At 29.7% G+C, this 57,671-nt stretch carries 60 protein-coding genes, 1 pseudogene and 1 riboswitch (2 of these 62 running past the window's edge); of the genes and pseudogenes, 50 read left to right on the top strand and 11 right to left on the bottom strand.

The genetic code is table 11. The features are described from left to right. Together GOQ27_RS09050 and GOQ27_RS09055 are read left to right on the top strand one after the other, a co-directional pair. On the top strand, positions 1-645 hold the 3' portion of the coding sequence (locus GOQ27_RS09050; protein WP_203366529.1) for an ABC-2 transporter permease. The gene continues 291 nt to the left of window position 1, outside the view; the window shows 645 of its 936 coding nt (coding positions 292-936); the start codon falls outside the window, past its left edge; its stop codon occupies positions 643-645. An 86-nt stretch (positions 646-731) separates the two neighbouring features. After that, on the top strand, positions 732-899 hold the full coding sequence (locus GOQ27_RS09055) for a hypothetical protein (protein ID WP_203366530.1): 168 nt from the start codon (positions 732-734) through the stop codon (positions 897-899). Positions 900-985: 86 nt separating this feature from the next. Here the strand turns inward: GOQ27_RS09055 and GOQ27_RS09060 are convergent, their stop codons facing one another. Then, positions 986-2,542, bottom strand: coding sequence for an ABC-F family ATP-binding cassette domain-containing protein (locus GOQ27_RS09060; RefSeq protein WP_203366531.1), 1,557 nt, complete (start codon positions 2,540-2,542; stop codon positions 986-988). Positions 2,543-2,760: 218 nt separating this feature from the next. Further along, positions 2,761-2,938, top strand: a riboswitch (Lysine riboswitch). A 247-nt stretch (positions 2,939-3,185) separates the two neighbouring features. Here GOQ27_RS09060 and GOQ27_RS09065 point away from each other — a divergent pair. After that, a complete protein-coding gene (locus GOQ27_RS09065) occupies positions 3,186-4,907 on the top strand; it encodes a Na+/H+ antiporter NhaC family protein (protein WP_203366532.1) in 1,722 nt (573 codons plus the stop codon). A 234-nt stretch (positions 4,908-5,141) separates the two neighbouring features. Here the strand turns inward: GOQ27_RS09065 and GOQ27_RS09070 are convergent, their stop codons facing one another. Further along, positions 5,142-6,374, bottom strand: coding sequence for an aminopeptidase (locus GOQ27_RS09070; RefSeq protein WP_203366533.1), 1,233 nt, complete (start codon positions 6,372-6,374; stop codon positions 5,142-5,144). A gap of 184 nt (positions 6,375-6,558) precedes the next feature. Between GOQ27_RS09070 and GOQ27_RS17145 the strand changes: the two genes are divergently transcribed. Further along, entirely contained in the window at positions 6,559-8,517 is a 1,959-nt protein-coding gene (locus GOQ27_RS17145) for a S9 family peptidase (RefSeq protein WP_203366534.1), read from the top strand. 132 nt (positions 8,518-8,649) lie between these two features. Then, the gene (fabV, locus tag GOQ27_RS09080; protein ID WP_203366535.1) at positions 8,650-9,846 is read left to right on the top strand and encodes an enoyl-ACP reductase FabV; all 1,197 of its coding nucleotides are present in this window, start codon (positions 8,650-8,652) and stop codon (positions 9,844-9,846) included. Positions 9,847-9,885: 39 nt separating this feature from the next. Here the strand turns inward: fabV and GOQ27_RS09085 are convergent, their stop codons facing one another. Together GOQ27_RS09085 and GOQ27_RS09090 are read right to left on the bottom strand one after the other, a co-directional pair. Next, on the bottom strand, positions 9,886-11,238 hold the full coding sequence (locus GOQ27_RS09085; RefSeq protein ID WP_203366536.1) for a sodium-dependent transporter: 1,353 nt from the start codon (positions 11,236-11,238) through the stop codon (positions 9,886-9,888). A gap of 218 nt (positions 11,239-11,456) precedes the next feature. Continuing rightward, positions 11,457-11,669 (bottom strand): EscE/YscE/SsaE family type III secretion system needle protein co-chaperone, encoded by a 213-nt coding sequence (locus tag GOQ27_RS09090; protein WP_203366537.1) that lies wholly within the window; start codon positions 11,667-11,669, stop codon positions 11,457-11,459. 185 nt (positions 11,670-11,854) lie between these two features. On the opposite strand from GOQ27_RS09090, the gene GOQ27_RS09095 reads away from it, so the two are divergent. From GOQ27_RS09095 to GOQ27_RS09145, 11 genes are all read left to right on the top strand, one after another. After that, the gene (locus GOQ27_RS09095) at positions 11,855-12,721 is read left to right on the top strand and encodes a radical SAM protein (RefSeq protein WP_203366538.1); all 867 of its coding nucleotides are present in this window, start codon (positions 11,855-11,857) and stop codon (positions 12,719-12,721) included. 205 nt (positions 12,722-12,926) lie between these two features. After that, the gene (locus tag GOQ27_RS09100; protein WP_203366539.1) at positions 12,927-14,252 is read left to right on the top strand and encodes an FAD-dependent oxidoreductase; all 1,326 of its coding nucleotides are present in this window, start codon (positions 12,927-12,929) and stop codon (positions 14,250-14,252) included. 194 nt (positions 14,253-14,446) lie between these two features. Then, positions 14,447-14,653 carry a hypothetical protein gene (locus tag GOQ27_RS09105; protein ID WP_203366540.1) on the top strand — a complete coding sequence of 69 codons (207 nt, stop codon included), beginning with the start codon at positions 14,447-14,449 and terminating at the stop codon, positions 14,651-14,653. Positions 14,654-15,017: 364 nt separating this feature from the next. Beyond that, positions 15,018-15,215: a hypothetical protein gene (locus GOQ27_RS09110; RefSeq protein WP_203366541.1), complete on the top strand. Its 198-nt coding sequence runs from the start codon at positions 15,018-15,020 to the stop codon at positions 15,213-15,215. 179 nt (positions 15,216-15,394) lie between these two features. After that, entirely contained in the window at positions 15,395-15,550 is a 156-nt protein-coding gene (locus GOQ27_RS09115; protein ID WP_203366542.1) for a hypothetical protein, read from the top strand. 99 nt (positions 15,551-15,649) lie between these two features. After that, positions 15,650-16,096: a hemerythrin domain-containing protein gene (locus GOQ27_RS09120; protein ID WP_203366543.1), complete on the top strand. Its 447-nt coding sequence runs from the start codon at positions 15,650-15,652 to the stop codon at positions 16,094-16,096. A gap of 101 nt (positions 16,097-16,197) precedes the next feature. Beyond that, on the top strand, positions 16,198-17,250 hold the full coding sequence (locus GOQ27_RS09125) for a Gfo/Idh/MocA family oxidoreductase (protein WP_203366544.1): 1,053 nt from the start codon (positions 16,198-16,200) through the stop codon (positions 17,248-17,250). Between the two features lie 140 nt (positions 17,251-17,390). Next, complete coding sequence (locus tag GOQ27_RS09130; RefSeq protein ID WP_203366545.1) at positions 17,391-19,244, top strand: YgiQ family radical SAM protein; 1,854 nt, start codon at positions 17,391-17,393, stop codon at positions 19,242-19,244. A 74-nt stretch (positions 19,245-19,318) separates the two neighbouring features. Next, the gene (locus GOQ27_RS09135) at positions 19,319-19,693 is read left to right on the top strand and encodes a hypothetical protein (RefSeq protein WP_203366546.1); all 375 of its coding nucleotides are present in this window, start codon (positions 19,319-19,321) and stop codon (positions 19,691-19,693) included. A 312-nt stretch (positions 19,694-20,005) separates the two neighbouring features. Continuing rightward, positions 20,006-21,526, top strand: coding sequence for a sodium-dependent transporter (locus GOQ27_RS09140; protein ID WP_203366547.1), 1,521 nt, complete (start codon positions 20,006-20,008; stop codon positions 21,524-21,526). Continuing rightward, positions 21,527-21,637, top strand: coding sequence for a MetS family NSS transporter small subunit (locus GOQ27_RS09145; RefSeq protein ID WP_203366548.1), 111 nt, complete (start codon positions 21,527-21,529; stop codon positions 21,635-21,637). Positions 21,638-21,726: 89 nt separating this feature from the next. Here the strand turns inward: GOQ27_RS09145 and GOQ27_RS09150 are convergent, their stop codons facing one another. Continuing rightward, a complete protein-coding gene (locus tag GOQ27_RS09150) occupies positions 21,727-22,731 on the bottom strand; it encodes a YhdH/YhfP family quinone oxidoreductase (protein ID WP_203366549.1) in 1,005 nt (334 codons plus the stop codon). Positions 22,732-22,895: 164 nt separating this feature from the next. Between GOQ27_RS09150 and GOQ27_RS09155 the strand changes: the two genes are divergently transcribed. From GOQ27_RS09155 to GOQ27_RS09205, 11 genes are all read left to right on the top strand, one after another. Then, a complete protein-coding gene (locus GOQ27_RS09155) occupies positions 22,896-23,348 on the top strand; it encodes a MarR family winged helix-turn-helix transcriptional regulator (RefSeq protein WP_203366550.1) in 453 nt (150 codons plus the stop codon). Beyond that, the gene (locus GOQ27_RS09160; protein ID WP_203366551.1) at positions 23,349-24,320 is read left to right on the top strand and encodes an MBL fold metallo-hydrolase; all 972 of its coding nucleotides are present in this window, start codon (positions 23,349-23,351) and stop codon (positions 24,318-24,320) included. Positions 24,321-24,439: 119 nt separating this feature from the next. Then, complete coding sequence (locus tag GOQ27_RS09165) at positions 24,440-25,477, top strand: hypothetical protein (RefSeq protein ID WP_203366552.1); 1,038 nt, start codon at positions 24,440-24,442, stop codon at positions 25,475-25,477. Between the two features lies 1 nt (position 25,478). Further along, positions 25,479-27,176, top strand: coding sequence for a M3 family oligoendopeptidase (locus tag GOQ27_RS09170; RefSeq protein WP_203366553.1), 1,698 nt, complete (start codon positions 25,479-25,481; stop codon positions 27,174-27,176). Positions 27,177-27,326: 150 nt separating this feature from the next. Continuing rightward, complete coding sequence (locus GOQ27_RS09175) at positions 27,327-28,178, top strand: ABC transporter ATP-binding protein (RefSeq protein ID WP_203366554.1); 852 nt, start codon at positions 27,327-27,329, stop codon at positions 28,176-28,178. Next, positions 28,171-28,899, top strand: a complete 729-nt coding sequence (locus GOQ27_RS09180; RefSeq protein ID WP_203366555.1) for an ABC transporter permease — start codon at positions 28,171-28,173, stop codon at positions 28,897-28,899. The genes GOQ27_RS09175 and GOQ27_RS09180 overlap by 8 nt, the downstream gene beginning before the upstream one ends. A 1-nt stretch (position 28,900) precedes the next feature. Then, entirely contained in the window at positions 28,901-29,626 is a 726-nt protein-coding gene (locus GOQ27_RS09185) for an ABC transporter permease (RefSeq protein WP_203366556.1), read from the top strand. 17 nt (positions 29,627-29,643) lie between these two features. Beyond that, positions 29,644-30,246: a TetR/AcrR family transcriptional regulator gene (locus GOQ27_RS09190; protein WP_203366557.1), complete on the top strand. Its 603-nt coding sequence runs from the start codon at positions 29,644-29,646 to the stop codon at positions 30,244-30,246. 79 nt (positions 30,247-30,325) lie between these two features. Then, on the top strand, positions 30,326-32,095 hold the full coding sequence (locus GOQ27_RS09195; protein ID WP_252187790.1) for a sigma-54-dependent Fis family transcriptional regulator: 1,770 nt from the start codon (positions 30,326-30,328) through the stop codon (positions 32,093-32,095). 160 nt (positions 32,096-32,255) lie between these two features. Next, positions 32,256-33,545 (top strand): L-cysteine desulfidase family protein, encoded by a 1,290-nt coding sequence (locus GOQ27_RS09200; RefSeq protein ID WP_203366558.1) that lies wholly within the window; start codon positions 32,256-32,258, stop codon positions 33,543-33,545. A gap of 30 nt (positions 33,546-33,575) precedes the next feature. After that, on the top strand, positions 33,576-33,956 hold the full coding sequence (locus tag GOQ27_RS09205; protein ID WP_203366559.1) for a RidA family protein: 381 nt from the start codon (positions 33,576-33,578) through the stop codon (positions 33,954-33,956). A gap of 31 nt (positions 33,957-33,987) precedes the next feature. Here GOQ27_RS09205 and GOQ27_RS09210 read toward each other — a convergent pair whose 3' ends face one another. Together GOQ27_RS09210 and GOQ27_RS09215 are read right to left on the bottom strand one after the other, a co-directional pair. Continuing rightward, positions 33,988-34,521 carry a GNAT family N-acetyltransferase gene (locus tag GOQ27_RS09210; RefSeq protein WP_203366560.1) on the bottom strand — a complete coding sequence of 178 codons (534 nt, stop codon included), beginning with the start codon at positions 34,519-34,521 and terminating at the stop codon, positions 33,988-33,990. Positions 34,522-34,680: 159 nt separating this feature from the next. Next, positions 34,681-35,565, bottom strand: a complete 885-nt coding sequence (locus GOQ27_RS09215; RefSeq protein ID WP_203366561.1) for a patatin-like phospholipase family protein — start codon at positions 35,563-35,565, stop codon at positions 34,681-34,683. Between the two features lie 147 nt (positions 35,566-35,712). Between GOQ27_RS09215 and menA the strand changes: the two genes are divergently transcribed. The 5 genes from menA (at position 35,713) to GOQ27_RS09240 (ending at position 38,640) form a co-directional block, all read left to right on the top strand. Further along, complete coding sequence (menA, locus tag GOQ27_RS09220) at positions 35,713-36,672, top strand: 1,4-dihydroxy-2-naphthoate polyprenyltransferase (protein ID WP_203366562.1); 960 nt, start codon at positions 35,713-35,715, stop codon at positions 36,670-36,672. Between the two features lie 87 nt (positions 36,673-36,759). After that, entirely contained in the window at positions 36,760-36,963 is a 204-nt protein-coding gene (locus GOQ27_RS09225; RefSeq protein ID WP_203366563.1) for a hypothetical protein, read from the top strand. Between the two features lie 71 nt (positions 36,964-37,034). Then, complete coding sequence (locus tag GOQ27_RS09230) at positions 37,035-37,646, top strand: LysE/ArgO family amino acid transporter (protein WP_203366564.1); 612 nt, start codon at positions 37,035-37,037, stop codon at positions 37,644-37,646. Between the two features lie 26 nt (positions 37,647-37,672). Further along, positions 37,673-37,921, top strand: coding sequence for a DUF2651 family protein (locus GOQ27_RS09235; RefSeq protein WP_203366565.1), 249 nt, complete (start codon positions 37,673-37,675; stop codon positions 37,919-37,921). Between the two features lie 11 nt (positions 37,922-37,932). Then, positions 37,933-38,640, top strand: coding sequence for a M48 family metallopeptidase (locus GOQ27_RS09240; RefSeq protein ID WP_203366566.1), 708 nt, complete (start codon positions 37,933-37,935; stop codon positions 38,638-38,640). Positions 38,641-38,759: 119 nt separating this feature from the next. Here the strand turns inward: GOQ27_RS09240 and GOQ27_RS09245 are convergent, their stop codons facing one another. Next, on the bottom strand, positions 38,760-38,924 hold the full coding sequence (locus tag GOQ27_RS09245; protein WP_203366567.1) for a hypothetical protein: 165 nt from the start codon (positions 38,922-38,924) through the stop codon (positions 38,760-38,762). Positions 38,925-39,007: 83 nt separating this feature from the next. Between GOQ27_RS09245 and GOQ27_RS09250 the strand changes: the two genes are divergently transcribed. Together GOQ27_RS09250 and GOQ27_RS09255 are read left to right on the top strand one after the other, a co-directional pair. Then, a complete protein-coding gene (locus GOQ27_RS09250) occupies positions 39,008-39,544 on the top strand; it encodes a hypothetical protein (RefSeq protein WP_203366568.1) in 537 nt (178 codons plus the stop codon). A gap of 167 nt (positions 39,545-39,711) precedes the next feature. Further along, the gene (locus tag GOQ27_RS09255) at positions 39,712-40,890 is read left to right on the top strand and encodes a cation:proton antiporter (protein WP_203366569.1); all 1,179 of its coding nucleotides are present in this window, start codon (positions 39,712-39,714) and stop codon (positions 40,888-40,890) included. A gap of 8 nt (positions 40,891-40,898) precedes the next feature. Here the strand turns inward: GOQ27_RS09255 and GOQ27_RS09260 are convergent, their stop codons facing one another. Beyond that, a complete protein-coding gene (locus GOQ27_RS09260) occupies positions 40,899-42,371 on the bottom strand; it encodes a GGDEF domain-containing protein (RefSeq protein ID WP_203366570.1) in 1,473 nt (490 codons plus the stop codon). Between the two features lie 196 nt (positions 42,372-42,567). On the opposite strand from GOQ27_RS09260, the gene GOQ27_RS09265 reads away from it, so the two are divergent. Further along, complete coding sequence (locus GOQ27_RS09265; protein WP_203366571.1) at positions 42,568-43,167, top strand: SIR2 family NAD-dependent protein deacylase; 600 nt, start codon at positions 42,568-42,570, stop codon at positions 43,165-43,167. A gap of 44 nt (positions 43,168-43,211) precedes the next feature. Here the strand turns inward: GOQ27_RS09265 and GOQ27_RS09270 are convergent, their stop codons facing one another. After that, positions 43,212-43,817, bottom strand: a complete 606-nt coding sequence (locus GOQ27_RS09270) for a C39 family peptidase (RefSeq protein WP_203366572.1) — start codon at positions 43,815-43,817, stop codon at positions 43,212-43,214. A gap of 94 nt (positions 43,818-43,911) precedes the next feature. Between GOQ27_RS09270 and GOQ27_RS09275 the strand changes: the two genes are divergently transcribed. The 9 genes and pseudogenes from GOQ27_RS09275 to glpK all read left to right on the top strand — a co-directional run bounded on the left by GOQ27_RS09275 (position 43,912) and on the right by glpK (position 50,779). After that, the gene (locus GOQ27_RS09275; RefSeq protein ID WP_203366573.1) at positions 43,912-44,310 is read left to right on the top strand and encodes a hypothetical protein; all 399 of its coding nucleotides are present in this window, start codon (positions 43,912-43,914) and stop codon (positions 44,308-44,310) included. A gap of 128 nt (positions 44,311-44,438) precedes the next feature. After that, on the top strand, positions 44,439-45,005 hold the full coding sequence (locus GOQ27_RS09280; protein WP_203366574.1) for a glycerol-3-phosphate responsive antiterminator: 567 nt from the start codon (positions 44,439-44,441) through the stop codon (positions 45,003-45,005). A 100-nt stretch (positions 45,006-45,105) separates the two neighbouring features. Next, the gene (uppS, locus tag GOQ27_RS09285) at positions 45,106-45,744 is read left to right on the top strand and encodes a polyprenyl diphosphate synthase (RefSeq protein ID WP_203366575.1); all 639 of its coding nucleotides are present in this window, start codon (positions 45,106-45,108) and stop codon (positions 45,742-45,744) included. A gap of 110 nt (positions 45,745-45,854) precedes the next feature. Continuing rightward, positions 45,855-46,172: an ArsR/SmtB family transcription factor gene (locus GOQ27_RS09290; protein WP_203366576.1), complete on the top strand. Its 318-nt coding sequence runs from the start codon at positions 45,855-45,857 to the stop codon at positions 46,170-46,172. A gap of 116 nt (positions 46,173-46,288) precedes the next feature. After that, a pseudogene (locus tag GOQ27_RS17495) lies at positions 46,289-46,483 on the top strand (CC/Se motif family (seleno)protein); the annotation flags it as partial. Positions 46,484-46,497: 14 nt separating this feature from the next. Continuing rightward, entirely contained in the window at positions 46,498-47,538 is a 1,041-nt protein-coding gene (gene arsB, locus GOQ27_RS09295; RefSeq protein WP_203366577.1) for an ACR3 family arsenite efflux transporter, read from the top strand. Between the two features lie 29 nt (positions 47,539-47,567). Beyond that, positions 47,568-47,969, top strand: a complete 402-nt coding sequence (locus tag GOQ27_RS09300; RefSeq protein ID WP_203366578.1) for an arsenate reductase ArsC — start codon at positions 47,568-47,570, stop codon at positions 47,967-47,969. 539 nt (positions 47,970-48,508) lie between these two features. Continuing rightward, positions 48,509-49,237: an MIP/aquaporin family protein gene (locus GOQ27_RS09305; RefSeq protein WP_484477114.1), complete on the top strand. Its 729-nt coding sequence runs from the start codon at positions 48,509-48,511 to the stop codon at positions 49,235-49,237. A gap of 39 nt (positions 49,238-49,276) precedes the next feature. After that, complete coding sequence (gene glpK, locus GOQ27_RS09310) at positions 49,277-50,779, top strand: glycerol kinase GlpK (RefSeq protein WP_203366579.1); 1,503 nt, start codon at positions 49,277-49,279, stop codon at positions 50,777-50,779. 63 nt (positions 50,780-50,842) lie between these two features. On the opposite strand, the gene GOQ27_RS09315 is transcribed toward glpK, so the two are convergent. Continuing rightward, positions 50,843-51,562 carry a hypothetical protein gene (locus tag GOQ27_RS09315; RefSeq protein WP_203366580.1) on the bottom strand — a complete coding sequence of 240 codons (720 nt, stop codon included), beginning with the start codon at positions 51,560-51,562 and terminating at the stop codon, positions 50,843-50,845. Positions 51,563-51,879: 317 nt separating this feature from the next. Here GOQ27_RS09315 and GOQ27_RS09320 point away from each other — a divergent pair, with 317 nt between their 5' ends. The 6 genes from GOQ27_RS09320 to GOQ27_RS09345 form a co-directional block, all read left to right on the top strand. Further along, the gene (locus GOQ27_RS09320; protein ID WP_203366581.1) at positions 51,880-53,340 is read left to right on the top strand and encodes an NAD(P)/FAD-dependent oxidoreductase; all 1,461 of its coding nucleotides are present in this window, start codon (positions 51,880-51,882) and stop codon (positions 53,338-53,340) included. 2 nt (positions 53,341-53,342) lie between these two features. Continuing rightward, positions 53,343-54,605, top strand: a complete 1,263-nt coding sequence (locus tag GOQ27_RS09325; protein ID WP_207751290.1) for an NAD(P)/FAD-dependent oxidoreductase — start codon at positions 53,343-53,345, stop codon at positions 54,603-54,605. Further along, entirely contained in the window at positions 54,605-54,970 is a 366-nt protein-coding gene (locus GOQ27_RS09330) for a DUF1667 domain-containing protein (RefSeq protein ID WP_484477115.1), read from the top strand. Before GOQ27_RS09325 ends, GOQ27_RS09330 begins: the two co-directional genes overlap by 1 nt. 16 nt (positions 54,971-54,986) lie before the next feature. Further along, positions 54,987-56,057, top strand: a complete 1,071-nt coding sequence (locus GOQ27_RS09335; RefSeq protein ID WP_203366582.1) for a sigma-54 interaction domain-containing protein — start codon at positions 54,987-54,989, stop codon at positions 56,055-56,057. A gap of 139 nt (positions 56,058-56,196) precedes the next feature. Next, positions 56,197-56,958 carry an IclR family transcriptional regulator gene (locus tag GOQ27_RS09340; protein WP_203366583.1) on the top strand — a complete coding sequence of 254 codons (762 nt, stop codon included), beginning with the start codon at positions 56,197-56,199 and terminating at the stop codon, positions 56,956-56,958. A 197-nt stretch (positions 56,959-57,155) separates the two neighbouring features. After that, positions 57,156-57,671 carry the 5' portion of a bifunctional 4-hydroxy-2-oxoglutarate aldolase/2-dehydro-3-deoxy-phosphogluconate aldolase gene (locus GOQ27_RS09345; protein WP_203366584.1) on the top strand. Its footprint extends 129 nt past the window's final position, so 516 of the gene's 645 nt are visible here — the first part of the coding sequence; its start codon is at positions 57,156-57,158; its stop codon lies beyond the right edge, outside the window.

Raw genomic sequence — 57,671 nt, forward strand, 5'->3', positions numbered from 1 at the left:
GCAGCAAGTCCTAAATATATGTTGTCACAACTTTTAGAGTCTTCAATTTTACTTTTTCCCTTAGTATTTGGAATTTTGGGACTGTTAGTTGCTAGCACTGACTTTAAGTATAAAACGATTAAGCTTAAGACAGTAAGAATGGACAGGTCTACTCTTGGAATTGTAAAACAGTTATCAATAGTATTTAGTAGTTTTATTATTTTAGTAATAACATTAATTATTTCTTATCTTATAGGATGGATTATGTACATTAAATTATCGAGTAGTATACCAATTGAAGAATTTAATGTAGGGACATTCAATGCAAGCTCATTAATTATAGTAAAATTCATTTTTGCATATATAATTGCTTTGATTTTCGCAGAAATTGGTTATACTTTAGGTATGATATTTAAGAATTCAATTATAGGAATGATTGTAATTATTGTATATATATATATATTGCCTAATCTTGGTAGGTTTGATTTAAAAAATTCCTATTTTTACTTTGCTAGAAAGGTTTTTGATTTTTATGGTGTGGTTTCTGTCCAATCTCCTAAAGAAACTTCACTTATAGTATCTACACTGATTATATTATCTGTTATTATCATATCATTTATTGCAAATATGTTTATCATAGTAAAACGTAGTTCATTTGAGAGTTGATAGATACCTTTTAATTAAAATTAATAGAATCTCATGTTATTGAGAAAGGTATATGTTTTATAAAATTGAAGTTTGGAGGAGAAAGAATGATAGAGAATAAATTGAAAGTTATTTTGGTTTGTTTTTTTATATTGATTGCATTAATAATACTATTAACAAAGGTATCTTCCTTTTTTTATAAAAATAATATAAATTATGGCTCATTGAGACTTGAGAAAGTAAATCATTCACTAGAATTGGTTGTGGGTGATTAACTCAAAAAAAATCTTTGAATAGCATTTCTGGATTAAGGTAAAGTTATTTCAATCTCTAAATAAAAAGGAAGACTCTAAGGTCTTCCTTAAACTGTTTTTGTAGTCCAATCTTCACAATTCCATATTTCAGTAGCAATCTCTCTATAAAATTCTGGTTCATGAGAGATTAATAGGATAGTTCCGTCATATTCCTGTAAAGCTCTTTTTAGTTCTGCCTTTGCATCCACATCTAAATGGTTAGTAGGCTCATCTAGAACTAAAACATTGGTTTCCCTATTTATTAGCTTACAAAGTCTGACTTTAGCTTGTTCTCCTCCACTTAATACAAGCATTTTGCTTTCAATATGTTTAGTGGTAAGACCACATTTAGCTAGAGCAGCCCTAACCTCATATTGATTAAACCCAGGGAACTCCTCCCAGATTTCTTCTATACAAGTGTTATAGTTATCTCCTTTAATTTCTTGCTCAAAATATCCTACATATTGATTATCGCCTTTTCCAACTGATCCTGATATAGGAGATATCTCTCCTAAGATACTTCTTAAAAGCGTAGTCTTGCCAATACCATTTGCTCCTACTAATGCAATCTTTTGCTTTCTTTCCATTCTTAAGTTTAATGGTTTAGATAGGGGTTCATCATATCCTATAACTAAATCATTAGTTTGGAATATTAATTTTGATGATGTTCGTGCTTCTTTAAAATCAAATTCTGGTTTTGGTTTTTCTTTGTCTAATTCAATTATATCCATTTTATCTAATTTCTTTTGTCTAGACATGGCCATATTCCTAGTGGAAACTCTGGCCTTATTTCTTGCAACAAAATCCTTAAGACCTGCAATTTCTTGCTGTTGCTTTTTATAGGCTGATTCTAATTGTTGTTTTTTAACTTCATGAACTCTCTTGAAATTATCATAATCTCCTACATATCTATCTAACTTTTGATTTTCCATATGATAGATAATATTTATTACACTATTTAAAAAAGGTATATCATGGGAGATCATTATAAATGCATTTTCATAATTATTAAGATATATTTTTAACCATTCTATATGTTGTTCATCTAAATAATTTGTAGGCTCATCAAGCAATAATATATCGGGTTTTTCTAATAAAAGTTTTGCTAATAATACCTTTGTTCTCTGACCTCCACTAAGATCATTTACATCTTTTTCAAAACCAATCTCTTCAAGACCAAGACCTCTGCCTACTTCTTCTGCTTTTGCGTCAATCATATAAAAATCATTGTTTGTTAATATATCTTGGATAGTTCCCATATCTTCTAATAGAGTCTCTAATTCTTCAGGGCTTGCCTCCGCCATTTTATCGCATATTTCATTCATCTCAGCTTCATAATCGAAAAGATATTGAAAGGCACTTTTTAATACATCTCTGACAGTCATACCTTTTTCTAAGGAAGTATGCTGATCTAAATATCCAATTCTTACCCTTTTAGACCATTCAATATTTCCTTCATCCGGTTGTAATTTTCCTGTGATAATATTCATAAATGTGGATTTTCCTTCTCCATTTGCTCCAATAAGACCTATATGCTCTCCTTTTAATAATCTAAAAGAAACATCTTCAAATAAGGCTCTATCTCCAAAACCATGGGTTAGATTTTTAACTGTAAGAATACTCATTTAATACGTCCTTTCTATTTACAAAATAATTAAATACCACAGAATATCTTATAATATATTACACATAAAGTAAACTATTTATGGGTTAAAGAGTATCATAAGATATATTGCTTTAAGATGGATACATATAATTTAAATTGCATATTTATGAATAAATTTATTGACAGTGTTTTTATACCATGGTATGCTTATGAGAACAACTTAATAGAATCTGTTGATTCAATTGTAGAGGAGCGACATTTAAGAGTACTTAGTGGAGTTAAGCAACGCTGAAACGAAAGAAAAGGAAATGTCGCCGAAATATATAACTGATTGCTTTAAGGTTATATATTGGGTCTAAATAGAATATATTTAGAACTGTCACAAAGAAAAACTTTGTGGAGTGCTATTGGTTGAATTAGAAGGTAATACATATAAGATTAATATAATAGTTTAATATTAATGTCTATTTATATATGTCTATTTAACCATTCTAATCCTTAAACTAATAGTTTAAGGATTTTTTTATGTCTTTAAAGTTTTTCCTAAACTAATCTTTAATATAATAAGAAGTTTTAACTTCCTATGAATTCAACAATCTATTTAAGTGAATGCTACAAAATTTAATAAATTTTGAACAAATAAAAAATTAGGAGGGGTTTTAGTGAGGAAAAAGGTATTATTAGTATTATTATTTTTAATCTTTATAACCAACATAGCTATGGCAGCCGAAGGAGATATTGGTCAAATGAATGCAAAAAAATATGGTATATGGACATTGATACCACCATTAGTGGCCATAGTATTAGCATTCATAACAAAAAATGTTGTAATATCTTTATTTATTGGGGTATTTTCAGGAGCATTTATTTTAGGATTAAATGACTATGGCATTTTTGGAGCATTTCTTCAAGGTTTTTTAAATGTAATAAATTATATGATTGGGTCATTATCTGATGGATGGAATGCAGGTATAATTCTTCAATGTTTAACAATAGGAGGATTAATAGCACTGATATCAAAAATGGGAGGAGCAAAGGCAATTGCTGAAGCCTTAGCTAAAAGGGCAAAATCTCCAGTGAGTGCACAATTAATCACTTGGATTTTAGGACTATTTATTTTCTTTGATGATTATGCAAATGCACTAATTGTAGGTCCTATAATGAGACCTGTTACGGATAGAATGAAAATCTCTAGAGAAAAACTAGCATTTATTATAGATGCTACAGCAGCTCCTATTGCTGGTATTGCATTGATTTCTACATGGATAGGTTACGAAATAGGGTTATTAAAAGATGCATATGAGTCTATAGGTCAGAATGTAAATACCTATGGTATATTTGTATCTACGATTCCATATAGATTCTATAATCTATTAATATTAGCATTTATAGTAGCTACAGTAATTTTTATGAAAGAGTTTGGTCCTATGTATAAATCAGAAAAAAGGGCTAGGATTACAGGGAAAGTATTGCCTGATGGAGCAAAGCCTATGTTAGCTGATGCTGAGGGTCATTTAGAACCAACAGAAGGAATAGATTTAAAGGTAAGAAATGCATTGGTTCCAATTTTAGTATTAATTTTTGCAGCATTTGCAGGATTTTATTATAATGGCTATACTGCCTTATCTGAAGATCCAGCAATGATAAATATGATTAAGAATGCTCCTTTATCGTTAGATGCAATAAGAGAAACATTTGGAGCCTCAGATGCAAGTATAGTTTTATTCCAAGCAGCTCTTTTAGGAAGTATAGTTGCTTTAATAATGGGAGTTAAGCAGAAGATATTTACAGTATCAGATGGTATTGATACATTTATTCATGGGTTAAAATCTTTATTAATCACAGGGGTAATATTAATATTAGCATGGTCCCTATCAGGAGTAATTAAAGATTTAGGAACAAGTAAGTTTTTAGTATCTATGTTAGATGATAAAATGCCCCAATTTTTATTACCATCTTTAATATTTATATTTGGGGCAGTTATATCATTTGCAACAGGAACATCCTATGGAACTATGGGGATACTTATGCCCCTTACTATACCATTGGCATTCTCAATATCTCCTGACAGTAACTATATGATCATGAATGCAGGAGCAGTTTTAACAGGAGCTATTTTTGGAGATCATTGTTCTCCTATATCAGATACCACAATCCTATCATCAATGGGAGCAGCTTGTGACCATATAGATCATGTTAAGACCCAGTTATATTATGCATTAACGGTAGGGGCTATCACTATATTATTTGGATATATACCAGTAGGACTAGGAATACCAGTATATATAGTACTACCAATAGCTTTATTAGCTATAGTAGTCACAGTATTCTTTTTCGGAAAATCTGTAAAAGAAGAGGATATTAAAGAGACTAGTACACTATAAAAAAAGTACCTCCTAATAGTAGCAATATATTGCTTAATGCATATGATATATTATTAGGAGGTGTTTGTATGTCAGGAAGAGCAGCAGGAAGAGGATTTTTTGGTATTGACGACGATTTATTACTTATTATAGGTGTTATAGTAGTAATATTCCTTCTATTCCCTGGATTCGGAAAAGGATTTTACTAAATAAAAAAGAGAGTTGATTTAATCAACTCTCTTTTTTATTTATAATCTATATTGCCCAATTACCATCTTTGAATATTTGTATCTTTTCTCCATCCTTAGTTTCACCGAAAATATTCATATCAGGAGATCCAATCATGAAATCTTCATGGATTAAGGAATCATTAGCACCCTTTGATTTCAATTCATCACTTGTCATATCTCCACCATTTTCTATACATGTAGGATAAGCCATTCCAAGAGCTAAGTGACAAGAAGCATTCTCATCAAATAAAGTATTGTAGAATATAGTGTCCATATTAGATATAGGAGAATCATCTGGAACTAAAGCTACTTCACCTAGAAAACTTGCACCTTCGTCAGTTTCGATTAATTTTTTTAAGGTTTCATATCCTTGTTCTGCTGTAAAGTCTACTACCTTTCCATCTTTAAAAGTTAAAGTGAAATTATCTACTAAACTACCACTATAATTAAAAGGCTTTGTATTTTTCACTACTCCATTTACTCCATTTCTTAATGGCATTGTAAACACTTCTTCTGTAGGAAGGTTTGCAACGAAATATGTACCACTGGCATTTTCTTCTCCTCCACCGGCCCAGACATGATCCTTAGGAAGTTCTACTTCTAAATCTGTTACTTCAGACTTAAAGTATAGTTTTTTAAATTTCTTTTCATTTAGATAATTAACTTTAGATTCTAGATTTGATAAATGTTCTTCCCAAGCTTTAACAGGGTCCTCTTTATCTATTCTAACTATTTTAAATATTTTTTCCCATAATTTCTCTACTGCTTCTTCTGCTTCTAAATCACTGAATACCTTTTTTGCCCAGTCTTCTGTAGGAACGGATACTACTCCCCATGCTATTTTACTAGCCATTAAGTAATTTCTGAAGTTTTTAAGAGCTAAAGATCTAGTTTTATTATTTGTAGCTATTTTTTTGGGATCTACATCCTTGAATAAATCAGGATTTGATGCTGATATAGAAAGGAAAGCTGCTCCGTTTTTAGCTAATTCTTCTCTTCCATCTGCCATCCATTGTGGAAATTCTTCAAAAGCTTTATCAGGGGCATTTTGATATCTTATTAGACTTGACTGTTCGTCATTCCAAAAAATAATTACATCCTTAGCTCCAGCTTTATATGCCTCTTTTGACAATGCTCTAGTATATTCTTTAGATTCTATAGGAGCATTGATAACAAGAGTTTGATCTTTTTGTATATTTACTCCTATTTTAATAGCTAATTCAGCATATTTTTGTAGAAAATCTTGAAAGTTTTCCATCATAATCATCCTTTACTTTTTTAGTCTATCTCTATTTTAACCTAAAAAATGAAATAAGTCAGTGAATAAACTAAAATGTTTCAATATTTTCATAATTCTGATATTCGAGGTATAATATATACATAGATTCATCTACATAAGAAAGGGTAAAAATTTGGTATAAAATTTAAAGGGGGAGATAAATTTGGAAAAATTAAAATTAGATAATTTTATAAAGTATAAATTTTTATCGGGGGTGAAGCATTCACCTAAAGGTAACTGGTTGGGATTTGTACTACATGAAATGGATAAAGAGGAAAATAAATACCTATCTAATATATGGATTTGTAAAGATCAACAAACATATCAGTTAACTTCATCTGATGAAGATAGAAGTTATTTATGGTTAGAAGATGGAGAAAATATTTTATTTTCTAGTAATAGAACTCTTAACGATAAAGAGAAAGCACAAGAAGGAGAAGAATTTACCCAATATTATAAAATTAATATAAATGGAGGAGAGGCAAGAAAATACTTTAATATAGATAAAAGAATAGAGTCAATTAAACAAATAGATGAAGACAGATTTATATTTACTGCAAGCTTTAATAGTACTACAAAAAATGATAAAAAAGACAAGGATGAAAAAGATTATATAGTATTAGATGAAATACCTTTTTGGTCAAATGGAGAGGGATACACTAATAAAAAGAGAAGTAGATTATATATTTATAATAAAAGAACCGGGGAGACAATAGAAATAACTGATGAATATACTGATGTTGAAGGTTTTCATTTGAATAGTGACAAAAACAAAGTAGTTTATATAAGTACGAATTATAAGAGTAAGATGGATATAGATAATGATATATTTATATATGATATTGATAAGGATAATATAGATAAGGTAAGTAGTGATGAGGTATTTGCATATAGTTATGCAAACTTTATAGCAGAAGATAAATTAATCCTTTTAGGTAGTGATATGAAAAGATATGGAATAAACGAGAATAGTAAGTTTTATATTATAGATATTAATAGTAAAGAGAGAAAATGTATAACTCCAGAATTTGAAAGAAGTACTTGGAATTCAGTAGGGTCAGATTGTAGGTATGGATCTTCAGCTAATATCATTATGGAAGGGGAGTATCTATATTTTATAACTACAGAAGAGGATAGCTCGTATATTAATAGGATAGACATAGATGGAACAATTGAAAAACTGACCTCGAAAAAGGGTTCTGTGGATGGATTTAGTGTATGTGATGGAGAGATTTTCTTTATTGGTATGAGAAATTTAAAATTACAAGAGATATATAAATTAGAGAATAAAGAAGAAAATCAAATAACTAAATTCAATGAATGGTTACATAAAGAAAAAAATATTGCATCTTTAGAAAAGTACACAATTAAAAATGGCCATGTAGATATTGATGGATGGATAATGAAACCTGTAGATTTTGAAGAAAATAAAAAATACCCAGCAATTTTAGATATCCATGGAGGTCCTAAAACTGTATATGGGGAAGTATTCTATCATGAGATGCAGTATTGGGCAAATCAAGGGTATGTAGTATTTTTCTTAAATCCTAGAGGAAGCGATGGAAAAGGAAATGAATTTGCTGATATTAGAGGAAAATATGGAACAATAGATTATGAAGACATAATGGAATTTACTAAAAGTGTGTTAGATAAGTATAGCTTTATAGATAAGACAAAAGTTGGAGTTACTGGAGGTTCCTATGGAGGGTTTATGACAAATTGGATTATAGGACATACAGATATATTTGAAGCTGCTGTGTCTCAGAGAAGTATATCTAATTGGATTTCTAAATTTAATACTACAGATATAGGGTATTATTTTGTAGAAGATCAAAACGGAGCTACTCCCTGGTCTGATCATGAAAAACTATGGTGGCATTCACCTTTAAGATATGCTGATAAAGTTAAAACACCTACTTTATTTATCCATTCAGAAGAGGATTATAGATGTTGGGTTGTGGAAGGAATTCAAATGTTTACAGCATTAAAATTTCATGGAGTAGAAAGTAGAATGTGTATTTTTAAAGAAGAAAATCATGAATTAAGTAGAAGTGGAAAGCCGAAGCATAGAATAAGAAGATTAGAAGAGATAACTGAGTGGTTTGATAAGTATTTAAAATAATATAATTAAAGACCTGTTTATAGCTAATACTATAGATGGGTCTAAATTTTATGTTATCATTGATAATTATTATCAATAATAACATAATTAAAAAGTAACAGGATAAAAATAAACTTCAAGGAGTTGACATATATGATTATAAAGCCTGAATTAAAAGGTAATGTTTCAAAAACTGCCCATCCCTATGGATGTAGAGAAGTTGTAAAGAACCAAATAAGATATGTAAAAGACAAAGGAAGATTTGAAGGCCCTAAGAAAGTGTTAATATTAGGAGCTTCATCAAGTTATGGACTAGCATCCCGTATAGCTTTAGCCTTTGGAGCAGGAGCTGATACAATAGGTCTATCCTATGAAAGAGGGATAGTAAATGAAGAAAAGCTAGCTACTGCAGGATGGTGGAATAATATTTTCTTTAAAGAAGAGGCTGAAAATGAAGGATTAATTGCTAAGAATTTTATTGGAGATGCATTTTCTGATGATATGAAGGAAAGGGTGATAGAATATATTAAAAAGGAATTTGGAGGTAAAATAGATCTATTGATATATAGTCTTGCCTCTGGAAGGAGAACAGATCCTAGATCGGGAAATACATACTATTCCGCCCTCAAGCCCATAGGAGAGTCTATTAAAGGATATAATATTAATATAGAGAAAGAAGAGTTATTTGAACAAGAAGTAGTTTCTGCTACTAAAGAAGAGATAGATAACACAGTCAAGGTAATGGGAGGAGAAGATTGGAGATGGTGGGTTGAAGCATTACTTAAAGAAGATCTATTAGCAGAAAGATTTAAAACCACACTATTTTCATATATAGGACCAGAGGTTACAGAAGGGTTTTATCGTTCTGGGACATTAGGAAGAGCTAAAAAAGATGCAGAAGAAACTTCAGATAAACTAAATAATTTGTTAAGAGAAAGGGTAAATGGAGAGTCTATCATAACAGTAAGTAAAGCTGCTACTACAAAAGCTAGTGCTGTAATACCTATTCTTCCTGTGTATGCTTGTTCATTATATAAAGTTATGAATGAAAAAGGGCTACATGAAACATTGATAATGCATCAATATAGGTTGTTTAACGATATGATCTATGGAGATAAGAGAGAAATAGATGGAGAGGGTAGACTACGTCCTGATTCTTGGGAGATGAGAGAAGATGTTCAGTCTGAGGTCAAAGATATATTGAAGGATGTTACTCCAGAGAACTTTAAAGATACGACAGCATTTGATGTATTTATGAAGGAATTTATGGAATTGAATGGATTTGGAATAGATAATGTGAACTATGAAGAGGATATTAATATAGAGGAGTTAAAGAAGTTCAAACCATAAATAAAAAATAAGGTCCTAGGACCTTATTTTTTATTTATATTAATTAATATTAAGTATAGATTTGATAAAATCCCAATAAGAGCTTATTAATATAATACCTACTGCAACAGGAACTACATATTTTATTAAAATACTCCATATACCAGCTAATCTAAATTTCACTCCAGAACTTTCAATTTCTTTAATAGCTTCTTTGGTAGTTAAAACCCAACCTACAAATATAGATAATAGGAAAGCTCCAGTTGTAAGAAGGATATTTGAAGCTAATTTATCATATAGATCAAAGAAATTTAGTGATCCTAATACTTTAAAATCCCATGCTCCGAGGGATAAAGAAGCAGGTATACCTATTAAAAATATTATTATACCTATGATTATTGCAGATGAAACCCTGCCTTTATTTTTCTCATCCACAAAATAGGATACAGCTACTTCTAGCATTGATATTGAAGATGTTATTGCTGCAAATAATACTAAGATAAAGAATAATACAAGGAATAAATTACCCATTGGCATTGATGCAAATACAGCAGGTAAAATTACAAACATTAAACCTGGGCCTCCTGTAGGCTCAAAACCAAGAGCGAATACTGCTGGTAATATAGCTATACCTGCTAATATAGCAATTAATGTATCCAATATTGGAATAATAGAAGAAGTAGTTATCAAGTTATCTTTTTTATCTAGATAGCTACCATATGTGACAATTGTACCCATTCCAATACTTATAGAGAAGAATACCTGACCTAAAGCATCCATAGCTACATTCATATTAATCTTTGAAAAGTCTGGAACGAATAAGAATTCTACACCAGCCATACTTCCCTTTAGACTTAAACTTCTAATTACAATGATAATGATCATTATGAATAATGAGGGCATCATAATTTTAGAAGCTTTTTCAATACCTCCACTGATTCCTTTTAATACAATACCAACTGTAATAGCCATAAATAAGAATTGATAAAATAATAATTCCGAGGGAGAATTGAAAAGATTGGCAAGTACACTATCTAAAAAATCAGGATTAGTACTATTTAATTGACCGAATAAAGAACTCTTTAAATAGTAGATTACCCATCCCCCAACAGTAGAATAAAAAGATAAAATAATGAATCCACAAATTACACCTAATCCTCCTACAAAGGACCATTTTTTGTTGATGCTTTTGTAAGCCCCAAAAACAGATAATTGTGTTCTTCTACCTAAGGTGATAGCAGCCAACATCAATGGCATACCTATTAAAATTAAAAACAATAGATAAAGCAATACAAAAGCTCCTCCTCCATTCATCCCTGTGTTATAAGGGAATTTCCATAGGTTGCCTAGACCTATAGCAGAGCCTGAAGCTGCTAAGATGAAGCCTACATTTGAAGTCCATTTGTCTCTCACTTAATAAAACCTCCTTTTATATTGATATATATAAAGCCTTACTAATAATATAGATAAGTAAAGCTTGTACATCTTAGGGTAACAAATATAAAAATTCTATATATAATTGCAAGAAAATTATTTAATATTAAGTATATAATAATATTGGGGAAATGTTAAGTAAATTTAATATTTAACAAAAAATAAGGAGCCATAGGCTCCCATATTTTAAGATTATATTATTCTTGATAATTTGATAATGTATCGTTAGCAGATTTTAATGCACTATTTACAGAGTTAAGAGTGTTTTGAATTTTTTGTCTGTTTTGAGGTTTTTCAACAGAAGACATAGCTTGATTTAATTCATTAACTGAAGATTGAAGCTGATTAGTAACACCTTGAACTCTTTGTCTAGCATTCTTTCCTGTGTTGTTATTCATATTATTTTGCAAAATACATACCTCCATTTTATTAGAGTTTTAAATTCAATACTTTCATTGAAAACTACTTTATTATTATGTGTATTATAGAGAATATAATTCTTAGAATAATTATATTAATAAAGCATATATTAGCATTTATATATTTTTTTGTTATAATCAAAAGTGAATTAAAATTTAAACGGAGGATAAAGAATATGAGATATGAAGGAACTGTTTATAGACCACCAAGTGAAGCTAGAAGTTTAATTGTACAAGTTACAATAGGATGTGCTCATAATAATTGTACATTTTGTAGTATGTATAAAGATAAAAAATTTAGAATTAGAAAATTAGAAGATATAATAGATGATTTAGATTCTGCAAGAGAATACTATAGAGATATAAAAAGAATATTTTTAGCAGACGGGGATGCTTTAATATTAAAAATAGAAAATCTTTTGAAAATTTTACAACATATTAAAACTATATTTCCAGAATGTGAAAGAATAGGAATTTATGCTACACCTAAGGATATATTAAATAAAAGTCTAGATGAACTTAAAACTTTAAAAGAAAATGGACTTGGTATTATGTATATGGGAATAGAATCAGGGAACAATGAGATATTATATAAAGTAAAAAAAGGTGTAACTAGTGAATTAATGATTGAAGCAGGAAAAAAAGCAAAAAAATCTGGCATAAAATTATCAGTGACATTGATATCAGGTTTAGGAGGAAGAGATAAGATAAAAGAGCATGCCATGGATTCAGCTAGAGTGATAAATGAAATCAAACCTGATTATGTAGGGTTATTGACATTGATGTTAGAAGAAGGCACAGAATTATACAATGAGTATAGAGAAGGTGATTTTGATCTTCTCTCTCCTGAAGAAGTGATGATAGAGACAAAAATTTTTATAGAAAATCTAAATGTTAATGACTGTGTATTCAGATCCAATCACGCATCAAACTATATATCTCTTAAAGGAGTATTGAATGAAGATAAGAATAGGTTGATAAAAGAAATAGATGATGCACTAAAAGAGAATATGTATAAACCAGAAGGTTTACGAGGATTATAAAAATAGGTAACTACAGTTTTGTAGTTGCCTATTTTTCTTTTTATTAAAAAATAATAAATTCCTATTTAAATACTCTGTAATATAAAATATAACCATTAATGAAAATTATTATCATTTAGTGATTATATTTTTTAAAAAAGGGTATTCTTAATATAAGTATATAAAGATTAATTAAATTCTTAACAATCAAAGGAGTGTTATATAAATGAAAATAGCAATTATAGGATGTACTCATGCAGGAACAGCAGCTACAGTAAATGCAGCTAAAATGTATCCTGATGCAGAAATTACAGTATATGAAAGAAATGATAATATATCATTTTTATCTTGCGGTATAGCATTATATGTAGGTGGATTTATAGAAGATCCTCAAGGGTTATTCTACTCATCACCAAAAGAGTTATCCAACCTAGGGGTTAAAACAAAAATGGAACATGATGTATTAAATGTTGATACTGATAATAAAACTTTAAAAGTCCGTAACATGAAATCAGGAGAAGAATTCGAAGAAGGTTACGATAAATTAATAGTTACCACAGGGTCATGGCCTATAGTACCACCTTTTGAAGGAATAGACTTAGATAACATTCTCTTATCTAAGAACTATAATCATTCAAATACTATTATAGATAGAGCTAAAGATGCCAAGAATATAGTAGTAATTGGTGCAGGGTATATTGGAGTAGAGCTAGTAGAGGCTTTCCAATTAAACGGAAAAAATGTAACATTAGTAGATATGGCTGATAGAATACTAAATAAATATTTAGATAAGGAATATACAGATAAAGCAGAAGAAGCCTTTAAGGAGCATGGAGTTAAACTAGCTTTAGGAGAAAAGGTTACTAAATTTGAAGGAAATGATGGAAAAGTTTCAAAAGTAGTAACAGATAAAGGTGAATATGAAGCTGACTTAGTAATTTTATGTATTGGATTTAAACCTAATACTGATTTACTAAAAGGCCAAGTAGATATGCTAGGCAATGGAGCTATTATAGTAGATGAGCATATGAAAACTAGTAAAGAGGACGTATTTGCAGCAGGAGATAGCTGTGCAGTAATATACAACCCCACAGGAGAGCATAGATATATACCACTAGCAACAAATGCAGTACGTATGGGTACACTAGCTGCTAAGAACTTAGTAGAACCAACTGCTAAATACATGGGTACCCAAGGTACATCTGGTATTAAGATATACAATCACAACATATCTTCATCAGGTTTAACAGAAGAAGCAGCTAAAGATGCTGGATTAGAGGTGGAAACAGTAACAGTTAAAGATAACTATAGACCAGAATTCATGCCTACTCATGAAGAAGCAACATTAAAGGTAGTATATGAGAAAGGCTCAAGAAGAATAGTAGGAGCTCAGATCATATCTGATGCAGACTTAACACAGCATATGAACACAATGTCAGTGGTAATTCAAAATAAGATGACATTAGATGAATTAGCATATACAGATTTCTTTTTCCAACCACATTACAACAAACCATGGAATTTATTGAACTTACCAGGATTACAAGGATAATAGTATAGACTATGACCGCCTCTATTGAGGCGGTTTTTTATAGCTTTAATAGATATTTTGATCTTATAATAATAGAATTGTAAAGAAATTAGAGCTAATAAACAGAAAAATTAAATAGAATAAATAGGAATATTATGGTATATTTAAGAATATATGATTTAGTTAAGTAAAATTTAAAAATTAGGGGGAGATATATGAAAATAGTGAACAAAACGATAAAGTGGATTATTACTATTATGATATATTTTTTATCAATGTTTTTAATTATAAGAATAATTAATGGAGTTAAACCTAAAATTTTAGTTGGTATTGCAATAGGTCTAGTAGGAGGACTAGATACATTTATTCTAGACAAGTTAGGACTTTTACCATTTAGGAGACAAGAAGTGGATAATGGATAATATTTAAAATTAACATTCTGGAAGAAGTTAGATGAAGGAAGTAAATAGAAAAAGATTAATTATCTTTATAAAATTATTTATATTATATACAGTTGTACAAATCTGTCTTATATATTTAGTTTAAAGAGAAATAGAGCTTTTAACAACTATATCGATTACTTTTGGTATGGCAGCTGGCTTAGCTATATTTTATGATTTCTCAATTAATGATAAGAGGGGCAGTTAGGGTCTCTAGAGAAAAATGAAATTTTCTAAGTAAGTAATAAAATAAATTACATCAAAACATATCATATAACATTATTTTTCTAGTTAGAAGATGGGACTAGATTTAATAAATCTATATATAAGTACATAAGGAGTAAAAATGAAAAAACTAGCTAAAACACTAAACTCTATGAAAGTACTAATGATATTAAATACTTTATCTTTTAGTGCACCTACAATGTGGTTATTATTAAATATCTATGATGGTAATACTGAAGATATATTGAGAACTTCAATACTATCAATAATTGGAAATATATTTATTATCAGCGGATGGGCAGTGTATTTTAAATGTTAGCGAGATGAAAACAATTAACTAAAAGGAGAAGTAGAACAGAATAATATAGTATATTATAATTTGTTAAATTTTAAATTACATCTAAAATAACTACTTTATAATAGATTTATTTTATAACTAATATTAGAAGGATATATAGGGAGTTCATTAATATATTTTATGGAGAGTGAGAAAATCAAATGAAAAGGGAAGATATATTATTCATACCTTATCTAGGGTTTTTAGCCTTGATTGCTCCAGAACCTTGGATACCTAGAGCTTTAGTTATTTTTGGAGGACTTGAAATATACTTTTTAATTGAAAAGGTATTAATAAAGAGAACTAATACTAAGTAATCGTTTCCCCAGAGACGATTATTTTTTATTTCATTAAATTGTTTGAAAATATAGAAAATTGGTATAAATAAATTGACAGAATATTCTGGGAGGGATAAGATGAATATATTAGAAGAGATAAAAAAGGAGCATGATCAGTATAGAGATTTATTAGAGGAATTAGCAGATACTGATCGTAGACATACGAATGAAAGAAAAGAAAAGTTTGAAGAGTTAAGGAGGGAGGTTAAGGCTCATCATGAAGCAGAAGAACATACTTTATTTGAAAGATTACAGAAAGAAGAAGAAGCAAAATTCGAAGTCCTGGAGTCTATTGAAGAGCATCATGTATTGGAAGATCTTTTAAAGAAGATTGAAGATACTGCAGAAGATGATGAGACTTGGGGACCAAAATTACAAGTATTAAAGGAAATATTAGAACATCATATGGATGAAGAAGAAGATGAAGTATTTGAAAAATCAAAGGACTTATTATCCGATGATGAATTAGAAAGTCTAAGAGAAGATTTTGAATCCAAAAAAAGTGAAGAAAAAGATAAAATGTAATTAGTGAAGTAGTCCCAGGGGGCTACTTTTTAGTTTGATAAAAAAACCGAAGGAGTGTTAGAATAAAGGATAAAATGATAAATGAACAAAGGAGAGATAAAATGCAAAAGATAAATGTGGCAATTATAGGTTTTGGGTTATCCGGTAGAGCTTTTCATGCTCCTATTATACATAGTATGGATAAATTTAATCTTAAAAAGATATATACAAAGAATCAAAGTTCAAAAGAATTAATAAATGATTTATATAATAGTGTTGAAGTAGTAGAGGATACAAGTCTAATATTTGAAGATGAAACAATAGACTTAGTTGTAATAGCTACCCCTAATACATTACATTTTGAATTAGCTAAGGAATCATTAATATCCGGTAAACATGTAATAGTTGAAAAGCCTTTTACTGTAACTTCAAAGGAAGCTGATCATTTAATAGAAATAGCTAAAAGGGAAGAAAGAGTAATTTCTGTATATCAAAACAGAAGGTTTGATAGTGATTTTAAGACGATACAAAAGATATTAGATAAAGGTTGGTTGGGGAATTTAGTAGAATATGAAGCACATTTTGATAGATTTAGAAACTATTTTAAAGATGCATGGAAAGAAAAGGATCTTCCTGGCTCGGGGATAGTATATGATCTAGGAAGTCATTTAATAGATCAAGCATTATGTCTATTTGGTTTGCCAAATGAGATATATGGAGATATAAGAAATCAGAGAAAAGGGGCAAGGGTTGAAGATAACTTTGAGATAATATTATATTATAATGAATTAAAAGTCACTTTAAAGGCTGGAATGTTAGTAAAAGAAGATTTACCAAGATATATTTTACTAGGAGATAAAGGTTCTTTTATAAAAAGTGGTATGGATGTTCAAGAGGGACACTTAAGGGAAGGCAAGTTACCTTTTAAAGAAGTAAACTGGGGTATTGAAGAAGAAAGAAAATGGGGAATAATTAATTCAACAATAGATGGTATTAATGTAAGAGGTAAAGTGGAAAGTGAAAAAGGGGATTATAGAGAGTATTATAATAATATCTATGATGCAATAGTTAATGATAAACCTCTATTAGTAACAGCAGAAGATGGAAGAAATATAATCAAGGTTATAGAATTGGCTATGGAGAGTAATATTAAAAGAAGAAGAGTAAAATTTTAATGGAAATAATGTTAAAGAAAAATAAATTGTAAAATATCAAAACTCCTCTATACTATATAATATAGAGGAGTTTCTATTATAAGAAATTAGGATAAACTATATAATATATTGAAATATAAAAATAGAGGATGAGTAAATAAATGAGCTTTTTACCTATATCAAAAAAAGACATGAAAAATAGACAATGGGATCAACTAGATTTTATTATTATTTCTGGAGATGCTTACGTGGATCACCCTTCTTTTGGGGCAGCAATAATAGCTAGGGTATTAGAAAGAAGAGGGTATAAAGTAGGTATAATACCTCAACCTGATTGGAGAGAAGTGGAGGATTTTAAGAGATTAGGAAAGCCTAGATTAGCTTTTCTTATAACTGGTGGTAATATTGACTCCATGGTAAATCACTATACTGTTGCCAAAAGAAGAAGAAAAGAAGACCTTTATTCTCCTGGTGGAGAAAGTGGGTTTCGTCCAGATAGAGCTACTATTGTATATAGTCATAAAGTAAAAGAAGCTTATAAAGATGTACCTATAATACTAGGAGGTATCGAAGCTAGTTTAAGAAGATTAGCCCATTATGATTATTGGGATGATAATGTAAGAAGATCAATACTATTAGACTCTAGAGCAGATTTATTAGTTTATGGAATGGGAGAAAAGCAGATAGTAGAGATAGCAGAAGCTCTAGAAAGTGGAATACCAATAGAAGAAGTAACTTATATAAAAGGGACTGTTTATAAAACAAAAGATAGAGATAGAGCCTATAAGCCCATAATTTTACCATCCTATGAAGAAATAATAAAAAACAAGGTAAAATATGCAGAGAGCTTTATGATTCAATATAGAAATATGGATTCAATACAAGGGAAACCTTTGGTAGAACCATATGAAGATAATTATTATATTGTACAAAATCCTTCTCAAGAGCCTATAAAGGGAATAGATTTAGACGATATATATAACCTTCCTTACATGAGGGACTATCATCCTATTTATAAGGATAAAGGTGGTATACCAGCAATAAAGGAAGTGAAATTTAGTATTATTAGTAACAGAGGTTGCTTTGGTAATTGTAATTTCTGTGCTCTAGGCTTTCACCAAGGCAGGGTTGTCCAGTCAAGAAGTCATGAGTCTATATTAGAAGAAGCAGAGAAAATAGTAGAAGATAAAGATTTTAAAGGATATATTCATGATGTAGGAGGACCTACGGCTAATTTTAGAAAAAGGGCCTGTAAAAAGCAGGAAAAGTATGGAGTCTGTACAAATAAACAGTGTCTTTTTCCAAATCCTTGTGATCAGTTAGAAATAGATCATAGAGACTATCTTAATCTTTTAAAAAGTTTAAGAAAAATGCCTAAAGTAAAGAAGGTATTTATCCGGTCTGGGTTAAGATATGATTATTTAATACATGATAAGGATGATACTTTCTTTAAAGAATTATGTGAACATCATATCAGTGGTCAACTTAAGGTAGCTCCAGAGCATATATCCCCAGAAGTGTTAGAAAAAATGGGAAAACCTAAAAAGGAAGTATATGAGAAATTTATAAATAAATATGAAAAGGTAAATAAGAACTTAGATATGAATCAATTTGTAGTTCCATACCTAATGTCTAGTCATCCAGGGTCTACATTGAAAGAAGCTATTGAATTAGCAGAGTATTTAAGAGATATTGGACACAGGCCAGAACAGGTACAAGATTTTTATCCTACTCCTGGAACCTTATCTACTTGTATGTATTATACAGAATTAGACCCAAGAACTATGGAAAAAGTATATGTACCTAAGTCTCCTCATGAAAAAGCAATGCAAAGAGCTTTGATTCAGTATACCTTACCTAGGAATTATAATATCGTCCATGAGGCATTATTAAAGGCGGGTAGAGAAGACTTGATAGGATATGATAAAAGATCCTTAATAAGACCAAAGAATAATAATAAACAAAAAAATAATAAGAAAAATATCAAAGGAAAGAAAACTGGAAGACGTAGATAACGGATAGGTTTCAAAAAGAGTATTCTATATTATACATTAAAATTTTAAGGAAATTTATATTGGAGCGAAAAATTATGAGAAAAAGATATATAAATATAATAAGAATTTTAACATTAATAGGATTAGTAATATCAATTTATTTAGTATATACAGAGCTTTCCAATCCTGGGTTTTGTCCTCCGTTTTTGGGAATACCAGCCTGTAATATTGTTTTATTTGGTTTTTCATTAGTTATGTTATCTACATTTATTTCCCATGATAAAGTAGATAAACTATTATTTTTTGTTGGATCTATACCGGGACTTTTGCTAGCTATATGGTTTTCATATAATGAGATAGTAGGTTTAAAGGAATGTCCAAGAATTTTTAATATCCCTTTATGTTATGGATCTCTAGTAATATTTGGAGTGATTATAATTTTAGGATTGAGAGTAAATAAAAATAAATAAAATTAACTAAAACCCCTTTAATTAACGTTAATTAAAGGGGTTTTATTATTGATATACTTTAAGAATGTTAAGAAAATTTAAAATTAATACAAAAAAACTATTGAAAAGTGGTATTAAACCATAGTATAATAAGTTGAAATTGTCAGATTATATTTAATATTCTAAAAACTGTGTTATTTATTTCACAAGACAATGAAAGGAGGAAATGGAAAGGTAATATTTTTTATTAAGAAAAGGTTTACATTGGAATTATAATTTTATAAGACATAACTATGGAATAATGTAAATTTAATTAGAAGGAGCTGATGGGTAGTGGAAAACAATGACAGAGGCCAATGGGGGTCGAAGATAGGTTTTATTCTAGCCGTTGTTGGTTCAGCGGTAGGATTAGGTAATATTTGGAGATATCCTTATCTATTATATTCAAATGGTGGAGGAGCATTCTTAGTACCATACTTTATAGCATTATTGACAGCGGGTATACCTCTAGTATTATTAGAGTATGGTTTTGGACATAAATATAGAGGATCATCACCATTATCCTTTGCAAGAGGAAATAGAAAATTCGAATGGCTTGGATGGTGGCCAAGTATTACATCATTTATCATTATCACATATTATACTCAAATATTAAGTTGGGCAATAAATTATTTATATTTCTCTTTTGGACAAACTTGGGGATCAGATACAAATGCATTCTTCTTTAATGATTTCTTGCAAATTAGTAGTAGTCCCTTTGACTTTGGTGGAATGAGATGGCCGATATTCTTAGGAATTACTGTTATATGGGCGATAAATTGGTTTGTATCCTATAAAGGAGTTTCTGGTGGTATTGAGAAATTAAATAAAGTTTTAATACCAACATTATTTGTAATTATGGTTATAATAGTTATCAGAGGTGTAACATTACCTGGAGCATCAGTAGGTTTAAACAAATTATTTACACCTGATTGGTCTAAAGTAAAGGATCCAAATGTTTGGATGGATGCTTATGGTCAAGTATTTTTCTCATTAAGTTTAGCTATGGGTATATTAGTTACCTATTCTAGTTATCTTCCAAAGAAAACTGATATAAACAATAGTGCATTCATTACTGCTTTTGCAAATAGTGGATTCGAGTTTTTAGCAGCAATTGGAGTATTTGGTATATTAGGATTTATGGCAACAAGTCAAAATATTCCTATTGAAGAAGTAGCTAGTCAAGGTATTGGTCTTGCCTTTGTTGTATTCCCTAAAGTTTTCTCATTAATGGGGTCTTTAGGAGTGGTGTTTGGAATACTATTCTTCCTTTCATTAGTATTTGCAGGATTAACATCAAGTATATCCTTATTAGAAGCATTTACAAGTGCTGTTATAGATAAGTCTGGTGCTAAAAGAGGAAAAGTAGTTACTATAGTATGTATAGTAGGATATGCAATAAGTGTTCTTTATGCTACGGGAGCAGGATTATACTTCTTAGATATAATAGATGCATTTATCAATTCCTTCAGTATTGTAACAGTAGGATTGTTAGAAGCAGTAGTTATTGGATGGATTATTGGTGGAGACAAAATCAGATCTCATACTAACTCTATTTCAATATATAGAGTAGGAAAATGGTGGGAGATTATGATTAAGTTTGTGACTCCAGCTATCTTAACTATAATATTAATTACTAAGATAGTTAATGAAATCAAAACTCCTTATGGTGGAGGAGATTATTCTACTGGTGCTTTAATGCTATTAGGTTGGGGTGTAGTAGGTGCAATAATAGTATTATCTTTCGTAGTTAAATCCACAAAGTGGAAAAAGGGAATATTAGAAGAGAACATAGAAAATGAGGAGGTGAAGTAGATGACTGGTACATCTATAGCATTCTTCTTATTTGGAGCAATATTTCTATGGGGTGGCTTAGCTGTCACTTTAACTATAGCTATAAAAGACGATAAAGAAACTATGATATAAAAAATAAAAAATCATCATTCTATCCTAGGATAGAATGATGATTTTTTATTGTATTCCAATGGCTAGTGTGTTAATGATATTAACATATCTTATTTATCTAGATTAACTATTGTTCTTCCCTTTAGCTTACCTTCTAGTATTTGATCAATGGAATCACTTAATTCTTCTAAGGATACTTCGTTTACATTTTCATGTAAAGTATCAGTCTTCCAGTCATTAGCTAATAAGTCCCAGATTTTTAATCTTAAGTCTCTTGGACACTGTACGGAGTCTATGCCATATAATGTAACTCCCCTTAATATGAAGGGATATACAGAGGCATCAAATTCATGACCTGCCACGTTACCACAAGTAGTAACACAACCACCATAATTTGTTGTTTTGATAGCAGTTGAAAGGTTATTACCACCAACAGTATCAACAACTCCAGCCCACTTTGATTTTAGCATTGGTTTACCAGAGTCATCATCCACTTCTTTTCTATCAATTATATCCTTTGCTCCAATGCTTATAAGCATATCTTTTTCACTTGCCTTACCTGTGGCTCCGATTACATCATATCCTAACTTGCCTAAGAAAGATACTGCAGTACTACCAACCCCACCTGTAGCTCCAGTAACTAATATTTCTCCATCTTCAGGCATTACATGACCCATTTGAGTAAGTTTATACACGGATAAAGCAGCGGTAAATCCTGCTGTACCAAATATCATACTTTCTTTTAGGCTAAGATTTTTAGGTAATTTAACTACCCATTCTGCTGGAACCCTTATATATTGTCCATAACCTCCAGAGGTATTCATACCCAAATCATAACCTGTAACTAAAACTTCATCACCTTTTTTGAAATTCTCATCTGAACTTTCTATTACTATACCGGAAGCATCGATACCAGGAGTATGAGGATAGTTTCTAGTTACGCCTTTATTTCCTATAGAGGATAAAGCATCCTTATAATTTAGAGAAGAATACTTAACATTGATTACTACATCTCCCTCAGGAAGGTCATCTATATTTTTAGTAACTATTTGGCGGGAGAAATTTTTATCTCCCTCTTCTTTTATTAATAATGCTTTAAATTCTAAATTGTCCATTTATATATCTCCTTTCTATTCTAATAGTATATTTATACCCTTGTATAATATAATTATAAACTTAAAATAGTTTGATGTCAAACTATACTTATTTATTGACACTTAAAGAATTGGATGATTATAATATAATTAATCTATTCAGAATATACGTAAGGGGTTTAAATATGAAGGAAAAATATATTGTTTATTTCATAAGTAAAACTAAAAAGAGAATGACTCAATTTATAGAGGATAAACTGAGAGAAAAAGGTATAAAGGATTTAGTGCCTTCCCATGGAAATATCTTAACTGTTTTATATGAGAATAATGGTAGACTAACTATGAAAGAGATATCAAGATTAATTGGGAAGGATAAATCTACAGTTACGGCTTTAGTAAACAAACTCTTAAACTTAGAATATATAGAAAAAGAAAAGTCCTTAAAAGATAAAAGAGTAACTTATATAACTCTAACAGAAAAAGGAAAAAATATTGAAGAAGTGTTTAAAAGTATTTCCGGAGAAATATATCAAACAGCTTACAAAGGATTTTCTGAAGAAGAAAAAGAAATATTTTTACAATTATTGAAAAAGATAAATGATAATTTTAAGAATGCGAAAGAGGAGGAATATTATTAAATGCTAAGAGAAGTTTATAAAAATATATATCAAAAAGAAATACCCCTTCCTAATAATCCACTGAAAATATTACATAGTTATATAATAGTTTCTGATAAGAGGAATTTAATAATAGATACGGGATTTAATAGAGAAGAATGTAGACAAGCCCTTATGTCAGCACTAGATGAACTCAATATAGACTTAAATAAAACTGATTTGTTTATCACTCACCTTCATTCGGATCATTCTGGATTGGCAGCAGAATTGAATAGAGAAGGGATAAAAGTTTATACAGGAGAGATAGATGGTAAAATCATTAATAATATGACCGATGAAAATTACTGGGAGAAGTTTAATGAATATAATAAATTATTTGATTTAGAGAAGTATGATATGTCTTACAAGACTCACCCTGGATATAGATATGCTCCTAAACATCCTGTGAAGTATGAACCTTTAAAGGAAGGGGATAGACTGACTGTAGGAGAATATTCCTTTGAAATCATTGATATTCCTGGGCATACCCCTGGACATATAGGATTATATGATAAAGATCATAAAATTTTTTTTGGAGGAGACCATGTACTTAACAGAATAACCCCGAATATTTCTTTTTGGGGCTTTGAATATAATATATTAGATACTTATCTTAAAAGTCTTAAAAAGGTGAAAGAGATGGATATTGACTATATATTTAGTTCTCATAGAAGAATAGTAGAAGCCCATAGAGAGAGAATAAATGAACTATATAATCATCATGAAGATAGATTGAGAGAAGTAACTGATATAATAAATAAAGATGAAAAAACAGTGAGTGAGGTTGCATCAGAAATGCATTGGGATTTTAAAGCGGATACATGGGATGATTTTCCTAATCCCCAGAAATGGTTTGCCACAGCAGAAGCTATGAGTCATCTTGAACATTTAGTATTTATAAATAAAGCGAAAAAAAGAGAAGAAAAAGGAAAATTATACTATATAGCTATTTAGCTATAAAAACTATCATATCTATAAAGGCATGATAGTTTTTATTTTTATTATAAAGGGTATTTAATCTATGGTGGAGAATATATTGTATATTGCCTCATTATATCATTAGGGAGGGTTGTATGAAGAAGAAAGGGATTGCTCTATTTTTAGTTGCATTATTTATAAATAGTATATCTGTAGCTAATATGGCTCAACCTATTCAAGATCCTACTAGTAATGCCATTATATTTAATGATAATTCTCAAATTAGTTTAATTGAAGAAACAGTAACCTATGATGTAAAGGATATTAAATTAAATAACGGACATGTTCATGTAGAATATATACTTAAAAATCTTGAATACATAGAAAAAGATTTTGATGTGATCTTTATAGCCTCATCATTGGAAAGTTCCGAAGTAGAATTGAAGCAAAATGGCGAAAGAATCCAACCTATAGAAATAAATGAGGATGGACAATTACCACAAAACTGGAATCCTAAACCAAAAGAAAATATAATAGAACCTATAAGTAAAAAGAAACTAAAAAACATTTATTCAGGAGTTACACAAAAAAGAGATATAACTAGAATAAGGTTTCCCATATCTTTTAAAGAGAATGAAGAAATTAAAGTGGAAGTTTCTTATATTAGTGTAGGAGGATTTTATAGGAGAGGTGTTATTAACACCATATATTCTCAGCAGTATTATTTAACACCAGCTAAATTTTGGAATGGAGACACAAAGGTCAATTTAGTAGTAAATCTCCCTGAAAAAAGTGATATGTCATTAAATTCAAATATACCTATGGATAGAGAAAAGAACTCATATACTACTACTTTAGAAGAAATACCTGAATATGAATGGATATTTTCCTATGTAAGTAAAGATAATTTATTATTTGATACAAATTATCGAAAAATTCACAATAGATACGTATTAGGGATTACCTTAGTAGTAATTTTATTAGGTGTAATTTTACATAAGTTAATAAATAAATATGTAGGCTTTATAATATATTTATTAAGTGTATTATTTTTAGGGAAGTTTATACATTTATCCTACGGAGCAACATTTTCTACTATGTTAATAGGATTTTTAATTATACCTATAAGTGGAATTATTATATTAATATATGTAATATTCGAATATTATGAGAGAAAAAATAAGGAGGAGTAATATGTTAAAATTTAGTGATTACAAATATGAAAGACCCAATATGGAAAGTTTAGAAAAAGGCTTTAATGAATTAATCGAGAAGTTCAATAGTGCAGATTGTAGTGAGACTCAAAATAGCATTATGAAGGAAATTAATAATTTAAGAAATACATTTGAGACAATGGAGAATTTAGTCCTTATTAGGCATACTATTGATACTAATGATGAGTTTTATGATAAAGAGAAGGACTTTATGGATGATGCTACACCTACATATCAAGGACTAGTAAGTAAGTTCTATAAGGCCCTTACTGAGTCTAAGTTTAGAGGGGAATTAGAGAAAAAGTGGGGAAAACAAATATTTAGTATAGCTGATTTACAATTAAAGACCTTTGCACCAGAAATAATTGAAGACTTAAAGAAAGAAAACAAATTATCTAGTCAGTATACTAAACTTAGAGCATCAGCTAAGATAGAATTTGAAGGGGAAGAAAGAAATCTATCTCAAATGGGACCTTTTATGCAATCTAAAGATAGAGAAACTAGAAAAAAGGCTCAAGAAGCTTTCAATAAATTCTTTGAAGAAAATGAAGAAAAGTTTGACCAAATTTATGATGAAATGGTGAAAGTTCGTCATAAAATAGCTAAAAAATTAAGATATGAGAATTTTATTCAATTAGGTTATGATAGACTTACTCGAAGTGATTATAATGCTGAAATGGTAGCCAATTATAGAAAACAAGTATTAGAAGACATCGTTCCTATTGCTAACAAATTAAAAGAAAGACAATTAAATAGATTAGGATTGGATGATCTTAAATACTATGACGAATCTTTAGAATTCCTTACAGGAAATGCTACTCCAAAGGGTGATCATGATTGGATGATAGAAAATGGCAAAAAAATGTATAAGGAATTATCTCCAGAAACTGATGAATTCTTTAATTATATGGTGCAGAAAGAATTATTAGATTTAATGGCTAAAAAGGGTAAAGCTGGAGGAGGTTATTGTACATTCATAGCTGATTACAAATCACCATTTATATTCTCCAATTTTAATGGTACTTCTGATGATGTGGATGTGCTTACTCATGAAGCTGGTCATGCCTTTCAAGTATATTCAAGTAGAAATTATGAGTTACCAGAGTATGTATGGCCTACATTAGAGGCTTGTGAAATACACTCAATGAGTATGGAGTTTTTTGCATGGCCATGGATGGAGTCTTTCTTTAAAGAAGATGTAGAGAAATACAAATTTTCTCATCTAAGTGGAGCTTTATTGTTTATACCATATGGTGTAACAGTTGATGAATTCCAACATTTTGTTTATGAAAATCCAACAGCAACACCGGAAGAAAGAAAATTAAAGTGGAGAGAAATTGAAAAGAAGTACCTTCCTAATAGAGACTATGAAGATAATGATTTCTTAGAAAGGGGAGGATACTGGTTTAGACAAGGACACATCTTTGGAAATCCTTTTTATTATATTGACTATACATTAGCTCAGGTATGTGCTTTCCAATACTGGGTTAAATCAAGAGAGAATAAAGAAGAAGCATGGAGTAGTTATTTAAAATTATGTCAAGCAGGAGGAAGTAGATCATTCTTGGAATTAGTTGAGTTAGCTGAACTTGATAACCCCTTTGAGGATGGAAGTATAGCTAAGATTACTGGGCCAATTGAAGAGTGGCTAAATACTGTAGAGGATAATAAACTATAAAAAAAGATTGCGGTCTATTGCTTAGGTGAGTAGTAGACCGCTACTTTTATGTAAAAAAAGCTATTGACATATATTTTGTATTAAGAGTATAATTAAATTAAGTCATAGACCGCATGGTCTAGACTGAATAGTCTATGAGGGGGTTTAATAATGTTTAAAGTTAATGATCTAACATTTAAGTATCCTAAGAATAAGGAAAATACAATAAAAGGAATCAGTTTTGAGATAAAAGAAGGGGAAATATTTGGTCTGCTAGGTCCTAGTGGTGTAGGTAAAAGTACTACTCAGAAGATACTGACTAAATTATTAAAGGATTATACTGGAGAGGTAACTTATAAAGAAAAGAGATTAAAAGAATATAATAAAGAGTTTTATCAAGAAATAGGAGTAGGGTTTGAGATGCCAGTTCACTTTTCTAAACTTACTGCAGAAGAAAATTTGAGTTTTTTTAAGAAATTATATAAATCACAAGCGGATACTGATGAATTATTAAAAAGAGTTGGACTATATGAAGATAAAGATAAAAAAGTTAATGAATTTTCTAAAGGTATGAAAACAAGACTTAATTTTGTAAGAGCATTAATAAATAATCCAAAGATATTATTTTTAGATGAACCTACTAATGGGCTTGATCCCAAGAATGCTAGAATTATAAAAAATATAATCAAGGAATTTAAGCAAGATGGGGGAACTGTTCTTTTGACATCCCATTTAATGAATGATGTGGATGAATTATGTGATAGGGTTGCTTTCATGGCTAATGGTAAAATAGCTGAGATTGATACCCCTAAAAATCTTAAGTTAAAGCATGGGCAAAGAAGAGTAGAAATAGAGTATGATGATAAAGAAGTAGTAAAAGACTCTTTTGATTTAGATAATTTAGGGGGAAATGATGAGTTTATCAATATAGTGAAGACTAAAAAAATAATTACAATTCATAGTAAGGAAACTACTCTTGATGATATATTTATTAAGGTAACAGGGGTGGTAAAACATGACTAATTTTAAACCACTATTAATTGGAGAGATTCAACGAATGAAGAAGTATAATATTCTAGGTGCAAGTTTAGTAGTTTCTCTGTTATGGATAGGAGTAATGTATTTTACCAAAATAGATGATGTAACTTCTTTATTTCCATTATTAGTATATTTTGAGGCTATCTCAATGTCGATGTTAATGATAGGAGTAACGATGTTTTTTGAAAAACAAGAAGGTGTTATCAAAACCTTGTTAGTATCTCCTATAAGTAAAACAGAATATATTATGGCTAAAACCTTTAGTAATATAGTATCAAACTTAATAACATTCTTTTTACTTTATGGTTATGCTAGAATATTTAAAGAGGTAGACATAAACATACTTTGGTTTACATTATCAATTATATTAATTGCATTTTTCCACTCCTTGATTGGGTTTATATTAACTTATTATTCAAAGGACTTTACTAATTTATTAATTGGGATGATGAAGTATATCTTTGTATTAATGATTCCGGTATCGTTACAAGATTTAGGATTTATAAAAAGTGAAGTATTTAATAAAGTATTATATATATTACCCACTAAAGCATCAATGATTTTATTAGAAGGATCTAGTGGTGGGGGAGTTGAAAAATGGAAAATATATTTTTCAATAGCATATCTTGTATTAGCATCTATATTAATATATATAGTGGTATCTAAAAAGTTCGATGAATTTGCTATAAAAGAAAGTGGGGTTTAATATGTTTAAAAATTTTATAGTAAGTGAATTTAAAAAATGGATTAGAGATTCAATTATGAAATTTCTTTTATTCTACCCTATAATTTTGGGACTAATAGGGCGATATGCTTTACCTATTATAGCTGAGAACAGTGGGTTTAGTATTGAAAGGTATGCAGATTTGATCTTAGTAATATTAACGTTATTCACTCCTCATATTTATGGGGCCTTAATAGGATTTTCTATACTAGATGATAGAGATGATAATATCCTTAGTTCTATTAAAGTAACACCTTTAGGGATCAATCAATTCTTATCCTTTAGAATAGCAATGGCCTTTGTGTTATGTTTTTTAGGTACGGTATTTGTTATGTGGTTTTCTGATGTAGGAGATATATCTATGATTAATATTATATCCTTAGCATTTTTAGCCTCTTTAGCTGCTCCTATGACAGGATTACTTATAAATTCTATTTCATCTAATAAAATAGAAGGGTTTGCAGTAGTGAAAGGCTCCGGAACTATATTAGCATTCCCAATAATAGCTCTGTTCTTTATAGATAAAAAAGAGTTCTTTTTTTCTTTTGCTCCTGGATTTTGGCCAGCTAAAGCTATAAGTAGTCTAATTCGAGGTGAAGAATTATTACAATTAAGTTATAGTCAATATTATCTAATTGGTCTAGTATATGTTATTATATTAAATATATTAGTTTATAATATATTCGTAAGAAAGACTCAACAAGATTAATATAGAGGTGAAATAGCTTGAGTGAAGATAAAGAAAAAAGTTTTGAAAGAAAAGAAGAACTAATAAATACTGCTATGAAAGAATTTGGAGAAAAGGGATATAGGAATGCTTCTCTAAATAATATTTTAAAAGAAGTTGGAATAAGTAAAGGGACATTCTATTATCATTTTAAAAATAAAGAGAGTTTGTATATATACCTTATAAATATGTTAGTTGATAGAAAGATCAAGTTTTTTGAATATAATATCCCTAAAGAAGCTTATGAGAAAGACTTATTTGAATTATTGAAAGTGTATACTATAGTGGGGATGAAATTTGCCAAAGAAAATCCTTATATAGCAAGTTTTTCTCAAACTTTAATGAGTAATAGAGATAGCGATATTAATAAAAAAGTAATGAATGACGTTGCAGGAGAAAGACAAGATTATATGGTAGTTCTTATAAACCGAGCTTATGATAGAGGAGAAATAAGAAACGACTTATCTAGAAATTTTGTAAGTAATTTAATAATTCACTTATTCGCTAATATATACGAATTAACGTCTATAGATAAAATAGAAGATTTTGAACCAGCTTTGGAAAATTTAATTAAGTTTTTAAAGAATGGTTTAGCTAAATAAATAGTTCATCACCTAGGTGATGAACTATTTATTTATGTTATAGTATAATTGAATTATATAGTGGACGGAGGGAGATAGAATGATAGAAAAGGGAAATGAACTTAATATGATTTATGAAACTCTAGTGAGAGTATCAAATGCTATAGTTAGTGTAATTAATGTTGACATCACAATAGTAGACAAGAGTCTAAATAGAATAGCCGGAACAGGAAGATATGTAGATAATATTGGAGAAAAATTAAATGAAAATTGTCTCTTTGCTTATGCTTTAGAAAAGGGAGAAAGTTTTATTATAGAAAACCCCAGATATCATGAAGCTTGTACTAGTTGTGAAAATAGATGTAACTGTAAAGAATGGGCTCAGGTATGTTGTCCTATAAAAGTTGATGATAAAATAGAAGGCATTATAGGATTAATAGCTTTTAATAAGGAACAGAAAAATATAATTAAGAATAATAAAGATAATCTATTGGAGTTTTTAAATAGAATGGCAGATTTGATATCTTCAAAGGTAAAGGAAAATAGAAAGAAAGAAGAAATTATACTTATGGCTGAAGAATTGGAGATATTACTAAATTCAATGGACACTGGAGTAGTATCTACAGACGATAGAGGTAAAATAAAGAGATATAATTCAATAGCTAAAGAAATGTTTAATATAGATGAAAATGATTTTATAGATGTAATAATACAAGATATTCCAATAGTGCATATGAAAAAAAGAAAATGTCAAATTCACAATAAAGAGTTTCAATATATAAATAATGGTAAGAAGTATAGAGCATTTTATAATGTGAAGCCTATAGTTATTGAAGGAGAGGTTACTGGTTATATATTTACTTTTAATAAAATGAAGGAAATACTGAAGGTGTTTAATGATTTATCCACTACTCATATGGTAACAACTTTTGATGACATAATTGGAAATAGTATTGAAATTGAAAAGGTAAAAGAATATGCACGCAATATATCTAAGGGAAATTCTACTGTGTTGATTCAAGGGGAAAGTGGAACTGGAAAGGAATTATTTGCTCGTTCAATACACTATCTAAGTGATAGACGAGATAAACCTTTTATAGCTATAAACTGTACGGCAATTCCGGAGAATTTAATTGAGAGTGAATTATTTGGATACGAAGAGGGAGCATTTACAGGAGCAAAAAAGGGTGGTAAATTGGGGAAATTTGAACTGGCTCATAAAGGAACTATCTTTTTAGATGAGATAGGAGATATGCCCTTGAACTTACAAACAAAGCTATTAAGAGTTCTTCAAGAAAATGTTATAGAAAGAGTAGGAGGAAGCAGTATCATTCCTGTGGATGTAAGAGTTATTACTGCATCAAATAAAATATTAGAAGAGAAGGTTCAGGATAAGGAGTTTAGAGAAGATCTGTTTTATAGATTAAATGTTATTCCAATAAATCTTCCTCCCTTAAGAGAAAGAATAGATGATATAGAAATACTATCAAATGATTTTCTTCAGAAATTTAATTATAAACTAAATCGTAATATAAAAAAGATAGATAAGTCGGTAATTAATCTTTTTAAAGGGTATAACTGGCCAGGAAATGTAAGAGAGCTTGAAAATGTAGTAGAATATGCAGTGAATATGTGTGCATCAGATACTATAGAGTTGACTAACCTTCCTAGAAAACTTAAAGAATCAACCACCTATACTAACAAACTAGAAAATAATAACATTATTCCCCTAAAAGATTTAGAGAAAGCAGAGATTAATAAAGCTTTGATTAAATTCGGTAGAGATAGTGATGGAATTAAACAAGCTGCCAATGAGTTAGGTATAAGTAGAGCAACTATGTATAGAAAAATAAAAACTTATGGTATATAGAAAGTCTCAAGTTGAGATAAAAATCTCAATATGAGACTTATTTTTTAGGGTTTTAGTCTCATATTGAGATTAACATGACTTGAATCCGCATAAATAGTTATGGCATGAATGTTGCAATAAATATTAATAAGAAATTAAATACTATAATTAGGGTGATTGTATGAAATTAGAAAATATGATTATTGATATTTTGAAAGATGAAGTTATACCTGCGATGGGATGTACTGAACCTGTAGCAGTAGCATATGCCTGCGGTAAGACTAAAGAAATTCATAATAATAAAGAAATAAATATGATAGAGATATTAGTTAGCCCTAATATATATAAAAATGGTTTAGGTGTAGGGGTCCCGAATACAGAAGAAGTTGGGTTAGATATAGCAGGAGCATTAGGCATAGTTATAGGTAATGGAGATAAAGGACTACAAATCCTTGGAGATGTTAATAAGGGACATGTGGATAAGGCTCATAGATTAATGGATAAAGATAAGTTTAAAGTTTCTATAAAAGATACAGATAAAAAGATATATATAGAAGTTAATATCAAGTCAGAAAGTCATCAAACTAAACTTATAATAGAAGACAAGCATAATGAAATAGTATACATTGAAAAGGGAAGAGATATTCTATATAAAAAAGAAAATAAGTTAGAAAATACCACTGGAAAAGATTTTAGCTATTTACAAAAACAAAGAATAAAGGATATTATAAAATCAATAGAAGATTTAGATGCTAAACGGTTAGACTTTTTATTGGATGGAATTTATATGAATGAAAAAATAGCTGCTGCTGGACTAAAGAAAAAACTAGGGATTGGAGTAGGCTATGATATGAAGCAATGGATAAACAAAGGAATATTATCTGATGACCTATTGAATAATGCGATGATGCTTACAGCGGCTGGAGCTGATGCTAGAATGTCTGGGATTAATATGCCAGTAATGAGTTCAAATGGAAGTGGAAATAATGGACTTACAGCAATACTTCCTATAGTTGCCTATAATAATAAATTTCCACAAAATGAAGAGAAGCTTATAAAGGGATTAGCTATAAGTCATATAATAAATTGCTATATAAAAAGCTATATTGGAAGACTCTCAGCACTATGTGGATGTGGTGTAGCTGCTGCTACTGGAGCAAGTGCAGCTATAACATGGATAATGGGGGGAGATTATAAACAGGTAGATGGAGCTATTAAGAATATGATAGCTAATATAAGTGGAATGATATGTGATGGAGCTAAAGGTAGTTGTGCATTAAAGGTCTCTACATCAGCATCTGTTGCTATTCAATCAGCTCTTTTAGCCATCAATAATACTATAACCTTTGAGAAAAATGGTATCATAGCAGAAACTGCTGAAGAAACTATTAAGAACTTAGCATGGATTAGTACAGAAGGAATGGTTAAAACAGATAGAGTTATATTAGATATAATGAAGAATATGGCATAGCTTTATCTTAAAAATAAAGGAGGAATTAATATGGAAAAAAACATAATATCAACAACGAAGGCACCAGCTGCTATAGGACCTTATTCCCAAGGTATAAAAGCAGGTAATATGGTATTTACATCAGGACAATTACCAATGGATCCTGAGACTGGTGAATTAATAACAAAGGATATAAAATCAGAAGCAAGACAATCTTTGAGTAATTTAAAAGCAGTTTTAGCAGAGGCTGGAGCTACATTAGAAGATGTAGTGAAGGTAACAGTATTTATAAAAGACATGAACCAATTTGGAGATATAAATGAAGTGTATGGAGAGTTTTTTAACACCCATAAACCAGCAAGAAGTTGCGTAGAAGTAGCAAGACTTCCTAAAGATGCAAATGTAGAGATAGAAGCAATAGCAATAGTATAAATATCAAAATAACCCTGACTTAAGGTCAGGGTTAACTTATTGCTTCCATAGGCTGAATACATTTGGAGAAGAATACTGTACTAATTCCATCGCCACGGTCATTTTCAAACATATGGAAGAGAGTATATCCGTAGTTTTGAAGTAATCTCATTTGAGGGAAATTGGAAGACCAAGTTCTTCTAACGATAAAGGGTAAAACCAACTCAAAAGGTAATTGTTCTTCTATAAATCTATTAAACCTAGAAGCTATTTTTTGACCTCTGTGTTCTGGGTGAACACATGCTATTTTAACATAATTACATGGTGTATATTGAGCAATTAGGTCTTCATAATAGTTGTGATAAAAAATTGAAAAACCTACTAGTTTATCTTTTGAAAAGGCTAGTATAAAATTTGATTTATCTGTAAATAATCCTTCGAAATATTTTGTAGGCCCTAAGGGGTTATTTTCTCTAGTGGATAGTGGAGGATAAAAATCTTTATCACACAAGCATAAAAGCTCCCACATGGTATCCTTAAAGGGTAAAATATCAAATAGATTGTTAATAAATTTTAAAGTTATCATTATTCACCTCGTCATATTATAATAAATTTTAGAGCTCCTAAATTTTAATTTAAATACAAATCTAAGAGTCTTAAAAAGATTATACAATATTATTTCTGAAATAACAATATATTAAATTAAATATTTAATATAATAAATTTTCTAACAATTTTCGACTAGTTATATCGAAATATGGCTATAGAGTTTGTGCCATTTTTCAATAGCTTCTTTCCCATATTTTACACCTTTTTCATAATCTTTAATTAAAGTTTTACTATCTGTAGTTAGCCTTGTGGTTTCAAAATCATTTGGTGGATTTATCTCTAACACATTTACTTCTTTTGGTGGGTTTCTCATAAAATCTAAAGATTTTTGATAAACATTAGCTCGTACTTTTATAGACCTAACAAGCTCTGGGTAATTTCTTAATAATAATTTACATAAAGGATATGATTTACTTATAGCCATGCTATAATCTACTGGTCTTGAACGAATTACCATTATATTTTTTGCTCCACGATTGTAGGCTTCTATAACTGGTATTGGATCTGCAATCCCTCCATCTGCATATTTTTTATTATCTATTTTTATATATTTTCTATATACCAAAGGTAATGCACTAGAAGCCTTTAATACATCATTAATATTATCTTTTCTAGGTTCAATATATTCGGCCTTGCCTGTTTCTATATTAGTAACCCCTATGAGATATTTTCCTTGGAATTCCATTATTTTATCGATGTTAATATCTAATTCTTTTAAAGAAATATCCCATAGCCAATCTAAATCTAATAGATCCCCTCCTTGAAGAAAACGTGTTAGATTTATAAACTCTGGCTTAGTAGAGTATTTAGTTATGACAGTCATATTTCGTCCTTTCATGTGAGCAAGGTAACCTGAGAGGTTAGTTGCTCCAGCAGACACTCCTATGCATAAACTAAAAGGATTAAATCCTTGAGATATAAAAGTATCTAATACTCCGGCGGCAAATATTCCCCTCATAGCGCCTCCTTCTACTACCAGGGCGCTTAAGTCATTACTTTCATAAGCTTTTCTTTTTCTCAAATAAATCACCCTAACTTAATATATTATCTCTTACATTTCTATTACATGTCTTAATACATTAATTACCTAATTTACAAAGAAATAATCAAACTATATTTTGAAGCTAAATTCATGCTATAATATTCTATGAAAAGGGGGACGAATTCTATGAATATAATAAGTTTTTTAAAACTTGTAGAAATTCAAACTAAAGTTGCAAGTCAGATTCCTTTCTTATTAGGAACAACCTATGCTTTATATAGGTACAACACTTTTGATTATAAAAATTTTATATTGTTATTTATTTCCTTGTTATCTTTTGATATGGCTACTACTGCTATAAATAATTATATTGATTATAAAAAAGCTATAAAAAAACATGGCTTTGGATATGAGACCCATAATGCAATAGTTAACTATAGGCTTAAAGAAAGTACGGTACAAATAACTATAGGAGTATTGATAACTATAGCCATATCATTTGGTATAGTATTATTCTTAAATACTAATCTAGTAATTTTATTCTTAGGAGTTTTATCTTTTCTAGTAGGGGTTTTATACTCCTTTGGGCCTATACCAATATCAAGAATGCCTTTAGGGGAAATTTTTTCTGGGATTTTTATGGGGTTTATTATATCTTTTATTTCTATATATATTCATATATATGATAAAGGTGTAGCTACAATATTATTACAAGGATCTAGTATTCATATTTCTTTTAATATGGTTGATATAGTAAATATATTTTTAGTATCATTACCGGCGGTAGTAGGAATAGCTAATATAATGTTAGCAAACAATATCTGTGATATAGATGATGATATACATAATAAAAGATATACTTTACCTATATATATTGGTAAAGAAAAAGCTTTAAACTTGTTCAAATACTTATACTATATATTATATATGGACATAATTGTATTGGTTCTTTTGAGGAGATTACCTTTAGTATCTTTATTGGTATTAATTACTTTTGTTCCAGTAAAGAAAAACATAGATAAATTTTTTCAAAAACAAACTAAAAAAGATACATTTATAATTGCAGTCAAAAATTTTGTATTGGTTAATATTATTAATATATTTTGCATAATAATTGGCTACATATTAACGGTTATCTTTGCTTGAGTATTTTCTAAAAGGGTAATAATAAGTTATTAATTATGGGGTATAATTCATTTATAATAAATATAGTGATATACGGGGGGGAGTATAATGAAAATAGGCTTTAGAAAACCTAGTCTGAAGAAGAGGATCTCATCAAGAACTAGTTTAAAAAGACAAATAGTCCATAGAAGAGGACTAAAGATGCCTAAAGGAACTGGCTGGATAAGAAATCCTAATAAAGCTGTTTATAATAAAGTGTACAATAAAACGAGCTTTGATATATTTAAAACCTTAAAGAAAATATTTAAGTAAAAGATCAAGGATATCCTTGATCTTTTACTTTTGTTATAATTAGAATATCAAATAGAATTGGGGGAGAAAAATTGATTAAATACTTTATGGAAGGATTTGCATTAGGACTAGCCTATGTAGCACCTATAGGTATGCAAAATATTTATGTAATAAATACAGCAATATCTAGAGGTAAGATAAAGGCTTATCAAGTGGCTTTTATAACTAGTTTTTTTGATATTACTTTAGCTCTGGCTAGTTTCTTTGGAATGGGAGCATTAATGGTGAAATATGAATTATTAAGAATGATAGTATTGTTGTTAGGGTCTGTAATGGTTACTTATATAGGAGTAGGACTCATTAGGAGTAAGCCAAATATGGAGAACAAGGTAGATGTTAACAAGACATTATATCAAGTGATTATAGCTTGTTTTATGGTGACTTGGATAAATCCTCAAGCTATAATAGATGGAACATTGTTATTGGGAGGCTTTAGAGCATCCTTACCGGAAAGTGCATCAGTGATATTCATAATAGGAGTAGCAGTAGCATCATTATCTTGGTTTATAGGGCTTACGACTGTAGTATCAATATTTAGAAAAAGTTTTAATTATAAAGTGATAAGGTGGATAAACATAGTCTGTGGAAGCGTAATCATTTATTATGGATTAAAACTTGGATATAGTTTTGTAAAAATAATCTAGTCAAAAAATATTATAGGAGGAATAGTATGGAGTTTATATTAGTGCTGATGATATTTCCAGCAATAATAATATTTTTATCAATGATAGCAACACTAATTACGAAGAAATTTTTTATATTACCAATAATTACTTTTATAACATTTTTAGTATTAACATATACAATATTTAATGACACTTTTTTGATTTGGGTAATAATATATACAGCATTATCACTGATAGTAAGTGTATCAACTCTTTTTATAATGAATAAAGAAAATAAGAATAAAGGAAAATAGGATAGAATTCTATGGAATATCAATATAAAAACTATACTATTGCATTCGAGATAATATATTCTAAAAGGAAAACCATGGAAATATCCATAAAACCTCCGGGTATTATCAAAGTAAAAGCTCCAAGAAGGTTATCAGAAGAACAGATAATACAATGGGTTAAGTCTAAATCTGAATGGATAGCTAAAAAAACAAGTGAATTCAAAGATATTGAGCATATGTTAAGAAAGAAAGAATATATAAATGGAGAAAAATTTATGTATTTAGGAGAAGAATATCCTCTCGAAATAATCATTGATAAATCCCTTGCAAAGTCAAAGGTAAAGAATCTTAATGATAAATTTTATATCCATACTTCTATTAGAGAAGAATATATTATGAATGATGCTATGGAACAATGGTATAGGGAAAGAACGGAAGAGATAATATTGGAGAAGATTAAATATTATGAAAAATACTTTAATGTAGTTCCCAATAAGATAAAAATTAAAGAACAGAAGAGAATATGGGGAAGTTGCAGTTCTAAAAAAAATCTTAATTTTAATTGGAGATTATCTATGGCTCCTATATCAGTAATTGAGTATATTGTAGTTCATGAAATGTGTCACCTAATACATATGAATCATTCTAAAAAATTTTGGAATTTAGTAGGAGATATAATGCCTAATTATAAAGAAAAAAGAGAATGGCTAAAAAAATATAGTGCAACAATTATGTTATAAAAACCTCCTAGGAGGTTTTTAATTTTTATTAAAGGAAAATTAACCTTATTTATAGAAATAGATAAATATGTAAATAAGGTTTTTTAGTCTGCCTCTATAATAAGTAACGAAAAGAATATTTAAGGTTTTTTATGTCCATCTACAATGGCACCTATTATAAGTCCTATGGACGTTCCCATTAAGAACCAAGATATATTAATGTTAATTAATAGGCTAACTAATATACCTAATCCTGTACCGATTATAATACCTAATGCAGTGAAGCTAAAACTAGATTTTTTCATTTATATCATTCCTTTATAATAAAGATATAGTATTGCTTCAATTATATCATAAGAATAGTGAAATAGATTTGGAGGGAATCTATGTGAAAAAGAAATCCATGATTTTTGTTGGTTTATTTTTAATTCTTATAATCATTCAATTTATATCATCCTATGAAATAATAGAAAAAATTCCTACCGGGAATAATAGAATAGACTATCTTGCTGATAAACATTTGAAGGAAGATACCTTTGACAGGCTTTGGGCTTACAAACATACAGGGGATATAAAAGACGTAAGGGGAGATACTTCAAATATCAAAAAGGTAGATGAAGTTAGAGGTTATTTTAATAATTTTAATTTAAAACAAGTTAGTAGAGAAAAGTATGGAGATAAGATAGATCATGGTTATCCTGAGTATAATATTAATCTGAAAAATGAGGCTAACTATGAGGGTATAAGTATAAGGATAATGGATAATCAGTATATAGAAGTAATAGTTGAGATATTTATAGAAGAATATAATAAAAAAGATAAAATTACTAAATATAGTAATGAACGAGAGCATCATTACTTTGAAATATTGGATGGTACAGTAGACTATAACTACTTAGATCAAATCATTAAAAGTATTCAATAGTAGTTAATTAATTTTCATATTTAAGGGTATATAAAATGTATCAATGTAATTCGTGAAAGTATAATAATAAAAAAGATATATCACAATATTCTATAAAAGAATTGAATCTGAGCTTAAATGGGCTCAGATTTTGTTTAATCTAATAAAATAAAGAAGGGAGAAAGTATATGGAGGCATTTATACAAGTTGCAATAGCTTTTTTAGGGATAGCTATTGTAGGAAGAATATCAAAGAAATTGAATAGTTTTTATCCTCCTTTTTATATAGTTGCAGGTATTATTTTAGGCCCATTTGGTTTGGGGTTGGTGAAAAACAAAGAGATAATTGAAGTCTTTGCTGATTTAGGAGTTATATTTTTGTTATTTTATTTTGGATTTAAATTTTCTTTTGATAAGCTGATAAATAACAAGAAATATTTTGGTACAGCAGGAATAATAGACTTTATTATAAATTTTAGTATAGGATTAGTTATTGGGAAGTTAATGGGACTAGATTTAATTTTAACAATTGCCGTAGCTGGACTTATTTATATGAGTAGCTCTGGGATCATTACTAAAACGTTAATTCAATTAGAGGCAATAGATGACCCAGAAGGAGAATTAATAATGGGAATAATGATAATTGAAGATCTAGTAATGGTTTTCTTTTTAGTTTTTGTAAGTTCTCTAATAGGATTTCAAGGAGAAATAGAACTGTTGAGTTTAGGTTTCAACATATTAATAGCTTTAGTATTTTGTGCTATCTTGATAATTGTTGGATATAAATATTCTCGTTTTTTAGAAAAACTTTTAGATGTAGATTCAAAAGAGATGAGATTACTTACTTTCTTAGCGATAGTACTTATAGTAGCTACTATAGGAATGAAACTAGGAGTTTCAGAGGCCTTGGGAGCATTCTTCTTGGGAATGGCTTTTTCTAGAACCAAAAATAAGGAAGAGGTAAAAAAGCTCACTTTAACATTTAGAGATATATTTGGTAGTTTCTTTTTTTTCTTTTTTGGAATGGAGTTTCAACTTAATAATCTAGGATTAAATACTAGTATAGTTTTAATTTCAATTATATTGGCTATAGTAGGTAAATTAATATCTTCTTATATTATATCTAAATTACTACAATGCCCTGCAAAGAAAGGTTTGTTTATGGGGTTAGTAATTGTATCTAGAGGGGAATTCTCATTACTCATTGCTGGAATGCTTTCTATGAGTGGGATTGATTTTAATACTTTTTCAATCATATTAATATTATCCACATCTTTTTTTAGTACTATTTCTTTTAAAATAATAGATTATTTATGTGATAAAAAAGGTATTTGTATAATTCCAAAGGAGTATATCAAATTTAATTAAGTAAGTTATTAATAATAACTTACTTTGTTTTTCCCTTGGTCTTTAGACATGTATAAGGCTTTATCTGCTCTATTAATTAATTCCTTTGGAGTGCTTGTACTACGATTTTTCATAGTAGTCACACCTATACTGATAGTAACATATTCCGATACCTGTGAAGAACTATGAGGAATTTTAAGATCAGATATTCTCAATCTAATTTCCTCGGCAATATGCATAGCTCCGTTTTTATCAGTAGAAGGTAAAATTATAGCAAATTCTTCACCACCATATCTAGCTGCTAAATCTCCTGGTCTTCTTATAGCAGAAGATAATGTTTTAGCAACTTTTTTTAAACATTCATCACCGGCTAGATGACCATATGTATCATTATATAATTTGAAGTTATCTATATCTAACATAATAAGTGATAATGAAGATGACATTCTTAAAGATCTATTCCATTCTCTTTCTAAAGTTACATCAAAAGTTCTTCTGTTAGGGATTCCTGTAAGTCCATCTATTCTAGATAATTCTTTTAACTTTTTTTCTATTAATTTTTTATTAGTAACATCCCTAAGATTCCAAAATTGACCCATATATTCATCATCAATAAAGATAGGTATGAAATCCCTTTCTAGTATTTTTCCATTATTTAAATGTAATTCTTCATTAAGGATTATTTTTTTATTCTCAACCAATGTATTTATATCATTTATATAATAATCTTTTTTTAGTTTATTATTAGTACTTCTTGCAAATACAATAGACTCAGTACCTATTAAGTCTTCTGGATTTATATCTAATTCAAATATATTTAGAAACTTTTGATTTACTAAGATTAGCTTTCTATTGATATCTTCAAAGACAATTCCTGAATTTAGATTTTTTATTAAACTATTTAACTGAGAAGACTTAAATTTTACTTCCTTTAAGTTATCGATATATTTATAGATATAGTCGGCTGTCAAATGTATTAATAGGCCAGCAATAATAGAGATAAAAAACTGAAGGGGATATATATTAAATACTACTTCCCAATTATTGACGTTTATAGAAAGGGGTACAAAGATAATCAATAAAGATGTTATATTCATATAATTTATTTTGATAAAAGTATTTGTTTTAGATTTAGAAATTAGTATTGCTACTAATCCTAATACAATCATAAATATAGATGAGATAAAAGATGTTGTAGTAAATCCAAATAGTAACAATCTACCTAATGATATTATGATGGTAGATATAAAAGCAGATGTTGACCCTATATATATTGCAGGTATTAGGATGGCTAAATGCCTCAAGTCCATTATGGAATTATTAACTAAAGGTATTGAAAAATGCATAAGTACAATACCTAATAAGCCATAAATAATCCCTAAATAAATTGATTTTTTACAACTTCCAATGGTATTTTTACTTTCGAACTTGAAATCTATTATAGATGAAAAGAATAAAAACGAAACTATTGATACTATATTAGTAAAAAAACTATCAATCAATTAGATCCCTCCGAATCAAATAACTCTGTTACTATTATATCAAAGGTAGAAGTGTTTGTATCGTAAATAAAATATAAATAGCGACTAATTTCCTATTGAAAAAAACTATTTTTCATTGAGATATTAATTTTAGTTAAACAAGTATGACTTATGTATGTCATACTTTTGGTATAATTATAGTAAGAGGTGATAAAAGGTGTATAGATTAATAGCTATAACAGGAGCTGGTATATCTAAGGCTAGCAATATACCAACTTTTATTGAAAAGGGGGATTTAAGAGACAAATTAAGTAGAGAATATTTCAATAAAAGTCCAAAAAAATTTTATCAAGCATTGACAGAAATGAAGAAGGCTATCGATATAGCTAAACCTAATGATGGACATAAAGCATTAGCTGAATATAATATTCCTATAATTACTATGAACATTGATGGTCTTCATGGAAAAGCAGGGAGTAAAAATGTATTAGAAGTTCATGGGAATTTAGATTTTGTTTATTGTAGAAAATGTAATATAAAGTATCAATTTAATCAAATATTCAAGGAAATAGTATGTGAGAAATGCAACGAAGTATTAGATACTAATGTAGTTCTATATGGAGATAGTATAAGAGACTATGATAAGGCTATAGACTTGGTACTATCTAGTAATAGAGTCTTGGTGATAGGAACTAGTTTTTATACATCAACTGTGAATTATTTAGTATCAGTTGCAAAGTCAAAACAAATCCCTATAGATATAATTAATGAATTGGCTGAAACTGAAGTAAGAAAATATCTAGAAAAGAAATTGTAATATAAAAAATATTGGATAATAATAAAAGAGATATAAACCTAGGTTTATATCTCTTTTATTATTATGGCTTGACTACCCATTTGCTCCCATGCCTTCTTAAAATTTTTAATATCATATTTACTTTCTTTATAATTTTCTAAAGGATCATTGAAATATATATAGTCATCATCATAACCTATCAATACTACAGAATGTTCTCTCATAGTTATATTTAGAGGTCCACTAGGTGTAATCCATAATTCCCAATGTTCATTTGAGAGTTCTTTAAATGTATCATTTGTAATAATCCAAATTGGAGTATTGTTTGATAGATATTTGAGAATTATATCAAAATTTTTTCTAGTAATATTTATAGCTCTATTATTTGAATACTTATTCGCCAGGTCTAATATAGCTGGATAATATACACCTAACCCGGGATTATCGAAAGAATACATATCACCTACAAATCCTTTGTAGGGATTACCAAAATATACTTTCCCATTCTCTTTTTTATAGGGAGTTTTATCTCTCTTTATTTCTTTTGCTAGAGTTAACTTATCGATATCTACTTCATAATAATTCAAAAGCATAGCCAAGCTAGTAACTTCACAGCCCCTAGGTAACTCAGGCATTTGAGATATAAATGGAACATTGATTATTTTTTTCATTACACTCACCCTTTATGTTCATATATATTTTTAAAATTATATTATAAGAAGAATAAATTTGATAAATACTAAAGAAAAGCATATGGAGGTCACTATGAAAAAGCTTATAATTATTATATCAGTAATTGTACTAATATCTATAATATATTTTTCTATGATGAAAGAAGAAAACTCAGTAAAGAATCCTGATTTTGATAAAGTGTTAAGGGTGATAGAATCAGAAATTTATAAGGATCTTAATAGAGTGGAAGATAGAGAACAGTATATAAATAGAATTATACAGATGAAAGGAACGGTAGAAGAGGTTGATACGCTAAACAAACAATTAATATTTGAAGCTGTAGAAGGAAGGATAATAGTTATACTACAAAAGGATCAAGATATCAATGGAATAATGGAAGAGGATCAGATTGTAGTCAGAGGAATAGGCATAATAGATGAAGAGGATATAAAGACTCTTCGATTGGTTACAAGTATAATAGTGAATAATTAATAAGTATTATAAAAATATAATGATATATCTATTGTGGTATAATTATATTGAAAGATATTAATTGAACTTGATAAAATTATAAAATATGATAGATAAATGATCAATAGTAAATTAAAAGGGGTGAAAATATGGGAGACGTATTTTTTAAAAATATCCAAGAAAATCCGGTAATTGCTGCAGTGAACAATTCTGAAAATCTGAAGAAAGCTATAGAGTCCCCATCTAATATAATATTTCTTTTAACGGGTAATATATTCAATTTATCCTCTATGGTAAATGAAATAAAAAGAAATAATATGGAAGTGTATGTACATATTGATTTAATAGAAGGTTTTTCTAAAGATACTGTAGCTTTAGATTATATAAATAAGAATATTAAACCAAATGGAATAATAACTACTAAAAGCAATTTGATAAGATATGCTAAAAATATAGGAGTTTTTGCTATACAAAGATTGTTTTTAATAGACTCATTATCACTAGAAACAGGTGTGAACTCAATTAAGGCTATTCGACCGGATGCAGTTGAAATACTTCCTGGTGTAATGCCTAAAATTACTAAGATAATTCATGAAAAAACTAGCATACCTATAATTACAGGAGGATTAATCTTAGATAAGAACGATGTGATAGAGAGCTTAAAGGCTGGAGCTATTGGTATATCTACTAGTAAGGAAGATATTTGGTATATGTAGAACACTAAGAATGTAGACTATCTCTAGAGTATTGAATAATAAGTATAGATTTAATGTGTTATGACAATACTTATTAAAAAATCATTCTAGGGGGAATACAATGAGAATACCTAATCATATAGGAATAATACCAGATGGAAATAGAAGATGGGCAGTTGATCAAGGACTTACAAAGGATAAAGGATATACCCATGGATTAGATCCAGGATTAGAATTATATAAACTATGTAAGGAAACTGGAGTTAAAGAGGTAACCTACTATGGATTCACTATGGATAATACCAAAAGACCTTCAAAACAAACTAAAGCCTTTCAAAAGGCTTGTGTAGACGCAGTAAAAATGTTACTAAAAGAAAATGCAAAACTATTAGTTATAGGAAACAGTGATTCGCCAATGTTTCCTGAAGAATTATTAGAATATACTACTAGAAGAACTATTGGCGAAGGTGGTATAAAAGTTAACTTTTTAGTTAATTATGGGTGGCAATGGGATTTAAAGAGTATTATTGAGAGTCAAGAGGAAAAGAATATACATAGTAGAATAAAATCTAATGATGTATCCAGAGTAGATTTAATAATTAGGTGGGGTGGAAGAAGGCGGTTGAGTGGATTTTTACCTATTCAGTCGGTATATTCGGACTTTTATGTAATTGAAGAATATTGGCCAGATTTTAAAAGTGACCATTTTAATCAGGCCCTTAGCTGGTATGATAAACAAGATATAACCTTGGGTGGATAAGAATCTAGAATTTACTAGGTTCTTATTTTTTTAATACATATTGACACATATCTATATGTATATTATATTATATATAGATGGATATCTATGTGATGAGGAAGGGGATTTATATGGAAGAAGAAATAAAAATTTTTAAAGCTTTATCAGATAAAAATAGATTGCTTATACTAGATATGTTATCCTGTGGTGAATTATGTGCTTGTGATATTATAGAGGGACTTAATTTAACTCAGCCTACTGTATCACATCACATGAAGATATTACAAGAATCTAATTTAGTTAATGGAGTTAAGCAAGGTAAGTGGACTATATATTCTATAAATAAAGATAATGTAAAGAGATTAACTTCTTTTATAGATGAATTAACATCATACAAAGATAAATGTATATGTAATAGAGTAAAAAGCAGTTGTGATATAGAAGACTAAAAGAAGGGGTGCTTTTTATGAAGATTACTATAGAAAATGATGCATTAAAATTTATTAAAGACAAAGGTGGATTTGCCACTATAAGACACAGTCAGAAAGGTTGATGTCATACTGGCTCAGTAGATGTACCCACTATACATTTAGGGGAGCCAAAGAGTAGTCTGGAAGACTATATAAAGAAGGAAGAAAAGGGAGTAATTATATACATTATTAAAAATATAAAATTATCTAATAATGAAATAAAGATAAGTCTATCTAAGCTTTTTAAATGGAAGAAACTTAGTATAGAAGGGGCGTTAGTAAATAAATAATTAGGAGGGATATTATGTCAGAGAATAAAAATGGAGGATTAGATTTTTTTAGTAGATACTTAACAGTATGGGTAGCAGCATGTATTGTTATAGGAGTATTAGTTGGTCAATTCATTCCTGCAGCACCAGAATTTTTAAGTAAATTCGAATATGCAAAGGTGTCAATTCCAGTAGCTATATTAATATGGCTTATGATATATCCAATGATGCTAAAAATTGATTTTTCTAGTATAGTAGAAGCTACCAAAAAACCAAAGGGATTAATAATAACATCAGTAACTAATTGGTTAATAAAACCCTTTACTATGTATTTAATAGCTGCATTTTTCTTGAAAGTAGTTTTTAAATCATTAATACCTGTAGATTTAGCATCAGAATATTTAGCAGGGGCTATATTGCTAGGAGCTGCTCCTTGTACTGCCATGGTTTTTGTATGGAGTCATTTAACTGATGGAGATCCTGCATACACTTTAGTTCAAGTAGCAGTAAATGATTTGATATTACTTGTAGCATTCACACCAATAGTTGCCTTTTTATTAGGTGTTAGTGATGTAGTTGTACCTTATGATACTCTATTCTTATCAGTAATATTATTTGTGGTGATTCCACTATTAGCAGGATATTTATCAAGAAAATATATAATAAAGAGTAAAGGCTTAGATTACTTTGAAAATGTATTTCTAAAGAAATTTGATAATGTTACTATTATAGGTTTATTATTAACATTAGTAATAATATTCTCTTTCCAAGGAGAAGTGATAATTAATAATCCTTTACACATTATATTAATAGCAATTCCTTTAATAATTCAGACTTTTCTTATATTTGGGATCGCCTATGGATGGGCTAAAGCATGGAAATTACCTCATAATATCGCTGCACCAGGGTCTATGATAGGAGCAAGTAATTTCTTTGAACTAGCAGTTGCGGTAGCTATCTCACTATTTGGGTTACAATCAGGAGCTGCTTTAGCCACAGTAGTAGGGGTCCTGGTAGAAGTACCATTGATGCTTACATTAGTTAAAATAGCAAATAAAACTAGACATTGGTTTTAAATAAGATAAAGTTATTAGGAGGAAAATATATGAAAAAGAAAGTAGCATTTGTATGTGTTCATAATTCCTGTAGATCACAAATGGCTGAAGGATGGGCAAAAAAAATAGGTAGTGATGTTATAGAGGCTTATTCAGCAGGAACAGAAGAATATCCAGAAGTAAAACCTAAAGCTGTTGAGGTAATGGAAGAAGCAGGAGTAGATATGAGTAGCCATCATCCAAAGTTATTATCTGATATTCCTGAAGAAATTGATATTTTAATTACTATGGGATGTAATGTAGTTTGTCCTTATGTACCTAATAGTCATAGTGAAGATTGGGGATTAGAAGATCCTTCTGGGGGACCTATTGAAGGATTTAAAGAAACTAGGGATATAATCAAAGAGAAGGTAGAAGATTTAATTAAGAGAATAGAAAAAGAAGAATTATAATATAAGAGCCTTCGGGCTCTTTTTTATTGTCTAGGAAGGTTAACTTAATAGAATCTCTAAACTATTGTTAATACTAAATTTTAATACTGAAGGAAATATTAGAAGATAATAAAAAAGAGGGGGTGTGGGGGATGAAATCCCCTGCCGTATTAGGGGGATGCTCAGGTGCACGTACTATGCACCGTCGAAAGGGACCTAGGGTCCCTTATGAGTAGAGAACCCAAATCTCTGATTTGGTGTGAATCACTTAGTTTCTTCATCAGCGAAGCGGACATGTTTCAAGTCCGCCTTTTTTATTGCTAAAAATTATCAAGAATAGAAAAAAGTTTGATGATTTTTAGCATACATAACTTTATAATATGTAAAAATGGACTGAAAATAGAGATTCATCAGCTTTGGCATATCCCTTGCAATATTGAATAATAAATAAAAAAATATGGAGGTGAATCTTAGGAATATTTAGTTTGGACAATACATATGTATTAATAGATAGGTTGTCCAAGGGGATGAACTAATACTATTTTATAGGAGGGGTAAATATGTCAAACATGGCTATGTATTTAGCGGAATTTTTAGGCACATTGATTCTTGTTTTATTAGGTGATGGTGTAGTAGCAAACGTAGTTCTTAAAAGAAGTAAAGGTGAAAACAGCGGTTGGATAGTTATAGCTACAGGGTGGGGTTTAGCAGTAGCTATGGCTGTATATGTAACTGGTTGGGTAAGTGGAGCTCATATTAATCCAGCTGTTACATTAGGATTGGCTGCAATTGGAGATTTTTCATGGGATTTAGTACCAGGATTTATATTAGCACAAATAATAGGAGCATTCTGTGGTGCAATACTTGTTTATTTATCTTATAAGAGACATTTTGATGAGACAACAGATAAAGATGGTAAGCTTGGAGTATTCTGTACAGCACCTGGAATAAGAGATATAAAATGGAATGTTATAACTGAAATTATAGGTACAGCTATGTTATTAATAGGAGTATTAGGTATAGGCAATAGCAATAATAATGCAGGAGCAATAGGAGCATTATTAGTAGGTTTCCTTGTATGGTCTATAGGTTTAAGTTTAGGAGGTCCCACTGGATATGCTATAAATCCAGCTAGAGACCTGGGTCCAAGAATTGCCCATGCATTATTACCAATAAGAGATAAAAGAGATTCTGACTGGGGATATGCTTGGGTACCTGTAATAGCACCTATAATTGGAGGAATATTAGGAGCATTTGTATATAAATTCTTTTTAAATATGTGGATATAATAAAACTAATGTATAATAAATAATAAGGGGGAATAGTAAATGGATAAAAAGTACATCTTAGCTTTTGATCAGGGTACTACTAGTTCAAGGGCGATATTATTCAATCATGAAGGTAAAATAGTAAAGACAGCACAAAAGGAATTTACTCAGATATATCCTAAAGCAGGATGGGTTGAGCATGATCCTATGGAAATTTGGGGAACTCAAAGTGGTGTAGCTAGAGAAGTTTTAGAAACAGCAGGAATAAGACCTGAGGAAGTAGCAGCAATAGGTATTACTAATCAAAGAGAGACTACTGTAGTATGGGATAAAAATACTGGAAAGCCTATTTATAATGCAATAGTTTGGCAATGTAGAAGAACTGCTGCTATATGTGATGACTTAAAAGAAAAAGGCTTAACTCAATATATAAAAGAAACTACTGGATTGGTAGTAGATGCTTATTTCTCTGGTACAAAGATAAAGTGGATATTAGATAATGTAGAAGGAGCAAGGGAAAAGGCTGAAAATGGAGACTTATTATTTGGAAATATTGACACATGGGTTATTTGGAATTTGACTCGAGGAAAGGTTCATGTAACTGACTATACTAATGCATCAAGAACCATGATTTATGATATAAAGAATCTTAAGTGGGATGAAAAATTGTTAGAAGAATTAGGAATTCCTAAGTCAATGCTTCCTGAAGTTAAGCCTTCAAGTGAAGTATATGGATACACTGATCCTCAAACTTTTGGTGGAGCAGAAATACCAATAGCAGGTATCGCAGGAGATCAGCAAGCAGCATTATTTGGTCAGGCATGCTATGAAAAAGGAATGGCAAAAAACACCTATGGTACTGGATGTTTCATGCTAATGAATACTGGTGAAGAAATGGTATTATCAAATAATGGACTACTTACAACTATAGCTTGGGGAGTAGACGGTAAGGTTGAGTATGCCCTTGAAGGTAGTATATTTATAGGTGGAGCAGTAGTTCAATGGCTAAGAGATGAATTAGGACTTATTAAAGATGCAGCAGACAGTGAGTATTTTGCATCTAAAGTAGAAGATTCTAATGGTGTATATGTTGTTCCTGCTTTTGTTGGTCTGGGAGCACCTTATTGGGATATGTATGCTAGAGGCACTATAGTTGGCCTTACGAGGGGAGCTAATAGAAATCATATTATTAGAGCAGCATTAGAGTCAATAGCTTATCAAACAAGAGATGTATTAGATGCTATGCAGGTTGACTCTGGGATAGATTTACAAGCCCTTAAGGTGGATGGAGGAGCAGTAGCTAATAATTTCTTGATGCAATTCCAATCTGATATCTTGGGTGTTCCGGTAGAAAGACCTGAGATAACAGAAACTACAGCTCTAGGAGCTGCATATTTAGCAGGCCTTGCAGTAGGATTCTGGAAGAATAAAAATGAAATAGCTGAAAAATGGAAGGTAGACAAAACATTTACAGCTAATATGAATGATGACAATAGAGAAAAGTACTATAAAGGCTGGAAAAAAGCTATCAAGAGAAGTGAAAAATGGGAAGAAACCGAATAATAATATAACATATAAGTATAAAAAATAATCATCCATCATATGATGGATGATTATTTTTTATACTTATATAGTCCATTGACCATGAACTATTCCAATTAAATGCCAAGTATTATCTTTTTGTTTAAATACTAATCTAAGACTTTGCCAGTCCATGCCTTGGGCTTGGGTATCTGAACCAGTAAAGTGAAACTCGATGAAATGACTATCAGGATAAATATCTTTAATATTATCTAAAGTGTTCCCTTCTCCTATTGGTACATTGTTCCCTATTATTTCTGGGTTTATAAAATCTTTATTATAAATAAACTCCTCGTAATATCCTTTAAATGTTAATTCTATAGGGTTTCCTGAACCATCATAATTACCCCACTTATATTCAGTAGAATTATCCCAAAGTTTGGCTACATCTTCTTTTGAAAACATCTTATCATTATCCTTATCTACATTAAAATATGGGCTAAATCTAAGGCCCTCTTCAGGATGTACATAAGAGGATAATTGATCTGTATTTTTTTCTTTAATGACTTTCATTACTTCAATTGACTTCGATATTATGTTATCTTTTTCATTATTGGTTTTCGATTCATCTAAGGTAGTTTGTAACTTTTGATTTTGTTTTTTTAATTCATCAATCTTTTGTTGTTTGGATTCTATCTCCTCTTCGAGATTTGATATTTCTTCTTGTGAACTATTATTTTCATCATTATTAGTAGATGTACATCCTGATAGAAGAATGACAAGTATTAATATGCTTATTGTGATATACATGTTTCTTTTTGTCATAAAACACTCTCCTTTTGAATTAAATATTATGTAGTTTAAAGCACAGCTTTCTTGATTCTTATTAAGAATCGATTTTATAACCCTCTTATATATTTGTATACCCAAGTAATAATCAATAAAATTTTTAATAAAATTAACAAAAAAAGCTTATAATCATTCAATACAATAATCATAATTGCATATAGATATATCATAGAATATAATATAAGTAACAACTAAATATTGGCCGGAGAATAAGGAGAGCCACATTAATCAGAACCTATGGAAGTAGGTCTTGGTTGATGTGGCATTTTTATATCCAAAAGGAGGAGAATAGAATGTATGATGTTACGATAATAGGTGCGGGAGTAATAGGAACTTTCATTGCAAGAGAATTATCTAAATATCAAATGAAAATTCTACTTTTAGATAAGGAAAACGATATTTCAAAAGGCGCTACAAGAGCAAATAGTGCTATTATTCATGGAGGGTATGATGCAAAAACTGGAACATTAATGGCAAAGTTTAATGCCTTAGGAAATCCCATGTTTGATAAGATTTGCGATGAATTAAAAGTGCCTTTTAAAAGGGTGGGCTCATTAGTAGTGGCTTTTGACAATGAGGACATGGAAACTATCAATAAGTTATATGAAAGAGGAGTTGAAAATGGAATCCCGGATGTTGAGATACTTTTAGGATCGGAAATTAAGAAAATGGAACCAAACATCAGCAGGAAAATAATAGGAGGACTGTATTCTAAAACTGCCGGTATAATAGGGCCTTGGGAATTAGCAATTGCTCTTGCAGAAAATGCCATGGAAAATGGTGTAGAACTCTCATTAAATACTGAGGTACAAGATGTACAAAAAAATGAAGGTAATTATAGATTAATATCTAACAAAGGGCAAATTGATACCAAATATGTAATCAACTGTGCGGGAATATATGCGGATAAAATAAATAACATGGTATCCAAAGAATCCTTTACAATAACACCTAGGCGAGGAGAGTACTATGTATTAGATAAGGGTATTGGAGTAGATTTTATGAGTACAGTGATATTCCAGTGTCCTACAAAACTGGGTAAGGGAATATTATTAGCTCCTACTGTTCATGGAAACATGCTGATAGGACCTAATGCTGAAAATATTCAGGATAAAGAGGGTATTCAAACAACTTATGAAGGATTGGAGTTTATTAAAAATACCTCTAATAAAAGTTCTGAAGATATTCCTTTTAACAAAAACATTAGAACTTTTGCTGGACTAAGAGCTCATCCAAGTACAGGAGACTTCATTATAGGAGAAGTAGAAGATGCTAAAGGTTTTATAAATGTAGCAGGAATTAAATCCCCAGGTCTATCTTCATCTCCAGCTATTGCTGAATATGTAGTCAATTTATTATTAGAATCAATAGAAAATTTTAATTTAAAAGAAGATTTTAATCCTTATAGGCAAAAACCTATAGTTTTTATGGAATTAAATGATAGGGGAAAAAATGAATTAATTAATAGAGATGATAGATATGGAAGAATTATTTGTAGATGTGAGATGATTACTGAGGGAGAGATTGTAGATACAATTAAAAGACCTGGAGGAGCTACTACAGTAGATGGTATAAAACGTAGAGTTAGACCAGGGGCTGGAAGATGTCAAGGGGCTTTTTGTGGACCTAGAATAGTTGAAATTTTGGCTCGAGAACTAGATAAGGATCCTGAGCAAGTGCTAAAGGATGGGGAAGGATCAAATATATTGATAGGTGAAACGAATAAAGGTAAATTAGCCTATGGGGAGGTGTAAAAATGATTAATTATGACATTGTAGTAATTGGAGGAGGTCCTGCTGGATTAGCGGCTGCAATAGAGGCTAGAAAAAATGGAATAGAAAGTATTTTGGTTATAGAAAGAGATAGAGAGTTAGGTGGAATATTACAACAGTGTATTCACAACGGATTTGGTCTTCATGAATTTAATGAAGAATTAACAGGACCAGAATATGCTGATAGATTTATTAAAGAACTAGAAGATATGGGAATAGACTATAAGATTGATACTATGGTATTACATGTAGATAATAAAAAAAATATTAAAGCAATAAATTCTAATGATGGATTTATGGAAATATCAACTAAAGCTATAATTTTATCTATGGGCTGTAGAGAGAGAACTAGAGGTGCATTAGCAATACCCGGGAGCAGGCCTGCTGGCATATTAACAGCTGGTACTGCCCAAAGATATATAAATATGGAAGGTTACATGGTTGGTAAAAAAGCATTTATATTAGGTTCAGGGGATATAGGTCTTATAATGGCAAGAAGATTAACTTTAGAAGGGGCTAAAGTATTAGGCGTAGCGGAAATAATGCCCTATTCAGGAGGATTAACTAGAAATATAGTTCAATGTTTAGAGGATTACGATATTCCACTATTTTTAAGTCATACCATTATAGATATAAAAGGGAAAGATAGGTTAGAAGGAGTATGGGTGGCTGAAGTAGATGATAAAAGGATACCTATTAAAGGTACAGAGAAGTACTATGAATGTGATACTTTACTACTTTCAGTAGGTTTAATACCAGAAAATGAATTATCTAATAACTTAGGAATTAAGATGGATAGTAGGACTCAGGGACCTATAGTGAATGAATCAATGGAAACAACGATTTCAGGGATATTTGCCTGTGGAAATGTAGTCCATGTCCATGATTTGGTGGATTATGTAACGGAAGAAAGTAGAAGAGCTGGAAAATTTGCTGCTAAATATGTTAAGGGTCTTATTAAAAACTCAGAAAATATAGTTAAAACTAATTCAGGGACTGGTATAGGGTATATAGTACCTCAAATCATACGAATAGAAAATATTGATAAAAAATTAAAACTATTTATGAGGGTTACAGATGTATACACCAATATAAAACTTATTATTAAAGCAGATGAAAATGTAATATCTCAACAGAAAAAGAAACAACTAAATCCAGGAGAGATGGAAATGGTTAATATACCTTTAGATAAAATACCTTCTGATATAGCAAAGATTACAGTAGAATTAGTAAAGGAAGGTGAGTAATGTTGAGAAAAGAAATTACTTGTATCGTATGTCCTATAGGTTGTAGACTATTAGTAGAAAAAGATGATAAGGAGGAATTGGGTTATAAAGTATCAGGGAATAAGTGTACAAGAGGAGAAGATTATGGAATAAAGGAAATGACTAATCCTACAAGAGTTATAACATCTACTGTAAAAGTATTGAATGGTTTACTTCCTAGAGTTCCTATAAAAACTGATGGACCAGTACCTAAAGATAAAATATTTAAATGTATGGAAGAGATAGATAAAGTGGTTATAGAAGCTCCAATAAATATTGGAGATATCATAATATTAGATATATTAAACACAGGAGTAAATGTAGTTGCCACAAGAGATATGAAATGATAGGGAGAGGGGTTATATGAAGGTAGTGACAATGAATTCGAAGTCAAAAGATAATATAATAAGCTACCCTAGACAGTATAAAATATATAATAAACCCTCCGAAAAAATTATATTAGATGAACCCTTTTCTTCAATAATTGGAGAAAGTTATAGGATGAAAAAGTTGCTTTATAGGGCACAAAAAGCATCTAAGACTCCAACTACAGTATTAATTACAGGTGAAAGCGGCACAGGAAAAGAACTAGTAGCAAAGGCTATACATAATAATAGTCATAGAAAAGAAAAAAACTTTGTGGCAATTAATTGTGGTGCTATACCAAAAGATTTAATAGAATCAGAATTATTTGGTCATGAAAAAGGAGCCTTTACAGGGGCATTAGAAAAGAAGATAGGAAAATTTGAGTATGCTAATGAAGGGACAATATTTTTAGATGAAATAGGAGACTTGCCCTATTCTATGCAAAGTAAACTTTTGAGAGTAATACAAGAAAAGGAAATTGAAAGGGTAGGGAGCAACAAAAAGATCAGTATTGATGCTAGACTACTAGCGGCTACAAATAGAGACTTATTAGATATGGTTAAGAATGGACAGTTCCGAGAGGATTTATATTATAGATTAAATGTAATACCCTTAGAATTACCTCCCCTAAGAGATAGAAAAGAGGATATTCCTGTACTAATTGATTATTTTAATAAAAAAATAGCTAAAAAATTATATTTAAATTTAGCAGTATTTACCGATGATGCTAAGGAATATTTACAGAACTATAGCTGGCCTGGGAATGTGAGAGAGTTAGAAAATGTTATGGAAAGATTGATTGTGCTATCCCAAGGAGTAGAGATTGATATTATAGATTTACCTCAAAATATATTTGAAGAATATAGCGGAGGAAAATTATACAATGGTGACATATTATTGATAAACTGTAATGGAGAAAATGATATTGCCACATGGGAAGAATATGAAAAAGATATAATAAAAGCAGCTTTACTAAGATATAGAAGCTTTAATGCAGCAGGTAAAGCTTTAGGAATAACTCATAGTACTGTGGCAAATAAAGCTAGAAAATACAATATAGTATTATAAGTGTAGAATCCCCATGGATGGGGATTTTCTATTTGTATAAGTGATATAATATTGGTATAGATATTATTAATCTTTTTAATAATAGTCTTTTGTGGTATTATATGACTTAATAAGGATTTAGAGATGAGAGGAGAAAAATATGAAGGATGTAGTTCAGTCGGTGGATAGAGCATTATCTATAATAGAAGTTTTATCTGATTATGAAGAGGGTTTAGGGATTACAGAAATTAGTGGCAAAATTAATTTGCATAAAAGTACTGTTTATAGACTATTATCTACTTTAATATATAAAGGTTATGTAAGACAAGACGATAAAAATAATAAGTATAAATTATCATTAAAATTGTTTGAGTTAGGAAATAAAAAGATAGAAAACACAGACATACTAATTATAGCAAAACCTTACTTAAAAGATCTTATGGAAGAAGTGAATGAAGTTGTACATTTAGTATTATTAGAGGGTGAAGATATAGTCTACATAGATAAGGTTGAATCTCATAATACAATAAGAATGCATTCTAATATTGGAAAGAGAACTCCGGCTTATTGTACTTCTGTGGGAAAATCGATAATGGCTTACTTTCCTGAAAACAAGGTTAAAGAAATATGGGACAATAGCGATATAAAAAATCTTACAGAATATACAATTACAGATTTTAATGAATTTAAGGAAGAACTTAAAAAAGTTAAAAGAGTCAATTATGCTATAGATGATGAAGAAAATGAATTAGGTGTAAGATGTATAGGGGCTCCCGTGTTTGACTATAAAGGTGAACCAGTGGCAGCCATTAGTATATCTGGACCTACAATAAGAGTTACAAAGGATAGAGTAGAAGAAATATCTCAAGAAGTAATTAAATATAGTAAAATGATTTCAAAAGAACTCGGTTATAAAGAATAATATAACCGGGTTCTTTAATTTTTAAAGAATATATAATGTTTTAAGTAATTATTAGAATTTACGAGTAACAGTTAGAATTATAGAGGTAAATTAATCTTATGGTCTTTTTTGATAAAAATGAAGTTTTGCCATAAGAAACTATGTTTTGTATAATGAAACCATGGTTTATAATACGAAACATAATAGGAGGCAGTTGAATGATTCCAAAGTATAATACTTTAAATAGAATATCAGAAACAGGGGTTGTTGCAGTAGTTCGTGCTGAAAACTCTAAACAAGCAGAAAATATAGCAAAAGCATGTATTGATGGTGGTATACCAGCGATAGAGATCACCTTTACTGTTCCAGGTGCAGATGATGTAATTAAGTCTTTAAAGAGCAAATTTTCAGAAGAAGAATTAATAGTAGGGGCAGGAACAGTATTAGATAGTGAAACTGCTAGAATAGCGATATTAGCAGGAGCAAAATACATTGTTAGTCCTTCCTTCAATGAAGAAACAGCTAAATTATGCAATAGATATCAAATACCTTACATGCCGGGCTGTATGACAATCACAGAGATAGTTAAGGCTATGGAGTCTGGAGCTGACATAATAAAGGTATTCCCTGGAAGTGCTTATGGACCAAGTATAATAAAAGCTATTAAAGGACCTATTCCTCAAGCGGTGCTTATGCCTACTGGAGGAGTAGATTTAGATAATGTAGGGGAATGG

Source organism: Anaeromonas frigoriresistens (assembly GCF_016820655.1).
Classification (GTDB): Bacteria; Bacillota; Clostridia; order Tissierellales; family SIT17; genus Anaeromonas; species Anaeromonas frigoriresistens.

Excerpts from the sequence above, each read along its gene's own strand:
- GOQ27_RS09305 (WP_484477114.1), top strand. The coding sequence starts at position 48,509 with ATGTCAAACATGGCTATGTATTTAGCGGAATTTTTAGGCACATTGATT.
- GOQ27_RS09105 (WP_203366540.1), top strand. The coding sequence starts at position 14,447 with ATGAAAATAGTGAACAAAACGATAAAGTGGATTATTACTATTATGATA.
- GOQ27_RS09255 (WP_203366569.1), top strand. The coding sequence starts at position 39,712 with ATGGAGGCATTTATACAAGTTGCAATAGCTTTTTTAGGGATAGCTATT.
- GOQ27_RS09210 (WP_203366560.1), bottom strand. The coding sequence starts at position 34,521 with ATGATAACTTTAAAATTTATTAACAATCTATTTGATATTTTACCCTTT.
- GOQ27_RS09100 (WP_203366539.1), top strand. The coding sequence starts at position 12,927 with ATGAAAATAGCAATTATAGGATGTACTCATGCAGGAACAGCAGCTACA.
- GOQ27_RS09160 (WP_203366551.1), top strand. The coding sequence starts at position 23,349 with ATGCTAAGAGAAGTTTATAAAAATATATATCAAAAAGAAATACCCCTT.
- GOQ27_RS09200 (WP_203366558.1), top strand. The coding sequence starts at position 32,256 with ATGAAATTAGAAAATATGATTATTGATATTTTGAAAGATGAAGTTATA.
- GOQ27_RS09300 (WP_203366578.1), top strand. The coding sequence starts at position 47,568 with ATGAAAAAGAAAGTAGCATTTGTATGTGTTCATAATTCCTGTAGATCA.
- GOQ27_RS09180 (WP_203366555.1), top strand. The coding sequence starts at position 28,171 with ATGACTAATTTTAAACCACTATTAATTGGAGAGATTCAACGAATGAAG.
- GOQ27_RS09315 (WP_203366580.1), bottom strand. The coding sequence starts at position 51,562 with ATGACAAAAAGAAACATGTATATCACAATAAGCATATTAATACTTGTC.
- GOQ27_RS09155 (WP_203366550.1), top strand. The coding sequence starts at position 22,896 with ATGAAGGAAAAATATATTGTTTATTTCATAAGTAAAACTAAAAAGAGA.
- GOQ27_RS09330 (WP_484477115.1), top strand. The coding sequence starts at position 54,605 with ATGTTGAGAAAAGAAATTACTTGTATCGTATGTCCTATAGGTTGTAGA.
- GOQ27_RS09055 (WP_203366530.1), top strand. The coding sequence starts at position 732 with ATGATAGAGAATAAATTGAAAGTTATTTTGGTTTGTTTTTTTATATTG.
- GOQ27_RS09170 (WP_203366553.1), top strand. The coding sequence starts at position 25,479 with ATGTTAAAATTTAGTGATTACAAATATGAAAGACCCAATATGGAAAGT.
- GOQ27_RS09275 (WP_203366573.1), top strand. The coding sequence starts at position 43,912 with ATGAAAAAGCTTATAATTATTATATCAGTAATTGTACTAATATCTATA.
- GOQ27_RS09115 (WP_203366542.1), top strand. The coding sequence starts at position 15,395 with ATGAAAAGGGAAGATATATTATTCATACCTTATCTAGGGTTTTTAGCC.
- GOQ27_RS09240 (WP_203366566.1), top strand. The coding sequence starts at position 37,933 with ATGGAATATCAATATAAAAACTATACTATTGCATTCGAGATAATATAT.
- GOQ27_RS09235 (WP_203366565.1), top strand. The coding sequence starts at position 37,673 with ATGGAGTTTATATTAGTGCTGATGATATTTCCAGCAATAATAATATTT.
- GOQ27_RS09070 (WP_203366533.1), bottom strand. The coding sequence starts at position 6,374 with ATGGAAAACTTTCAAGATTTTCTACAAAAATATGCTGAATTAGCTATT.
- menA (WP_203366562.1), top strand. The coding sequence starts at position 35,713 with ATGAATATAATAAGTTTTTTAAAACTTGTAGAAATTCAAACTAAAGTT.
- fabV (WP_203366535.1), top strand. The coding sequence starts at position 8,650 with ATGATTATAAAGCCTGAATTAAAAGGTAATGTTTCAAAAACTGCCCAT.
- GOQ27_RS09280 (WP_203366574.1), top strand. The coding sequence starts at position 44,439 with ATGGGAGACGTATTTTTTAAAAATATCCAAGAAAATCCGGTAATTGCT.
- GOQ27_RS09120 (WP_203366543.1), top strand. The coding sequence starts at position 15,650 with ATGAATATATTAGAAGAGATAAAAAAGGAGCATGATCAGTATAGAGAT.
- GOQ27_RS09145 (WP_203366548.1), top strand. The coding sequence starts at position 21,527 with ATGACTGGTACATCTATAGCATTCTTCTTATTTGGAGCAATATTTCTA.
- GOQ27_RS09095 (WP_203366538.1), top strand. The coding sequence starts at position 11,855 with ATGAGATATGAAGGAACTGTTTATAGACCACCAAGTGAAGCTAGAAGT.
- GOQ27_RS09150 (WP_203366549.1), bottom strand. The coding sequence starts at position 22,731 with ATGGACAATTTAGAATTTAAAGCATTATTAATAAAAGAAGAGGGAGAT.
- GOQ27_RS09320 (WP_203366581.1), top strand. The coding sequence starts at position 51,880 with ATGTATGATGTTACGATAATAGGTGCGGGAGTAATAGGAACTTTCATT.
- GOQ27_RS09195 (WP_252187790.1), top strand. The coding sequence starts at position 30,326 with ATGATAGAAAAGGGAAATGAACTTAATATGATTTATGAAACTCTAGTG.
- GOQ27_RS09125 (WP_203366544.1), top strand. The coding sequence starts at position 16,198 with ATGCAAAAGATAAATGTGGCAATTATAGGTTTTGGGTTATCCGGTAGA.
- GOQ27_RS09185 (WP_203366556.1), top strand. The coding sequence starts at position 28,901 with ATGTTTAAAAATTTTATAGTAAGTGAATTTAAAAAATGGATTAGAGAT.
- GOQ27_RS09130 (WP_203366545.1), top strand. The coding sequence starts at position 17,391 with ATGAGCTTTTTACCTATATCAAAAAAAGACATGAAAAATAGACAATGG.
- GOQ27_RS09325 (WP_207751290.1), top strand. The coding sequence starts at position 53,343 with ATGATTAATTATGACATTGTAGTAATTGGAGGAGGTCCTGCTGGATTA.
- GOQ27_RS09270 (WP_203366572.1), bottom strand. The coding sequence starts at position 43,817 with ATGAAAAAAATAATCAATGTTCCATTTATATCTCAAATGCCTGAGTTA.
- GOQ27_RS09175 (WP_203366554.1), top strand. The coding sequence starts at position 27,327 with ATGTTTAAAGTTAATGATCTAACATTTAAGTATCCTAAGAATAAGGAA.
- uppS (WP_203366575.1), top strand. The coding sequence starts at position 45,106 with ATGAGAATACCTAATCATATAGGAATAATACCAGATGGAAATAGAAGA.
- GOQ27_RS09335 (WP_203366582.1), top strand. The coding sequence starts at position 54,987 with ATGAAGGTAGTGACAATGAATTCGAAGTCAAAAGATAATATAATAAGC.
- GOQ27_RS09245 (WP_203366567.1), bottom strand. The coding sequence starts at position 38,924 with ATGAAAAAATCTAGTTTTAGCTTCACTGCATTAGGTATTATAATCGGT.
- GOQ27_RS09205 (WP_203366559.1), top strand. The coding sequence starts at position 33,576 with ATGGAAAAAAACATAATATCAACAACGAAGGCACCAGCTGCTATAGGA.
- GOQ27_RS09340 (WP_203366583.1), top strand. The coding sequence starts at position 56,197 with ATGAAGGATGTAGTTCAGTCGGTGGATAGAGCATTATCTATAATAGAA.
- GOQ27_RS09165 (WP_203366552.1), top strand. The coding sequence starts at position 24,440 with ATGAAGAAGAAAGGGATTGCTCTATTTTTAGTTGCATTATTTATAAAT.
- GOQ27_RS09225 (WP_203366563.1), top strand. The coding sequence starts at position 36,760 with ATGAAAATAGGCTTTAGAAAACCTAGTCTGAAGAAGAGGATCTCATCA.
- GOQ27_RS09110 (WP_203366541.1), top strand. The coding sequence starts at position 15,018 with ATGAAAAAACTAGCTAAAACACTAAACTCTATGAAAGTACTAATGATA.
- GOQ27_RS09135 (WP_203366546.1), top strand. The coding sequence starts at position 19,319 with ATGAGAAAAAGATATATAAATATAATAAGAATTTTAACATTAATAGGA.
- glpK (WP_203366579.1), top strand. The coding sequence starts at position 49,277 with ATGGATAAAAAGTACATCTTAGCTTTTGATCAGGGTACTACTAGTTCA.
- arsB (WP_203366577.1), top strand. The coding sequence starts at position 46,498 with ATGTCAGAGAATAAAAATGGAGGATTAGATTTTTTTAGTAGATACTTA.
- GOQ27_RS09060 (WP_203366531.1), bottom strand. The coding sequence starts at position 2,542 with ATGAGTATTCTTACAGTTAAAAATCTAACCCATGGTTTTGGAGATAGA.
- GOQ27_RS09290 (WP_203366576.1), top strand. The coding sequence starts at position 45,855 with ATGGAAGAAGAAATAAAAATTTTTAAAGCTTTATCAGATAAAAATAGA.